Origin of the sequence: Pantoea sp. M_10 (genome assembly GCF_008631515.1) — a bacterium.
Lineage (GTDB): Bacteria > Pseudomonadota > Gammaproteobacteria > Enterobacterales > Enterobacteriaceae > Pantoea > Pantoea anthophila.
In genome coordinates, this window is record NZ_VWUL01000010.1 from 57,672 (window position 1) to 115,342 (window position 57,671).

The following is a 57,671-nucleotide window of genomic DNA, read 5'->3' on the forward strand; positions in this document are numbered from 1 at the left end:
GGCACTGTCCAGCTGGCTGCGGGCGATAGCACCGCCGGGCATCAGCAACCGCATCCGATGCAGATTCAGCGCGGCGACCCGCTCCGCAGCCCGGGCGCTGTCGAGATCGGCCCGGGCGCTGCTCAGCTGGTTACGCGTCTGATCGTTTTCCAGCGCCGCCAGCGGTTGCCCGGCACTCACCCGATCGCCCAGTTCAGCCGTGCGGCTGACGACCCGCCCGTCAAGCCGGAAGGCCAGGGTAACTTCGTCATGCGCCCGGATTTCACCGGTCAGCCGCAGAGAGGCCGCACCGCCGGGCGGCGGCGCGGTCACGGTTTTTACCGGGCGGGGCGGAGCTGGCGGCGGGGCCGCACTGTTATCGCGGCAGCCGGTCATGATCAGCACCCCGGACAGCACAAAGACGAACGGCACCACGAGGTGAACAGAGAAGAGGTGACGCCACATCTGGCGGGCAGCATCAGATAAGAAGTCTGTCATAGCCGGGTTCCTGTAATGAGTTGTGCTCATTGAACCCGGCCCGTGTCCAGAAACGTTCCATGAACCATCAAGAAATGGTCAAGTCAGAACAATTTATCGATCCGGGAGTGTTATCCGAATCAGCAGGCCGCCGTCGGCGGGTAACGAGGCGGTGATCGTCCCGCCGTGCGCGTCGACAATGGCTTTGGCAATGGACAATCCCAGTCCGCTGCCGCCGGAGTGGCGGGCGCGTGAGGAGTCGGCGCGGGTAAAGCGGTCAAACAGCTGTGGCAGGAAGTCCGGATCCACGCCCTGACCGTAATCGCGGAAGGTCAGTATCGTGGCCCGGGCGTCCCGGCTGGCGGAGATGAGCAGCACACCGCCGTCCGCCGCGTAGCGCAGCGCATTTTCGCAGAGGATGGTCACCACCTGCCCCAGCCGGAACGCATCGGCGCAGAGCAGCAGGTTGTCAGGGGCTTTCACGCGGAGGGTCAGGCCTGCCTGCTCTGCCTGCGGCAGCAGCCAGCCGGTGCGCTCACGCAGCAGCTCGGCGGGGTTAAAGCACTCCGGGTTCAGCGTAAGCTGCCCCGCATCCGCCAGTGACAGCAGATGCAGTTCGTCAGTCAGCCGGCTCAGTTGTGTCAGCTGCTTCATGATCATCGTCAGCTGCTGAGGGTCGGCCGGAAAAACGCCATCCAGAATGCCCTGCAGACGGCCCATCGCCGCCGTCAGCGGAGAGCGCAGTTCATGCGCCATCGCGACGTGAGAGGCGCGCAGCTCGCGCTCGTAACGCGCCAGCTGCTGTGTCATCTGATTAAAGTCTTCGGTAAAGCGCACCAGCTCCTGCGGAGCCGCGTCAACGACCGCCGCCGGGCGGCCAAACTCCCCCTGCGACACCGCACGCGCCGCCGTTGCCAGCTGGCTGAACTGTGCGGAGAGCGGACGCGCAAAGCGCAGCGCGATCAGCACCATAAGCGGAATGGTGACCACGACCAGAAGGATGACGGTCAGCCAGTCAGAGGAGGCCAGCGACGGATCGGAAAAATTGATGCCCCAGTATTGATCGACTATCTGATGGAAGCGCGCCGGATCGCTGGCGGGATGCTGGCGCAGCCGGGTGAACTCCTCCACCAGCGCGGGGGGCATCCGGTGGTAGACCCAGACCGCCTGCACCGCAAATCGCAGCCACATACAGAGGGCGATCAGTACTACGCTGCCTATCGCCAGCAACAGGACCCGGATGCAGATCCAACGCCACAGTGAGGTGTGGGTTGCGTTCTTCATGGCTGTCTGAACCGGTAGCCGACGCTGCGCACCGCTGGCAGCACATCAGAGATGCCAGCGGCTTCGAGTTTACGGCGCAGGTTGTAGACATGGGTATCGACTACCCGCTCCAGCGCATCACTTTCCGGCAGGCAGTGCTCCAGCAGAAACAGGCGGGTAAAGGGACGCGTCGGAGCGCGCATCAGCGTGACCAGCAGGGAAAACTCGGTGGGCGTCAGATCGAGCCGGTGTGGGGCGGCGCTGTCGCCCTCCACGATCGCGGTGAGCGCCTCGGGATCGACCGTTAAACCAGCCCAGCGCAGGACCCCGGCCGCGGCCGCGGGCGCCTGGCTCTGGCTGCGGCGCAGAACGGCCTGCACGCGCGCCACCACTTCACCGGGATGATAGGGTTTTACGACATAGTCATCGGCCCCATAGCGCAGCGCACCGATGCGATCGGGCGCGTCACCCATCGCCGTGACCATGATCACCGGGGTATCGTCACGCCGCCGCAGCGCCGCCAGCACCTCGGTGCCGTTCATGCCGGGCAGCATGATATCGAGCAGGATCAGATCGGGCTGCCAGCGTCTGGCCGCCTCCAGCCCGCCCGGTCCGTCACCGGCTATCGTAACCGCATAGTTTTCACGTTTCAGATAAGCCTCAAGGACGCCCGCTGCATCCGCGTCATCTTCAATAATCAGTACACGTTTTTCCTGCATTTCCGGACCACCTTGACTGTTTCTTCATAAATCCCTGGCCGTTCATTGATACGCGCCTCGCATACTCACCTCTGGTGACGCGGTACTGACTCCCCCAGCTCCGCACCGGATGTGATAATGAGGAAACGTGATGATAACCGGAAAAATAACGCTTCACATGGTCTGTTTGTCGCTGGGTTTCAGTGCCGCCGCCGCGATGGCCGAAGAGAGTCCCACGCCGCCTCCCAGCATGACGCTGGGCATTGCGGGCATCAACGCACCGCGCTACAGCGGCGCAAAGAGGAATCACTGGCAGGTGATGCCGGTGATTCAGGCGCGCGACGGGGCGTTTTTTCTCGATTCGCAAAAAGGTATCGGCTATGACCTGCAGGCGGATAACGGACTTTACCTTGAGCATACGCTGGGCTACGGGCTGGGCCGCTCAGACCGGAACTCCTCCTGGCGTGACGGGGATGACCGGCTGCGGGGAATGGGAAATATCGACGCGACGGTCAATACCGCGCTGGCGCTGGGCTGGTCTGTAACGCCGTGGCTGGTGCTGGAGGGGAAAGCGACGCTGCCATTGAGTGACAGTCAGGGCGTGCAGTACCGGACGTCCGTCACCCTGATCCCCTGGCAGACCGCGGACGATACCGTGGCGCTGCAGGTGGCCGGTCTATTCGGTGATGGACGCTACATGAACACCTTGTACGGCGTGAACAGCCAGCAGAGCGCGCGCAGCGGGTTTGCACGGTATAACGCTTCAGGGGGATTCTATGGAACGGACGCCAGCCTGACCTGGAGTCATCAGCTGACCCCTGCCTGGGCAGCCAGCGTCACGGGTGACTACAGCTGGCTCGATAAATCTGCCTCCGATAGCCCCATTGTCGCACGGCACGATGGGGCCGGGGTCACGCTGGCCCTCAGTTACACCTTCTGAGCCACATGGGAATAAGCGGGATGCGCAGTCACCGTGCTCTGCTTGTCGCGCTCATCCTGTTATATCTGCTGGTCTTTACCCTGACCGGTATAGCACTGAGCCTGTTTGATGCGCCGGAGCTGAGCCGACGCGCCAGGGAGGCGACAGAGAGGGTTGGGCGCCTCCCTTATCCTGACGCTGTCTGCGGGCCACATGACCCTGACCGGTCAGCTAATCTTTCTGTGGCTGGCGCTGGAGGAAATTCCATGTTGCACCCAGCATGCCGGAGTCGTTGCCGTAGGTGGCCGCATCAATGCGAATATCAATCTGATACTTTGCCAGCTGCTCAGCGAGTTCTTCAAGGAAAGGTTCCCGCGCCGTAATGCCGCCGCCGATAAATATCATCTGCGGATCAAAGACGCTGAAGAGGTTATATAAACAGGCCGCGAGATCCTGGTAGAATTTTTCCACCACCTGCTGCGCCATTTTTTCCTGGCGGTCGCAGGCGTCAAACACATCTTTGCCACTGACGTCGTCGACAGGCCGGTCGGTGAGCTGACTGTAATTCTCCCGCAGCGCGGTCATGGTACAGCTCTGGCTCATGGTGTGGCGTTCAATGTCGCTGCTGGTGGGGCGTGAGGTCAGCAGACAGCCAAATTCACCTGCCCGGTTCCGGCCACCGCGAATCAGCGCACCGTTGCAGAAAGCGGCTCCGCCCAGCCCTGTTCCGATGGTCAGCATCAGGAAGTCGTTCAGTTTTTTCGCTTTGCCCAGCCAGTATTCCGCCAGCAGGGCACAGTGCGCGTCGTTTTCCACCGTGGCAGGCAGGGCGGTTTTCTCCGTCAGCCACTGGCTCAGATGAAACCCGTCAAAGTCACGGATGGTGCCGCCCATCTCAATAAAGCCTTTATCGGGGTCGATATAGCCGGGCGTGCTGACGGCAATGCCTTCACAGCCGGGATTCTTCTCCAGCCAGCCCACTATTTCTTCCAGAATTTTGTCCCGCGCGTTGTGGGAAATGTCGGCGCTCTCCTGCGTCAGGATGTTTCCCCGATCGTCCACCACGCCCATTTTTAAAGAGGTACCGCCAATATCAAAAGCTGCAATATTCATCAACGTTCTCTGAAATGATGTTGGTGCGCTTAATTGTAGTGTCGAAATAAAACCGCAGGCGGCCGGGCAGCCCTAATTTTGTCAGGAAAGGTACAGATTTATAAAGCTGCCGGAACAGGTCGCCATGAGCTAAGCGTTAATAACGGGAGGTGCTGCTATTAAGTAAGCGGTGCGGAGAATAGTGAACATTCCGGCGGCGATGTTTCTGTTAAGCGAATGTTTTCGGTATTAATTTACCGGATTAACCCTGCCTGGTGCTTCTTCAATCCAGCTGAATTATACTGTCGGCAATGAGCGCAAATTCAGTGATTTCTTAATGATTTACATTATCGATGACCAGATTACGTATAATTCAGATGACTGTACGCTGAGCCATATACCTACTCAGGAGTCGCTGAGCCTGAGTATCTCTTCCGGTCGGTTGTTTGAGCAGCTGCTGAATTCTGGCGGAGAAATCCTGTCGCGTGACACCTTATTGACAGAGGTCTGGGACCGGTATGGCCTGCGCGGATCTAACAGTAATCTGAATCAGTATCTGAGTATTCTGCGCAGGGCGCTTGCGGCCTATGGTTGCCAGAATCTGATAATGACCCTGCCGAAGATTGGCATCCGACTGAATCCGGAGATCAGGATTGTGCGGCAAACGGCTCAGCCGGTGGCGGTATCTGACATCGTGCCGGAGCCGGTAGCGGGCACAGATACCGAGGTGCCGCCGGATAACGTCACCGCGCCGGAACCCCCTCTGGCTCCGGTGGCAAAGCCGATGCGCAGGCCCCGACAACTGAGTGTGGGCCTGATTCTTCTGGCGATATTCATCGTTGCCTTCAGCTTTTACATCTTCATCCATCCTGCGCAGAAGAATAGCGGGCTGACCACTGTGTCACTGGCGGGCGGCTGTGAAGCGGTACTGCTGAAAGGCCTGGATGTGGTAGAGCGCGAGTCTATTGATCAACAGATACTGCAGATGCTCCGGGAAAATAATCAATCCTGCAGCGCCGGGCGACGGATCTATTTCGATAAAAACACGGCGTTCACCACCACGAACTACGGCAGAACGATGCTGTCAGCCTGTAATCTTGATGAGCGTGGGCACATCATTTCCTGTGACAACGTTTATTATCTCGACTGGAGAATGAATTGAAACGCAGCGCCACTCTTACGCTGACGGCAGCGCTGGCCATATTGCTGCTGGTTACCTTTGCAGCCATCAATTTTTATCGTCATCAGGAAACTGATTTGCCGTTCCGATGCTCGGCGTTCAGCCGCTACGATCTCAGTCGTCAGGAAGGGAAGAAAGTCGAGTTTGCTGTGTCGCAGGATTTGCGTTTTATTGATGCGCACTCGGGTTATCTGTTACTCAACGGGCAGGTCACGCTGGGAGATAAGGTCACCACGCTCAATCGCCGTATTGCACTGAGCGAGGGGGGAAAAATAGAGAGCGATACTTATCGCTATAAAATTAAATCGATTATCACCTCAACCAACGATACCACCCCGGATGCGGTATTCAATCTGTTGCTGGCGGAGATCACGCTGGATCCGACCTACCTGCAGCTGGATGTTCGCCAGGTGGATCAGCAGGCCTACCTGATTAGCGGGCCGCTCTCCTATCTGTTTACCTGCAAGCGTTACTGAATGACGGCAGGCCTCTGCAGGGGCCTGTTAAGCGTTGAAACCGGACGTCAGGCTTTATGCCATTTTGAGTGTATCCGCTCTTCCCTGCATCGGACTAAGAGGCTGTTAACCTGATATCGAATTGCAGATATAGGTCGGGATAAAATTGACCATAAAAAGAAAGTTTTTGTTCTTCTGCCTGATGATTCGCATATAAACTTCCTTCTCAGAGGCGATGAAAAACCGCGAGAGATACTGGCTGATCTCGTCATCACTGAGATTGTCATCCGGTAGCCTGATGTTTTTTTCAGCGGACATATAATAGATATCGCCATTGCGCTGCAGGCTGAAGGAGACTTTACGATTAAACACCTTTCCAGGATTCATTTCTGAATAGCCGGTGATATGGGCTAACGCAAAGTTATCGCGAATCATATAGTTGAGTGACAGATGATAAATGTCGTCACTGTAATGTTCTACTAAGTTTGCAACACAGTTAAAACTTTCTGTGGGACGGCGCTGCAGATAGGGGTAGGCCAGAAAAGACGCCTCCATTAAAATTACGATACCCGTTAGTACGATAAGCGTTTTTTTAATCACCCGGATTCAATCCTCTGAAATGATATTCTGAAATGCACTGATTTTTCTGGCTCATCGGTTTATTGCAGCGAATGACTGAGGTTCTGGGCAGGAGCGCATAATGCGTCACATAGACCCAGGGATAATGGCTGCAGCTGCTTTTCAATTTTTCAACCAGAGAAAGCGTTTTCTTTTTCTCCTCTGAACGGGCATCTTTGTCGGCAATATAAACCCGGCATCCATTGATATCTGCCAGAAACGGGTACTCATCAAAATGGACGCGGGGCGCATCTGATGCGCTGTTAGTTTTCAGAATTACCATCAGCAAAATCAGTGCGACCAGGCTCATGGTCCAGAGTAAAACCGCTGGCAGGAAAGATTTCAGCGGTGCTCCCGATTCCTGCCGGGCAGCGTGCGCCACCAGCGGCTCGCCCGGTTCAGTATCCGCTGAGGATGGCAGGCTCATCTCATCATAAAGTTCTTCCGCAAAAGTATCTTCATCTCTGGAGTGTGTGTTTTCCTGACTGCCATCAACGTGCGTTTCACTACTGCGTTTCTTTATATCTGTTCCACTGGCCAGTGTCAGACCGACGCGTGGGATTGTTACGACAGGATCTTCCGCTAGCCCGACCTTTTTTAAACCCTTCCGCAGAATAGAAATATTCTGATAAAAGGTATTGGGAGAAACCAGCATCCCATTTTTCTCCCAGACAATCTCCATAAACTCCTGCTGCGTAATAATCGTGTCATTTCGTGTGATTAATAATAAGAGGCAGCGGCCTGCCGGAGAATTGAGGACTACACATTTTTCTGGATCGTTCAGATTACGCAATGTACTGGCCGCAGGATGAAACTCAATAAATCCATTAATGATGTAGTGATTATGCATCAGGCTAAACTCAGCAGAAAAATCTGAGTCTAGCTTTTTTACCCCCTTATTGTTACCTCCAATCTGTGCGACATTTTAAGATTCCATTTTCATTTGGGAATTTTTATACGGTCAGTGTCACAACGCAGCCCGCTTTTACCGGACATAAAAAAAGGTGCAGAATTTTCTGCACCTTGTCAACGCCAGTCATATAAGCATCAGATCAAGCGGCTTGCCGCATTATCCTGGAAGGTGCCGTTGAAAGCGTTAGTGATAAACTGGTTGACCAGTGCATATACTGACTCTGAATCATTCCAGCCCATAATTGCACCGGCGACGGCACCCGCTGCGGCACCGATCATGCCTGCACCCAACATACCCACCAGCTGGCCAATGGCACCAATGCCGAGGATACCGCCACCGTCGCCACCGTGCATGCCGCCGATGGTGGCACCCGCAGCGTAGCCTGCCGCTGCCAGCAGAACGCTGCTGGTGAGTGATTCCCATAACCCCGCACCCGATACGGCATCAATTTCCATCATGCTTAAATCGCGCATTATTATTTCCTCAGATCAATTTTAAAGTTAAGCCATGTCTTATCTTCTCATTTGAGAAATTAAAATATGACTTTTCATAGGCTGTTTCAAAATGACGGCAGTGACATGCTGTCTTGTTTCAAAACAGGTAAAGCAGGCATTTTTATTACAGCATGCCTTTCTGAATTATTATCCTGTGCTACATGGATAACCTATCAGGATTACACGTTCAATATTCTGACGATAAAGTGAATGGCTTAGCGATTCTCTTTTTATCTCTTATCCGATAATGTTGCTGCGGCGTTATGCCGTTATGCTTCAGTCAGAAAATGAGCTGGTACGGGTTCGTCAGCGACTTTACGCCCGTTGAGTGATTCCCGATGATGACGACGACCGCAACATCCCTTGCAGATATCAGCAGAACGCGGTTGAAGCATTCCTCCTGAATATTCAGCGGTGCAAACGTCAGCTTCCGTGATACTGAAATCACGCACGGTCACTTCCTGACCCTGTCACTGATGGCAGGTGGTGTTATTAATGTTAATTTTCGGCGTTAATTATGCATTTAACCTGAAGCCTCTTAAATAGAATTACTTCTATTTTTAATTTCTTTCAGCTTTTGTGTTTGTATCTGGTATGGCCATTTTAAAATCCGTGTTAATACCTCAGGTGTTGTTAAGCGCAAATGACTTTACGCAATGTGCCAGCCTGTGCATCTCGTTCTTCATGGATACTTCATCAGGGTAAATTGACGTGAAGTTTATCGTAACATTATCAGCCAGCAGACAGGCATAGGTTACCTGCCAGACTCGCTGACTGCCGCCCTGGCCGGTTATAAAGCTGTAAATCACCTGGAAAGTTTTCCTAAATGCATGGCCATCGTTAACCTCTTCCATTTTTACCAGGTTGAACTGATTAAATATTTTTTCGGCATTACTGACCTGTAAGGAAATATTCTCGCCAAGAGTTTGTCCTTCAGCGAGCCGGTCGCGGTTGATGGTGATCTGCTGGCCGGTTCTGAATGCCACAACATTAATTGTCTGAGTTCTGACTTCTTCGTCAAATTTAAGCGTGCCTTCCAGGCAGATTAGACTGTTTTTCATATTCACTCCTTGGTTTCAGGGCTGGGCAGCACTTAACAGTGCCCTCTGTTAATTTATTTCAAGCGTCACCTGTGAGGCATTCACTAAAGCTGCAAACTCTGCTTTGGTGATTTCGGTCACGCCATGGCGGTTGATTTGGATAATGCGGTCTGCGCTCATGATCGTTTCTGGCCGGTGTGCGATGATGATGCGGGTGATGCTCATGTGCTTTATCGCATCATTGATGGCACTCTCTCTGGCCACATCCAGATGACTGGTGGCCTCATCAAGGATAAGCAGGCGCGGCTGGCGGTAAAGCGCGCGGGCGAGGATAACCCGCTGCACCTGCCCTCCGGAGAGAGACGAACCCATATCGCCCACCATGCTGTTGTAGCCCATAGGCATTGCCATAATGTCGCCATGTATCTGGGCGATACGTGCTGCCCACTCGACCCTGGCTTTATCCAGGCTGGCATCAAAGAAACTGATGTTATCCATGATGGAGCCGGCAAACATCATATCGTTTTGCATCACGCTTCCGATTAGATCGCGGTAATGCGTCATTCCCAGTTTTGTATGGTCGATACCGTTAATGCTGATCATACCGGCGTTCGGTTTGAGCAGTCCGAGCAGCAATTTTGCCAGCGTCGTTTTGCCCTGGCCGGAGGGGCCGATGATGGCGACAGATTCACCGGCCGCAATGCTCAGGCTGAAGTCAGAGAAGATCTCTTCGTCAGTGGCTGAATAACGGAAGGTCATGTCGCTGATATCCAGACGCACCGGCCCTGTTTCTTCCGCCAGCGCGATGTGGCTTTCCATATTCTGCTCTTTCTCCGTCAGGACAATATCGGAGAGACGTTCACCGTGTAAGCGGAGCATTTTGAATTCGATCAGCGCGTTGATCAGGCCCGCAGAGCGAGAGATAAACTGATCGGAGAACGAGATGAACGCCACCAGCATCCCGCTGGTAAAGTTACCGTCCAGTACCTGCGCCGCAGCCAGCCAGATCAGAACAATTTTGCCAACGCCGGAAATTGTCCCCTGCAGCGTGTTGAATCCAATCGAGAGTTTCTGCGTCGTAATTCCTTTGTTTGTCGACTCCACGGTTTCATTGGTATAGGTCGAAACGCGCAGATCCTGCTTATTGTTGAGCTTGATCGCCTGCACGCCACGGATCGATTCAAGCAGCTGTGACTGCACTACGGCGGAGGCCATCAGCTGATTCTCATTCGCCTGGCGAAAGGGTTCGAATGAGATCCAGCGAATCAGTGCATAAAGCAGGAACAGGCCAACGACCACACAGGTCAGGGTGGCGTTATAGGTGTAAATTACGCCGAGGGTAACCAGCGCCATTACCCCGTCGAAAACAGACGAGATAAAGCGGCCGGTTAGCGTGCTCTGAATATTGCTGATGGATCCGAAGCGCGAAAGAATGTCGCCAACATGACGTTCTTCAAAGTAACTGAGCGGTAATCCCAGCAGATGGGCGCACAGATTGGATGACCACTGTACGCTCAGCATGCTGGAGAACCAGGTCGTAACCCAGCTTCGCAGTGCTGAAATCAGGTTCTGAAACAGGGTTATGCAGATAAAGGCGACACCGAGCAGCGTCAGCAAATCACGGTCCGCAGAGACCAGCACCTGATCCATCACCCACTGCATGTAAAATGGCGTGATGATGCCAAAAAATTCCAGTGCCAGTGACAGTAAGGCCACCTGCAAGAACGCAGAGCCAATTCCGGACACGTTACGGATCAGGCTCAGCATTGAAATCGATTTTTTCTCGTTTTTCTTCTCAAACGTGGCGCCGGGATAAAGCTCCAGCGCGACGCCAGTGAATGAGGCGGAGACTTCATCCATCGGCACTTTACGTATGCCACGCGCCGGGTCATGAATAATGAGCCTGTTTTTAGCGATGCCTTTCAGCACGACAAAGTGGTTCATCTCCCAGTGCAGAACGCAGGGCAGATTCAGTTTATCCAGTTCATCCAGTTCGAGGCGAACCGCACGACAGCCCATGCCCATGCTCTGTGCGAATGACATCACATTCGTTAGCGTGCTGCCTTTAAGGGAGGTCGGGAAGCGCTGGCGCAGCGAGACCATATCGGTGTGATGACCATAATAGCCGGCAATCATGCCGATACAGGTCAGGCCACATTCAGCCGCCTGGGTCTGACGTAAAACGGGCAGTTTCTGGCGAAATGACAAATTCAGTTTGTGAAATAAATCCATAGGTAACCTGATAAGATAATGAAATTATAAGGACGTCATTTTGCCCAATGCGTTTAATGGCTCCAGAACCCATTCGTAGAGGCGTCGTTTATCGACGATAAAGTCTGCCTCCAGCGCACTGCCCGCATGCAGGCTGCTCTGCCTGCCGTAGGCCTGCACCGTCTGCTTATCCAGCGCCACTTTCACCTGATACATCGACTCTTTCACCTGACCATCGCCGGTCAGGGTGGCGACTTCCTGCGGTGACAGGGCCGACTTTGAAATTTCCAGCACGGTGCCGTATTGCTGTCCGAACTTCTGCCATGGGAAAGGTTGATAGCGCAGCACGACACGCTGGCCTGGCCGGATAAAGCCGATGGCGCGGCTGCTGAGCATAATCCTTGCCTGCAAACGCGCGTTATCCGGCAGCATCATCGCCACGGTCTGACCCGACGTGACGATCTGTCCCGGTTTGACCAGCACGGCACTGACGGTGCCGTTTTCCGGCGCATGCAGCTCAATCGAACGACGGGATTCGTTTTCCATGATCGACTGCGTGATCCCGGAAAGCTTTTGCTGTAACTCGTTTTTCTGCTGGTTATAAGAGAGGGGTTGCTCTCGCAGCTGTTGCCGCGCCTGAGCCAGTTGCTGGCGGATATCAATACGCTGACGTGCGACATCCTGTAAACGCACGCTGGCATCAAGCAACTCATTCTGCTGCTGTTCTACCTGCGTATTGGAGGCGTAGCCCTCTTTGCGCATGGCGCTCATTTTATTGAGTTGTGTTCTGGACAGCTGAATCTGCTGGGTGCGCTGGCGAAAAATGGTCTCCAGTTCAGCCGATTGCTGGCCGAGTAAACTGACCTTTTCCTCAAGAGATTTCAGCGTTTCGGTGTGCAGTTGCTCAAGATTGGTCAGCTGATTTTTCAGCCCTGCTTGCTGAAACTCCAGCTGGGCCGCAATCGCCTCCCGTGTCTGGCCATAGCGTGTTGAAATTTCCGATGAGACGGTGGCGATCAGGCTGCCCTTTTGCAGGCTCTCACCTTCACGGGCGGGCAGAGCGATAACCGTGCCGGTGCTCATCGCGGTAATCGTCATCATGCCATTTTCCGGTACCAGTACACCCTGCGCACTTTCACGTTTGGTGTAAGTGCCAAAGATGCAAAAGGCGATCATGACGGCAACCAGCAGTCCGATCAGCGTGATGACAACCCAGCGGAAAGGGGGGCAATACAACGCGACAGAGCCCAGGACTTTAGTTTTCTTTGCATCCAGCGCTTCCTGGCGAAATAAGTCGTTATTCATCTATTCGATTCCCGTTATGCCGCGCCACAGCTGAAACTTTTCATCGCGGCGTAGTCGAGCGAGCCAGTGGCCGTTTTTAGTTTGACGATTGACTGGATGAGCGCGTTCTGCGCCTGTGCCAAATCCTGCACGGCCTGGAAATAATCCTTTTCTGCATTGAATTCATCGATCAGGGTGCGCTGACCGATTTCCCGGCCATAACGGGTGGCACTCAGGCGTTTGTCTGCTGAGGCGATTGCGCGTTGACAGGCTTTAATCCGGGACTGGCTGTTATGCACACCGGACGCCGCCTGAATGGCCTGCTGTTCCGCTTTGCGTCTGGCATCGGTGATCAGCTCTTTGCTCTGTTCGAAGCGGTGCGCCGCTTCCAGACTTTGTGAGACAGGGCCACCCCCGCCAAACAGGGGGATCGAAACATTAACGCTAATCTGGGTGTTATCAGTTTTAGAGGTGGTGCCAAAAAGCGTGTCAAGATAGTTGCCGTTTTCTGCCCGACTCCAGTTCTTGCCGTACCCAGCCTGCAGGGTGACGACCGGCATATGACTGGAGGTGGCGGACAGAATGTCTGTCTCACTGGCTTTGTGCGTCTGAATAGCGGCAAGTACGTCGAGGTTGTTAGCAGCGGCATCGCGTTTCAGTTGTTCAGGAGCGAGCCTGTCGGGAAAGCGCACACAGCGCATGCTGCTGTCTGGGATGCTCCGGGGATCCCTGCCAGTAAGCTGACGGAAAGCAAGACTGGCATCGTTCAGATCGTTTTCTGCCACCAGTTCGTCTGCCACGGCTTTATCATAGTTGGCCTGTGCTTCAGCTAAATCGAGCCGGGTGCCGTCGCCTATTTCCAGCGCTTTTTGTGTCTGTTTAAGCCGCGCACTGAAGGCAGCAAGAATGCGATGACTGGTTTCCAGCACGCTGCGTTGATAAAGCACGTCGTAATAAGCCGTGGTGACACTGGCGATCATTTTCTGCTGTGCAATAAGCAGATTGACATCGGCCAGATTGCTAATCACCACGCTTCTGCGCCAGGTGGCATACTTTGCCATATCAAAAACGGGCTGTGTCAGATTGACGCTATAATTGTGGCGGGTGACACCGGCAGAATAGGCCGCATCCGGCTGATCCGTTTTAACCCAGGTACCGTCAATGGAGATTGCCGGCAGTAATCCCGCAAAGCCCTGATATTTTTTCTGCCCGTCGGCATCATGTTCACTGCGGGCAGCGTTCATTTCTGCATTATAACTGTTTGCAGCCATCAGCGACTCCTGAAGTGACAGCGCACCGGCCTGACCGGACAGCAATAATCCTCCCGCCAGCGGGAATAAAAATTTTTTCAGCATGAGATTCCGAAATTAATACGAATTAAAAAAATGCGTTCTGGTGCAGAAAGCGCAATAGCTCTGTTTCATTTCTCAGATGTAGCTTATTCATGGCATTTCTTTTTTGTGTTGAAATAGTACTCATTGCGCGACATTTTTTAGACGCTATTTCTGACAGCGAATAACCCTCCTGAATCAGATTGATGACCTCCCACTCCTTGGGTGTTAAATCCGTGCACTCCTCCTGAAAATGTTCATGCACGGAGCGGGAAATATAGGTTTCTGCTGACGATGCAGGCATGATGCTTCTGAGTGCGTTGACCAGCTCCTGCGGGGTATCCTGCAGACTGAGCATGATGTTTACACCCGCATCAAGCATCTTTTTCAGCAGCACAGACCGCATGTTCTGAGTAAAACAAACAGTAATGATGTTTTCATTGCCACACAGTACGCTGAGCACCTTTTTGATTTCTGTCTCCCGGAACGATCCATCAAACAGACAGGCGGAATTGATAATAATCACGTCGATGCGATTTTCTTCTGCGGCCTTCAGTAAACTTTTTACATCAGGAAAATGATGCAGATTAAATTGCGTGTTATTCATTTCCTGTCGGAGGGACGAGGTAATTAAATCGTATGACATATGATACTTATGAAAATAGGTCATGTTTATTGTTTTGTGTGTAGTGTCTTTCACTGGCTGCTCAACTCTCTTTTATAAGGTATATGCTTGCCGTAATCATCGATTACTGTCCAGTTCAGGGTGTGATCGGCACTTATCTCTTTTACCGCAAGGGTGAGAGACGAAAAGGGTGCAATCATCTCTGCTTTCAGTGGTGTTCTCCCGAGCGTGATACTCCCTAATGTCATGTAATAGGGTGTTGGATTTTTCACGGTCAGTTGTGCATGTTTAGTTTGTGTCTGGCCGAGGATAAACCGTAATTTTTCACCGACATCTTCTTCCGGCTCCTTTAAACCGGTCGGGCGGATAAATACTTTTAAACGGATGCGCAGCGGCAAAATTACTTTCTTCTCCAGCGCCGACTTCTGGGCAGTATTTGGTGGAATCTGATAAATGTTCAGCCAGTACAGACGCTCGCGGTCTGCAGGCATCCCTTTGCGGGAAATGAGCATGACACGCAGGTTGCGCGATTCACCGGGGGCCAGTTTAAACAGTGGTGGCACGACGACGAGGGGTGTACTGATGCGATCGGGCGGACTGAGAGGATCGTCATCATCGCTCCAGACCTGTACCAGTGCCGGGGATCTGACAGAATTCACCACAGTAAGAGACTCCGCCACGCTCTTTTCATTGAACACCAGCCGACTCTGGGTGCTGTTAACTACCGCGCTGACCGGGCCAGCACTAAGAGTCAGCGCGCTGGCCAGTAGCAGGCTACTGCAGACTGACAAGAATCTGTGCCTGCGCATTGACCGATCCTCCCTGTGCGGTTTGTCCCGGAAGTTGCTCAAGGGACGCCGTAAAAACACCGGCATAGGATTTATCGCCTTTAAGCGATAACCCGGTTTTACTCAGCAGTTCCGTAAATCCGTACCAGCCCGCTTCTGAACCTGTGCCCGTTATTGCATTACTGGACAACAGGTTTAACGCCCTGCTTCCAGCATAGATGCGGATGCCAACACCCTCTGCAACGCCTTGTGTGCCGTAGTTATTGTCGAGTAAATGGCTGATGCCCCCGGCACTCGTTTTCAGCCCGAGGGCATCAGCCTGAGCCAGTGCCGTCGGTTGTGTCACCAGAAAACCCATCGCGACTGGCGGTTTTGAATCGCTGGATTCAGTACCTGAAACGGCCCCTTTTTCGCAATTAATCTCCACGCTGAAGGTATTGCTACTGGTCATGCCATTACGCAAGTCATTGGCGCTGATGGTCGGCAGGGTTACAACCTGGTCAAAATCCCCAAGGAGACAATTCTTTCCCTGTATGACGGTGGTATTACCGCCGCGCATACTCCAGACTGCTGAGGCATACCCAGAGCTGGGTGGATAGGCAAGTTCACCTATTTTATTGGTGGTATTTATCGTGGGTGTTTTGATCGCTATATATCCCTGCGGAACGGTTATTTGCTTGAAAATATTTCGCGTAGGGAGGCCGAAATCGTCGTCACTTTTGATCAGTTCGAAAGTCGCGCTACTGAACGATGATGCCGGGATATAAATATGTGAACCTACAGTAATGTATTCATCGGCGGTCAGTTTTCGCTCCTGCCATTCACTCTTGTAATAGAGTCCGGTTTTCAGGTTAGTTATGCGATAGGCGATATGCTGTGCCGGTGTCCGGTATCCCCCCTCAACATCACTCACGGCTGTACCACCATACTCTGCCCCATATGAGGCAGCCAGGGCATAAATTTCATACAAGCTGTCCGCGTCGGACAGTGCACATTTATAGACAATCTGATTGGCTTGATAGGGGACATTCAATCCTTTCGTCAGAAATGGCATGTCAGCAGAGGCCAGCACGGTTCCGGCTGGCGCAAGTGAATCCGTGCCAGTTCCGATACTGATTGCCCCAAAGTCAAGCGTCGCACTTATGGCATCCCCTGTGCCCGTACCCCATGACTTTGCGATATAGCCCCGATTCACCACTTCCTGCGGCAGTTCGTTATACCGATCACCTACCTTAAGTATCTTGTAACAAGTCGCCTGTGCCGCGGGCGTACACACTATAAAAGCGGATGCGAGCAGCCAGATTTTGAGGCGGCTATGTGCTGTTTTCATCTTCTTCCTCACTGAATACAGGTGCCGTTTAAATGAACAAAGCTGGCATCATCAATTTTTTTAGAGGGCAGCTGATAGTTGATCCGGCAGGTGTTACTGCTCCCCCAACTGACAAACAACGTGCCAGAGGCGTTGGGAAGACGGGCGTAAATCTGCCCGTTCTGGCCTGCCATCCCAAGGCTGTTGCCCTGGCTGTCTTTAACTTCTGCACCCATCGGAACAGGTGTGCCGTCAGCCTGCGAGGCGAGAATCAGTGCCGGTGTACCCGTCAGGGTCTTAAAGGCTATTTTGGGTACGCCACCATGCACCGGCACCACGCGCACGTTACCGCCTTCGAGTTCAACATCCTGAGAGATTGAGCTGCCGTCGAGGCTGATGGTGTTATAACGGTAGGGAGCCAGCGATGGCATGATGGCGTAGCCAAAGGTATCGATCCTGGCACCCTGACCGTTGTTGATGCGTGCGCCGCTGGCACCTTTGGCTTCAATCAGTGCAAAGGTGTCGCTGGCGTAAGGACCATAGGTGATACCGCCCCCGTGGATGGCCAGCGTGCCCGATGTGCCCAGCCCAAGCTGGTGATAATCATCACTGCGGGCATAAGAGGCGCGAACGGCACCCAGGCGCGTCCGTTCCTGTACGTTCGTTCCCCAGCGCATCGCATGGCTTTTTCCCTGAGATACATCACGATATTTGTCGTAACTGGAATAGAGGGCGTAAGTAAAATCGCTCTCCTGGCCCGCGGAACCTGACAGGGTGGTCATTGCCGATGAAGTCGTTTTATCTCTGGTCATATCCAGAGAGACGGTGGAACGGCTATCACGCCAGTCCAGCGGAAGGGAAAAACCCAATGAGATGACATTTTCTGTGTATTTCTGATAGCGGTTAGCATCGTAATCGCTGTCGTAAACGCTATAGACGTCTTTGCTGTTCCAGCTGGAGCGTTGCCGGCTGAGGTTAAGGTTGTAACTTACTTTCTTCCACATATTGTTGTAAGAAAGCTGCATCTCTGAGATACGTGAGCGATTGTGATAGTAGTCAGTGCTGCTGCCGCTCAAAGACAGGGTACCGTAGTCACCCATGTACTGACTTACCGTCGCAGAGAAGCGATTCCGCTGTCTGAGCGTATCGGAGTAGTAGTCCGCCCCACCATTCTGCTGACGACGAACGCCCAGTACATCTTCCAGATCGCGATAACCGGAAGTCGAGTAACGATAGGCTGCCAGCACCAGGTTCGTTCTGGTGGGGAAACTCTTGCTGTACGATGCCTCTGCACGCCAGCCGCTTCTGGTGATGTCGTTTTCTACCCTCGCATTTGACCAGGTGGTGTTGAGTGACAGCGCGCCAACTGGAGAGGCGTAGACGCCACCGGCCAGTAAAGCCTGATATCCATTCGCGAAGCGCGCCCCGGTATTGGTGGTAAGACTGTTACTGAGACCATACTGTAAAACGGCCTCAGTAAAGGTGTTCTGGACGGAGTAAAAGTTCCTCACCTTCCCGGCGGCAAACTGATAACTCAGATTACCCGGCCGCATTGAGCTCGGCACCGCGGCATAAGGCACAGTGAAAAAGGATGATTTGCCGTCAGCCTCGACGATCTGTACTTTCAGGTCGCCCTGACTCTTGGTGTTATATAAGTCGTCAATAATAAATGGGCCTGGCGGGACCTGAGTTTCATAGATTACGTTACCGGCCTGGCTTATCAGCACACGGGCGTTGCTGGTAGCGACGCCCCGGACTTCCGGCGCATATCCGCGACGTGCCTGAGGCCACATACGCTGGTCGGTCGCGATCTTCACACCGTTGAAGGACATTGAACCAAACATCGTGCTGTCAGTGTAGGCATCACCGACCACCAGTTCGCTGGAAAGAGAGGGCAGGGGACGCTGTACCCAGGTGCGTACAGCATTCCATTTGTACTGATCGGTGCTGACGCTGCTGTTCATATAGCGGAGGTTGGCCTGATGACGTAACTGCCACATGCCCAGGTTACCCCCTGCGTTGATCATGCTCCAGAGATAGCTGGAGTGCGTGTCGCGCAAAATATTGCGGGTAAAGCTGGAGCTATGACGCAAAAAAAGCAATGGAGCTCCCGCATTCCATTCAGAGGTCGGGATGTAATCGCGTGGCTGGCGGTTCAGCAGAATCTGTGGGATCAGAAAATCAAGTGTCAGCGTGGACTGGCGGATATTCCAGTTACCCTGACTGCTGATCTCTGACAGAAACAGACACTGCGATTCAGCCGCTTCTTTCAGGCCGGTCTTCAGCTGCAATAGTTTGACCATGTCGGCATCAATACAGGGTTGCGCACTTTTATCGGCGACATCCTTCCTGCGAAAATTCACCGCCACCTGACTTTTTATTTTTATGCCATTCAGGCTGATATCCAGAAGCTGTTGACCTTCAGGAATAGTGATCTGTTTTTCGTTAAATTGCTTAAGGTCTACGCCTTCCTCAAAACCGGACCCTACCAGCAAACGACTATCAAAATGGTATTCTTCGGCATGAGCAGTCTGTGTCAATAAAGCCGCTTTTACAACGCAACTGATTATAGCCAGACGAGGATCTGTTTTTTTATTTTTGAATTGGAAACTCATATGTCACCGTTGCCCCATAATCATTCACTAAGCCTATTTCTATTCCCTGGGCGCTTTTTGTTAATTTCTGTTCTGTTAATGGCACATCAACAGATGAAAACGGCGCGATCATCGGTGCAGTCTCTTTTGCGACTCTGTTTCTGACAACGACTTTGGTTAATGAAACGTAATAGGGTGAACTATTGGTGATGCGTACGCTGGGCGACGATACGTTACTGAATGTTAAATATTCAGAAATGTGATGAGCGCTGATTTTAAGGCCTTTTGGGCGGTAAAACAGTTTCAGTCTGTTCTTTAATAACAACATCATCTGATTACCTGTGTCACCAGAAACATTGCCTGGTGGGACCTGAAGAAAATTAAAATAAAAAACGGATTCACGATCCTGGGGTAATGAATTTGCACCCGTGAAGAAAATGCGCAGCACCTGACCATCTTTAGCGGCAATTCTGAATGTCGGTGGGGTGACGATGAACGGCGCTTTGCCGGTGGCTGGCGTAGATTCTTCGTCACCATTGTCCAACCATGCCTGGATTACGTACGGGAAAGCATCATTATTTTTCAGTTTTACATCGACCGATTTTTCGTCAGAGGGATAAATAATCCGAGATCCCGTCATAACAACGCTGGCGAATGCTGGCGGGTAAATAACAAGAGACAGAAGGAGTAATAGAATGGTACGCAATGATGAGTGAGTGATAAGCAATCGAGGCATAATAACCATCCGTTGAAATTTTACTACCAGACCCTGGATAAAGTAAGTCAGGCCATCCATGGCCTGATTAAATCCACTTATAGATTAAAAATATTTCGCATCCATGCTGATTTTTTATTTGTAGATGATGGCGTATTGCATTGTGGCTTCCACCGCACCGGCAACTGCGTCCTTTTCAACGGCGACATATTGCGCAGTATAGGTTGCAGAGGCATTTTTTACTCCGGCAGCAAGAGTCAGATGGCCCTGACCGGTAAAAGTACCTTCACCAAATGGAATAATTTTATTTTCTTTATTACTCACAATCTGAATTTCTACATTTTCCGCAGCACCTTCGGTTGCCAGGTTACCCAGATTACCCGCCTTAGTGACATTATTACCGCTAAGCTGGGTAGAGATTGTTGTGGCATCAGTATCACTTCCTGTACAGCCAGTAACACCAATTTCAAACGTTGTCTTACCCGCGACATTACCATTTGATAACGCAGAGGTGCTGATAGTTGGCAGGAGCACCAGAGGTTTAGCGGTGTTACCATTGACTGTCACGGTACAGGTTTCTCCTGTGACCAATCCCTGGAACGTAATAGTATTGTTGGAGACCGCAAATGCCTGAGAAGCTAACAGTGCAGATACTACAGATGCGGTTAAAAAGGCGATTTTTTTCATGTTCAAATTCCCTATTGAAAGTTGGACTGCGTTGACGTGCTACAGACAGGACAAATAATCTTGTCCGACCACTTAAAGGTTAAGCCCGGAGGCAATCTGTTGCTTCTGAAGTAATCTTAATAAAGCTTAATTTAACTTCGGCATGGCTGTATCATTCCCAAATGAGAAGGGTGCTGACATTCAGGGTTAATATTTTTGCCTTTTGTTAATAGGTGAAGATAATGTTAATTTGTATACATTTATACAGAGACGGCCTATTAAGCCATGTTTTCTGTGACCAGGGTGCGATAAAAATCTTCTGTAACAACATTTACCCTCTCAGGTACGTTAGCGCATCGGGACTTTCAACCCGATGGGATGCTTTAACGCCTTTCCACACTATTTTTTAATCTGTCACGCTGTAGGTTTTATTTTTTACAGAGTTAACTATCAGTCACCTTCTCGGTCCTTCTGAATTTGTTGCAGAGGCCAGTTAATGGAGAATCTTCATTATTCGGCAGCACATTGCGTACTGCATGCTGAATCAATCTGCTCATCGCCTTTTCGTATAATAAAGCGGTGGTATCAGATGTGAAGTGAGAAAATTAAGGCGAGTAATGTTAAACGTCATCTCATAAGAGCACTGCTCAGAAGTCACAAGAGATTAACTTTTAACGCGAAACAGTGATGCCGATAGGCAGTCTATTGTGTCAGGGATTCACTTTCTCTCCCTGCAGGGACGCCTGTTAATATCCCGTTCAGGGCAATGAGACTGGCGGCGCCAGCTCTGCTTTAAAGGTGCTGGCTTCTGAGATCGCTGCTGGAATCAGGTTACTGGAATCAGCCATAACATTATCATTTGTGCTGAGAAGTGAAACGCACCGAAAAGAGGTTCTGAGTGCATTGGATTTTAAAACTGAAAATCAAATATAAATCAGAACATAAATCTAAATGCATGGCGTTTTTTAATTTAAATCTCCTAATTGACATCGTTATGGTTTAATCATTTCCAGGGAGTGATGTTGAGTATTTTTAATTTTCCAGGAGAATTAACAATGATGCCAATGTGATTCTGACCTTTTCATTTATCGGCTTTCTTTATTGAAGTGCATACATTCATGTTAATACTGTATCTGTTTCATAACATGAAACTTCAAATGAATATGTTGGGTTCTCTTTTATAGAAAAAAGTTATAACAGTTTCAGTAAGTCACGGCATGATGGGTTAATATGCTAATTGAGTGACTTTAAAGCGGTGTAATGTATGGTTGCTGCGCCACTGTTTGGCGATGTACTCTCCCTTTTCGCATGTTTATGGTGTTGAGTTTCACAGTTCCTGTTTTACTATAGTCAAGCCAATTACGTATTTTATCCGATATCAGAAGTGTGAACTGGAAGATTGTCGTACACCAGGCGAAAAAGAAGATTATAAAAACCAGCTTTACTAATTTTGCTACTAATCACTAACCTGTGTTAGTTAGATTGAGTTGATTATTATGTATAGAGTGACTGAAAATCATGAACGAATCATTGATGCACTAGCAGGATATACGCAGGTGGCTAATCCGGATGAGATCTCGCGCGGAAAACGCCGTTACCACCTGACGAAAGATAATGTGCGTCGGGTTATGTTTATTCTTGATGGCGATTTTTTGCTCAAGCTCAAAAGTGAAAATAAAGTGCTTAACATTGTCTCTGCTCCTTTTGTTGTTGGTGTCACACCGGCACTGGATGAGCCACCGGTTTATCTGGAGAGAATAGATTACGGCAAAGTCAGTTTCATTGATTATGATGTGTTCTGGCGGCTGATTTTTGAGAAAGATCTTTTCAACGATGCCATGTCCGTTCTTTCAGGACAGTATTCAGATCTGATGGACTACATCCAGCTGCCTAAGAGCAACTCTTACGATGAGGTTATTTCTTTAATCGGACGCTGGGAAAAACTACCGGCTCATCTGAAGAAACGTTTCTCTGCCCTGTATCTGATTGAAAATAGTTCGCACCTTTCCAAAAGTTCAATTTGCAGAGTACTTAAAGAGCTTAAAGAGAAAGGCGAGCTTGTGCTGGTTAACGGGAAGTTTACCTGAATTTATGGAGGTTTTTGAGATGCCTGAGGAGAAAAATGGATCTTAAAGTCATTTGTACAGAAGAGAATTATTTCTTCAGGATAGGCATCTCAAAAGTGATTGAGGGCGCATTGTTAACTGAAGCTAATGTGGAGTTTTTGTCGGGTTTTGACAGCCACAATCTCAGGCAGGCTGATTTTATCCTGATCAATGTTTCGCAATGGCGTTTATATATGTGTCAACCTGCGTACCGGGATCGGAAGCCCGGTAGCATTATCATGGTTTTTGTTAATCAGACTGACGATATTATGACAGAGCAGCTTCCGGTCTGTTATCGCTCTCTGGTTGTTATTTCACGACTTGATTCTGTTCGTACGATATCTCAGAAAGTCATCTGTTCCTAGCTGGCCTTTCAGGACAGGATGCACGCTTTTTTGCCAGCGGATTGTCTGCATTGTGAGTTCGCTCGCATCACAGTGGTACAGTTACAGGTGCTCAGCCTTTTAAAAAAAGGTTACAGCGTCAGACAGACGGCGAAGCGTCTGGATCTGTCAGAAAAAACCATCTATGCGCACAAATATAACGTGATGCGAAAATTCGCCTTGCGGGGTGATATGGAATTTAACGCATTTATTAACGATCTCTCTCTTCTGGAGCTTTACAGAGGAGTCATAAACTCTGTTGAGGTTTAATTGTTCCGGATCGTTTGACGGGTAGCAGGGCAGACGATTCTCCGCTGCCGCAGGGTCACAGTAAATGACTGACGACAGGGCAGCTGTCAATCTGAGTGGTACCCTTTCAATTCCTATTTTGAATACGTTATTCCCGAGGCTTTCATTATGCGTATAAAACAGATGTCCGGCATTTCAGTGATGATGCTGGCTTTGCAACTTACAGCCTGTGCTCCACACGCTCAGCAACCGCAGCGTATGACAATGCGTAATCCTGCCAGCGTCTGGTGCCTTCAGCGTGGCGGCCAGGAAGTAAAGGGAATATCTCCGGCAGACAGTACCCTTTACTGTCTGCTGCCGTCTGGCGAGCGTATTGAGCAATGGGCACTGTATCACCGCGACCACCCGCAGTAATTTCAGACCTCGCCTGAATAGAGTTATCTTTTCGATTCAGGCGAAGGCTTCCCGAGCTAATATTTTATGTTTACCCCCACTGTCACGAAAAGGTATTTCTTTTTACCTTACATAAAACAGGTCTGTCTTCAGACAGCATCTGGTTTTTTTCTTATCCATATGTGTCTGTTTGCTTTTATTTTTAGTCAGCTATTCAATCTAAAGCCTTTCAGGTCTATGTTGATTTAATATTAAATTAATAACCATTCCATTCTGGTATTTATTTTATTGTCATTCTGTTCAATAGCTTATCGATGTCCTGCTGGTGTATGGCCTGTTTTTTTTGATGCTGGTCAATATCAGTACCTGTTGTGGATTCAGGGAAGGATTTGCCAGGTGATACTATTTGTCAGATTAAAATCTTCTCGCAAATAATAATGGCCGCATGAGGATATTCTGTTGAGATATTTCGGGCGCGCGGCGCTATGCTGCACCTTTTTTAACTGCACTGCTTCGTATGCTGGTATTATGCTTAATGATATCGACGTGCAGACCTATCGGGATTTTGCCGAAAACCTGGGTAACTATAATGCCGGGGCAATGAATGTTCCGGTTTATAAAAAAGAGGGATCACTTTCTGACTATCTTCGTTTTCCTGTTCCCGATTTTGGCGGAGTCTCTTCGTCAGGTTATGCGACGCTCGTTTCGCCTTCCTATGTGCTGAGTGTTAAGCACAATACCGGTTATAAAACGGTGGAGTTTGGCAACGGGGCCGGATACGCCACCGCTTACCGTCTTATCAATCGCAATGATCTCAGCACGCAGGATTTCCATGCGCCACGCCTTGATAAGGTCGTCACTGAAGCCGCCCCCTATTCTTATGTCTCCAAAGCGGACTTTCTGTCTGACTATAAATCACGTTATGCCTGGTATACGCGGGCAGGAACAGGAACACAGGAGCAAATTAATGATGAGCAGACGAAGCGGGTACGCCTGACGGGTGCTTACAACTGGAAATCGGGTGGCACTATCAGTGCGGCGAATGTGCGCGACATTTCCAATAATAGCTATCTGCGCTACTACAACCTTGGGCCTGACGATGCAGATACCACACCCCTGTCAATCGGAGCTAATGCCGGAGACAGCGGCAGTCCGGTTTTTGCCTGGGACGACATCGGGCAGCAATGGAAACTGGTTGCGGTGCACGTCGGCTATGACGCTGACAGCGGTCTCTACCGCAAGCGCGCCGTCGCAGGTTACATCCCCGGTGATTTTGTCGCTTCAGTAGAGGCAGCCAATACCTCGCCGGACGTTGTTGATCGCGCCGGAAATGGCACGGTTTTATGGAACGACGATGCAATAAAACAGGATGGCGTTTCATGGTCCTGGTCGGGGCTGACCTCAGCCTATGCGTCCGTCGCCCCTGCTAAAGCCTCCACATCTGAACTGGATGCCACGAAAGATCTTCGTTTTAACGGAGATGGTGGGCTGATCACATTAAGCACACCGATCAACATGGGCGCGGGAAAACTCCAGTTTTCCAGCGATTACACCCTGACTTCAGCCAGCGGCGTGAACGCAACCTGGGCAGGGGGCGGGGTTGAGATAGACGCCGGCAAAAAAGTTGTCTGGCAGGTTAACGGGTTAGCCAGCGATGCGCTGCATAAAATTGGCGCGGGCACGCTCCACGTGAAGGCTGAAGGCGTGAATGCGGGCTCACTGAATGTGGGCGACGGCAGCGTTATATTGGATCAGCAGGCTGATACTTCAGGTAACAAACAGGCCTTTTCCGCCGTGACGTTAGTCAGTGGCCGGCCAACTGTCGTGTTAAATGATGAGCATCAGGTCGCGACTGACCAGATTTTCTTTGGCTATCGCGGTGGTCGTTTAGATTTAAATGGCAATGCGTTGACCTTCAAAAAAATTAATCATACAGATGGTGGGGCTAAACTGGTCAACCACAGTGATACCACGGCGACGCTCAACATTACGGGCAGTACCGCCGCCGACGTCCCTTTCTACACCTTCAGCAGCAGGACTCCTGAAGGAACGCCAGGTAACATTTATGTTTATAACAATCCCTATACGAAGGAGACCGAATATTTTCAGTTAAATACTGCCTCATACTGGTACTTCCCTACCGATAAATCGTCGACGAAAACCTGGACTTATCTTGGTACCGACGCAAATGAAGCTATCAATCACCGTCTGACGCAACTTAACGTTCAGACTTTTCGCGGTTTTCTTGGTGAGACCCGAGAAAATATCCTGAATGGCGCGATGAACGTTAATATCCAGCCGCGCAACGCGACGGCCATTACTGCCCTGACCGGTGGAATGAATCTGAATGGCGATCTGAATGTGGATAATGGCACGCTGATTCTGTCGGGACAGCCCGTGGCGCATGCTGGAGGAGTGGTGATTGATGACGACTGGCGCACCTCACTTTTCAGCGCCAGGCAGATTAATGTGGGTGCGGGGGCTTTTTTCCAGGCGGGAGAGTACGCTGGCGTCAAAGCGAATTTTGTTGCTGCTGAGTCAGCCACGCTCTCATTTGGCTACAATGACAGCCCGCTGACAGGGGAGAAGAGCTGGCGTTGTTATGCTCCCATTTACGCCGATGAGACTCGCTGCAGTCAGCCTGTACGAAGTGCAGAGACGCTGGCGCGGCTACCTGCCAGTGAGGTTGAAGGTGATGTCCGGCTGGCAGACCATGCGTCGCTCTATCTGGGTAAAGTAGATTATCAGGGTGCGGTGACATCATCCGGCAGCAGCCAGATGACCCTGGCGTCAGACGCAAACTGGAGTATGACCAGCCACAGTAACGTCACATCACTCCGGGCACAGCGTGGCGCTTCGCTTTCGATGGTGCCAGCGGGTAGCTGGCGTCCCAAAACGCTGAGCGTTGATACCCTGGACGCAACCGGGCTGAAGCTGCTGCTGGGCGCTAAACCCTCAACAAGTGAAAACGATCGGCTGATGGTTAAAAACGCTGTCAGCGGAGGCGATAATCTGCTGGACGTGAGCCTGTTACTGGGCAACGAAGGGCAGGCCACCTTATCTCAGGATCTGGTGATGGTGGATGCCCCTGCTGGCACGTCACACAGCTACTTCTCCTTTGCTGACAGTTACAGCGGATTCAGTGTTTACACGCCGAATTATGAGGTGAAAGAGAATAACAATCGCGTGCTATGGGTACTTGAAAAGAATGAGACGGCGGAACCTGAGCCAGACACCACGCCCTTACCCGATGTCACCCCTGCGCCGGAGCCGCCCCCTGTACCGGATGTCGCGCCGGAGCCCGCGCCGGTGACGGATGTCACGCCAGCACCAGAGCTGACACCTCTGCCGGATGTCACTCGTGTTGCAGACGTAACGCCAGAGCCCACCCCGGTAACGGATGTGACCTCTGACCCCGAGGCTCCAGCAGAGCAGCCAGCCGCTGCTGAAAAAGAGAAAGCAAAGCCTGAAGCGCAAGCAGAGGCGCAGGCTACAGCAGAAGCCGAAAAGGACACCCAAAAAACCGCGTTCAATCCGGATGAGTGGTTCACGGTTTATGACAACCAGCCACTGATTCAGCAAACCCGCGCTTTGATGGCCGCGCGTCAATATATTATCAGTGAGGCTGTCAGCCAGCTGCACAGCCGGACAGAGAGTCTGCGCGCCTCTCCGGATCGCAGCGGAACCTGGGCCACTATTGAGCAATCACAAGGGCATTTCCTGGGCCTAAAGAGTCATCAGCAGACGCTGAATGTCGGCTGGGACAGGCGCGGCGGTGCGCATACTGCAGGCGTCAGTGCCAGCTACTCCCTGGGTGAGGTGAAAGGAGGGGGACAGGAGAAACACCGTCTGGCCACATTAGGTGCCTATTATGCCTGGCAGCGTGATGGCGGATGGTTTACGGATGCCGCCAGCCGCTATATGTTTCTGACTCAGGAAATAAGCCTCGATCCTGCATTACGCATCCCGGGGGTGAAAAAGAAGAGTCACATAGTGGCGGGGAGTCTGCGCACCGGCTATCAGTTTCGTCTGGCCGACGACACGATCTCTGTTGCGCCTTTTGTTGGCGTCAGCGCCGGTATCCTGTCCGGCTATAGCCTTAAGGGGGAAGATGCGACAGTCTCATTAAGTTCAGCCACGCCCTGCTTCACCACCAGTGGGGTGATGGTGCAGAAACGCGGCCTGGGGACTTTACTGCCAAAGGTTAATCTCAGTGCCAGCCTCTCTTATCAAGCTTCACCGGGAAAAAAGGGCTCCACGACCACGCTCTCCGATCGCCAGTCTGACCGGCGCTACAGCGCCTGGTCTGATAACCGTTACCGCAGCAGTATCGGGCTGGAGGGCGAAATTCTCCCTGACCTTTCTGTGAATGCAAAAGTCGATAGCAGTTTTGGGGGCGTCTTTAATACGGATTACAGCGGGCTGATCGGGTTGTCATACCATTTCTGATCGCGCACTGTTTCCTGCTCGCCGGGCATCACGTCATTACCGGATGACGTGATGCCCGGTCTGCAGATTATCTGACCGGATCAGCAGACCAGTCGCCAGACATCTGCAGGTACTTCAGTGAAGGTCTCATTCATTATCAGCTCGGCTTTGCGATGATCGTAGGCACCTTCAAAGGAAGAGAGATCGTCATAAGGCAATTTTTTACGCATATAGCTTGTCACGATATCCAGGATATCCCTGGAGGGGCAGTTTCTTAACTTTTCCAGATAATAGACTTTATTCATAATGTGTTTGCAATTCTCTTCCATAATCCCATAGCAGATTGAACAGACAGGTATAAACCAGAAAGAACAGCACCAGACCGCATTCAAGCTTCAACGCTGAAAGCAGCGAGATATCCAGCCACCATGCGGCAAAGGGGATTAATACCACTAACAACCCCGCTTCAAATAACAGGGCGTGAAGGCATCTTATCCGCCAGCTTTTTTTCATGCCTTTTCGCAACAGGAACTGGTCAAACAACAGGTTAAACAGATAGTTCCCTCCCATCGCCAGTGCTGATGAAGCTACCGTCAACAGTGCCGACTGCGCAGGCGCCGCGGAGGCGCAGATCATCAGAATGATGAACACCAGACAATTGGCGACCACCTCAAAGACGATGGCATGCAGCACCCTTTCTGTTGTCGTGCGCATCGGGGATAAAGCGTGTTCCAAACCAGATTCTCATAATGTCGTCAGTACGCAGATCTGCCCTGGCGTGCCGTAATATCCGTCGGGCCCGCCCCGTTGCGATCTTTCTGCCTGCCTGTTAATTGACTGATGCAGGCTGTCCGGTTCTCTCTGAACACGCAGTTCATAAACGTTAAGCCGCACCAGAAGCAATATTAACGCCACCCCGAAGTCATAAAAGATTAAAGCTGCGAAAACCGCATATATAGTTTTTTATTTTAGTATTCAGGTTGACTATAGTTTTTTAGCCTGACCTGAGCGTTTATCTTGCGAGTCAGGTTAAGGGACAACCCTTATCGGGACGATATTAACGGTGAGGACAGCGGCCGCTTCACTTCCGCCGCAATGGTCAGTGCAATGTTGACGCGATCATCCACCACGCCGACCAGCCGATCCACCCGGAATGCCGTGCGGGAAATCGCGGTCGAGGCGTGCAGGGTTAGCGAATCTGAGGCGGGGTCAAAGGCCTGTCCGCTGTCGAGCGTGGCCAGCATCACCACTGGCCGGCTGACATCTTTGACCGTTAACAACCCAAAAATCCGGTAATCAGCGCCCCCCATCGAGGCAACGCGGCTGCTGACGAAGTGAATCTGCGGATAATGCTCTGCATCGAAAAACAGATCGCTTTTCAGTTGCCAGGTTAACAGCCTGTTTGATGCCACCAGCGTCGCGACCGGAATGGTGACGTCAATATGGTCATCACGCTCTTCATCGTGATTAAGCGTCACCGTGCCAGTCACGCCGCGCAGTGTGGCCTGAGAAAAGTCATGACCAAAGGCACGCCATGAAAGGCCGATCGACGTTTTCTCAGGCGCGATGGTATAGGTGACGGGGGCGGCGTAAAGCGCCGGGCTGAACAAGGCGAGCAGAGCGTATAAGCAGGCGACACGGTTCATCACTATTTTCTCATTCTGAGCGGGCTCAAACGCTGACGCCTGAAACCGCGATTTTATTGACTTTGTAACACTGTTTTACCTTTCTGTCGTGACGTATGTGACAAATATTAACGTGCTGTCATCTGAGATTCACGAAACGTTAACGGTGGCCGTCGTCTCAGCGCAAAAATAACGGGAAATATTAAGAATACATTAAGGCGGGAATATGGAATCTGACGTTTACCGGGATTGTAAGAGGGCGGTGATTAATCATCTGCGTTCTTCAGTAAGCTATTTTTATCTGAGAGGCTCCCTGACCGGACATAATGGAAAGCCGATCATTCAGCGGCAGATTCCGTTGTTTTATAAACAAATCATCAATCAATCAAAAAGAAGTCTGCCCGGAGGCGATATTAATGCATATCAGTGAACTTTTTCAGAAATGACCAAATGAACCCTGCATTAATTTATTGTTATTCATTCCCTTCATTTAATGTTCAGTTAACTTTCGTGCGCTAGTTTGTATTACCCGTCCGGCAACCCCTATTCCAGAAATGGACGCCTGGGGTAAATAACATCCCTGCCGGCGGATGATAAATCGCTATTTAAGTTCTGTTTCCGGCGTTGTGCCTGATTAATTTCGCGCGATCGCTTATGGGTTTGATCTGCAGGAGTTTTAGCATGGATTTTTTGCCTTTTTCCCGTCCCTCATTGGGTGATGAAGAGCTGTCAGCCGTGAAAGCGGTCTTTGACTCGGGCTGGATCACAACCGGCGCTCAGTGCGCCGGACTGGAGCAGGCCTTTGTCCGCCTGACCGGCAACCTGCACGCGATTGCCGTCAGCTCTGCCACCGCCGGAATGCACGTCACGCTGATGGCAATGGGAATTGGGCCGGGTGATGAGGTGATTACGCCCTCCATGACCTGGGTTTCCACGCTGAATCTGATCACGCTGCTGGGCGCCACGCCGGTCATGATCGATGTGGACCCTGATACCCTGATGGTGACGCCGGAACTGATTGCGCAGGCGATTACGCCCCGGACCCGCGCCATTATTCCGGTCCATTACGCTGGCGCACCGGTCGATCTTAACCCGATCTACCAGCTGGCTGAGCAGCATAGCATTGCCATCATTGAGGATGCGGCACATGCGGCAGGCACGACCTATCACGGAAAGCCGATCGGGCACCGCGGCACGGCAATTTTTTCGTTTCACGCCATTAAAAATATCACCTGTGCGGAAGGTGGCCTGGTGGTGACCGATGACGCCGCGCTGGCCGATCGCATACGCAGCCTGAAGTTTCATGGTCTGGCCGTTGATGCTTTTGATCGCCAGACGCAGGGCCGTCTGCCGCAGGCAGAAGTGATGATGCCCGGCTTTAAATACAACCTGCCCGACATCAGCGCAGCCATTGCGCTGGTGCAGTTACAGAAACTGCCCGGTTTTATTGCACGCCGCCGCGAGATTGCCGAACGTTATCTTGCCGCGCTGCGCGCACTGCCTTTCACGCCGCTGTCACTGCCCGCCTGGCCTCATCAGCATGCGTGGCATCTGTTTATTATCCGTATTGATGAACGCCAGTCTGGCCTGTCGCGTGATGCGTTTATGCAGGCGCTGAAGGCGCGCAATATCGGCAGCGGTCTGCATTTTCGGGCCGCCCACACCCACAAATATTATCGCGAGCGCTATCCCGATTTACGTCTGCCCGCCAGTGAACGCAACAGCCAGCAGATGTGTTCGATTCCCCTGTTTCCCTCAATGACGGACCAGGATGTCGAGCGCGTCATTCAGGCGCTGCATGATATTGCCGGAGTCTGATATGGGCGAGAATAAACCGATCAACAGACTCTCCGTGGTTATCCCGGTCTACAACGAGCAGGAGAGCCTGCCGGAGCTGCTTCAGCGCACCGCTGCCGCCTGCGACACACTGCAGATGGACTATGAAATCCTGCTGGTCGATGACGGCAGCAGTGACCGTTCCGCCGGGCTGATTGAGCAGGCAGCTTCCGCACCCGGCAGCCGGGTCATCGGTGTGCTGCTCAACCGCAATTACGGGCAGCACTCCGCCATCATGGCCGGTTTCAGTCAGGTGCGTGGCGATCTGATTATCACGCTCGATGCCGATCTGCAGAACCCGCCGGAGGAGATCCCGCGGCTGGTTGAGGCGGCGCGTCAGGGCTATGACGTGGTCGGCACGGTCCGCCAGCAGCGCCAGGACACCTGGTTCCGGCGTAAAGCCTCGCGCACGCTCAACCGGCTGATCCAGCGAGTGACTGGCAAAGCGATGGGGGATTACGGCTGCATGCTGCGCGCCTATCGTCGTCACATCGTTGAGGCGATGCTCAACTGCCACGAGCGCAGCACCTTTATTCCGATTCTGGCGAACACCTTTGCCCGTCACACCATCGAATTGCCGGTGATCCACGCTGAGCGGGCATTTGGCGACTCGAAATACAGCTTTATGCGCCTGATCAACCTGATGTACGACCTGGTGACCTGCCTGACCACCACCCCCCTGCGACTGCTCAGCGTTATCGGCAGCCTGATTGCACTCGCTGGCTTCGCTTTCTCGCTGGTGCTGATTGTTCTGCGCCTCTTCTTTGGTGCGGCCTGGGCGGGGGATGGCGTTTTTGTTCTGTTTGCCGTGCTGTTCATGTTTACGGGTGCCCAGTTTGTGGGCATGGGACTGCTCGGGGAGTACATCGGGCGCATTTATAACGACGTTCGGGCGCGTCCGCGCTATTTCGTTCAACGCATTGTTCAGGCTCCAGAAGAGCCATCAGTACAGGATACTCAATCATGAAGACCCTCGTTTTCGCCTATCACGATATGGGCTGTGTCGGCATCAATGCGCTGCTGAAGGCAGGCTATGAGATCACCGCCATTTTCACCCACAACGACGTGGCAACTGAAAATCCTTTTTTCGGCTCGGTTGCGCGTCTGGCGGCAGAGCATGGCATCCCGGTCTATGCGCCCGACGAGGCGAATCACCCGATCTGGCTGGATCGTATCCGCAGCATGGCGCCAGAGATGATTTTCTCCTTCTATTATCGCCATCTGCTCAGCGATGAGATCCTGCAATGCGCGCAAAAAGGGGCCTTTAACCTGCATGGCTCGCTGCTGCCAAAATACCGGGGGCGGGCACCCCTCAACTGGGCGCTGGTGAACGGTGAACGTGAAACGGGTGTCACCCTGCATCGCATGGTAAAGCGTGCCGATGCCGGTCATATTCTGGCGCAGCAGGCGGTGGCTATCGAGGACCAGGACAATGCGCTGACCCTGCACCGTAAACTCATCAGTGTCGCAGAGCAGCTGCTGGGCGACGTTTTACCCCGCCTGCGTCAGGGTGAGGTCAGTGAGTGGCCCCAGGATGAGAGTCAGGCGACCCGTGTCGGCCGTCGTACCGCCGAAGATGGAAGGATTGACTGGAACCAGCCTGCTCAGACGATCCACAACCTGGTCAGAGCGGTCACCGATCCCTGGCCTGGCGCCTTTGCCTTCGCCGGGTCGGTCCGCTTCATTGTCTGGAAGAGCCGGGTTCATCACGAGCCGCATCAGGCCAGACCGGGCACGGTAATCTCTAAGCAGCCGTTCCTGATTGCCTGTGGTGAGGGGGCGCTTGAAATCCAGACCGGGCAGTCCGATCATGGCGTCTATATGAACGGCAGTCAGCTGGCGCAGAGTCTGGGCATGGTGCCTGGCGCGCTGCTCTATTCGCAGCCGCAGTCGGCGCTCCAGCGCCGCACCCGGGTGCTGATCCTTGGCGTTAACGGCTTTATCGGTAACCATCTTACCGAACGGCTGCTGGAGGATGCGCATTTCGAGGTGTATGGCTTGGATATCAGTTCCGATGCCATCAGCCGCTTCCTCGACCATCCGCGTTTCCACTTCGTCGAAGGGGACATCGCTATCCACTCCGAATGGATTGAGTATCACATTAAGAAATGTGACGTCATCCTGCCGCTGGTGGCGATCGCCACGCCGATTGAGTACACCCGCAATCCGCTGCGCGTGTTTGAGCTCGATTTCGAAGAAAACCTGAAAATCATTCGCGACTGTGTGAAGTATCAGAAGCGCATCATTTTCCCGTCCACCTCTGAGGTGTACGGCATGTGTACCGATGACAGCTTCGATGAAGATTGTTCCAACCTGGTGGTCGGGCCGATCAACAAACAGCGCTGGATCTATTCGGTCTCCAAACAGCTGCTGGATCGGGTGATCTGGGCCTATGGCGAAAAAGAGGGGCTGCGCTTTACCCTGTTCCGGCCGTTCAACTGGATGGGACCGCGTCTGGACAACCTCAATGCCGCGCGTATCGGCAGCTCCCGCGCCATTACCCAGCTGATCCTCAACCTGGTGGAAGGTTCGCCCATCAAGCTGATTGACGGCGGCAAACAGAAGCGCTGCTTTACCGATATCAAAGATGGCGTGGAGGCGCTGTTCCGCATCATCGAGAACAAACAGCAGAATTGTGATGGGCAGATCATCAATATCGGTAATCCGGACAACGAAGCCAGTATCAAAGAGCTGGCCGAGCAGCTGCTGGAGAGCTTTGAGCGTCACCCGCTGCGCAGCCAGTTCCCGCCGTTTGCCGGTTTCCGCGAAGTGGAGAGCAGCAGCTACTACGGAAAAGGGTATCAGGATGTGGAGCACCGCAAACCTGCTATCCGCAATGCGCGCCGCTTACTCGGCTGGACCCCAACCGTGACGATGGATGTCACCATCGACAACACGCTCGACTTCTTCCTGCGCACCATTGAGCAACAGGCTGACAAGTGATGAAGAAGATCGGTCTGCGGATTGACGTAGATACCTGGCGCGGCACGCAGCAGGGCGTGCCGGCGCTGCTTACGCTGTTCCGGCGTCATGCTGTGCGGGCCAGCTTTTTCTTCAGTGTGGGGCCGGACAACATGGGCCGCCATCTCTGGCGACTGGTGAAGCCGGCCTTTCTCCTGAAAATGGTGCGTTCCCGGGCCGCGTCGCTCTATGGCTGGGATATCCTGCTGGCCGGAACGGCGTGGCCAGGCAAGCAGATGGGGCGCCGTCTGCGGCACATTATTCAGGACGCCACCCGTCAGCATGAGGTGGGACTGCACGCCTGGGACCACTTTGCGTGGCAGACCTGGGCGGGCGTCTGGCCGCAGGAAAAGCTGGCAGAGCAGATAGCGCGCGGCACCGACCTGCTGAGTGAGATCCTCGGCCATCCGGTCAGCTGCTCGGCCGTGGCCGGATGGCGCGCGGATGGCCGGGTGGTCGCCGCTAAACAGCCGTTCGGATTCACTTACAACAGCGACTGTCGCGGCAGCGGCCCGTTCCGGCCGGTGCTGCCAGACGGGCAGATCGGGACGGTGCAGATCCCGGTAACGCTGCCGACCTGGGATGAGGTAGTGGGGCGCGAGGTCAGCGCAGAGGGGTACAACGACTTCATTCTGACCCGAATGCTCGCTGCGGAAGAGGGGGCGGTTTACACCGTTCATGCCGAAGTGGAGGGGATCATCGGCTACCCGGACTTCGATCGCCTCCTGACCCTGGCCGCCGATAACGGCATTCAGTTCTGTCCGCTCAGTGAACTGCTGCCCGCTGATCTGACGACGCTGCCATTAGGCCGGGTGGTCAGAGGCGAAATTGCCGGACGGGAAGGGTGGCTGGGCTGCCAGAAACGGATGGAAGAGGCGAACTAGTGCGGATACGTAACCAGACAATATGGCTGCTGTTTTTCAGCTTTTTTATCCTCTATTACCTTGTCCCGCCGGTGTTCCGCGATCTCTGGCAGCCGGATGAAACCCGCTATGCGGAGATCAGCCGGGAGATGCTGGCAACCGGCAACGGGATCACGCCGCACTTTTTCGGCCTGCGCTATTTTGAAAAACCGATTGCGGGTTACTGGATTAACTCGCTGGGTCAGTGGCTGTTTGGCCACAATAATTTTGGCGTGCGGGCCGGCTCGATATTCTCCACTGCCCTGACCGCTGCCCTGATTTTCTGGCTCGGCAGGCGGATGTTTGCTTCCTCGCGAACCGCGATCGCCGGCGCGATCATTTTCCTCAGCTCGCTGCTGGTCTATGGGGTCGGCACCTATGCGGTGCTCGATCCGATGCTGATGCTCTGGCTGGCGGCCGCCATGTGCAGCTTCTGGCTGGCGACAGAGGCCAGTGGACGCGCCGGGCGCGTGGGCGGCTATCTGCTGCTGGGGCTCGCCTGCGGCATGGGATTCATGACCAAAGGCTTTCTGGCACTGGCGCTGCCGGTACTGACGATCCTGCCGTGGGCGATCTGGCGCAGGAGAGTGCCGGAGCTGCTCTGCTTCGGCCCACTGGCGCTGCTCTCTGCTGCGGCAATCAGTGCGCCCTGGGTGCTGGCCATTTATCATCAGGCTCCCGATTTCTGGCACTACTTCTTCTGGGTCGAGCATATCCAGCGCTTCGCAGAGGCGAATGCGCAGCACAAAGCCCCATTCTGGTATTACCTGCCGATTCTGTTGCTGGGCACGCTGCCGTGGCTGGCACTGTTGCCGGGGGCACTGCTTACGGGCTGGCGTGAGCGTCATCAGCATCCCGGTGCGCTCTATCTGCTGAGCTGGACGGTGATGCCGCTGCTGTTTTTCAGTCTGGCGAAGGGCAAGCTCCCGACCTATATCCTGCCCTGTTTTGTTCCGCTGTCACTGCTGATGGCCCATTATGGCCTGAACGCTGCGCAGCGGGCAGGGCGCGCCCTGACGCTGAATGGCTGGCTGAACCTGATATTCGGTATCCTGACGCTGGCCGCCGTACTGCTGGTACTGGCCCCCTGGAGTCTGACGCATCATCCGCTGTTCGCCACGCATGAGATGCTGAAGCTGGTGCTGGCGGCAGTGGCATTTCTCTGCTGGGGGCTGGTGGGGGCGTACAGCTGCCGTTCTTCCTCGCGTCGCTGGCTGGCGGCGGCACTCTGCCCGCTGGGCCTTGCGCTGGTTATCGGTGCGGCCATCCCCGATAAGATCCGCGATGCCAAACAGCCGCAGCGTTTTGTGGCGGTTATCAGTAAGCAACTGGCCACCAGCCGCTTTATCCTGGCTGACAACCCCGGCATCGCCTCTGCGGCCGCCTGGCACCTGCAGCGCAGCGATATCGGTTTCTATGACAGCAAGGGGGAACTGGAATATGGGCTCGGCTACCCGGATGCGCAGTCCCGCTTTGTTTCACGGGCAGATTTCGCCGGCTGGCTTGCCCCACATCGTCGCGAGGGGAGCGTGTCGCTGCTGTTGCTGATGGACTCGGTTCACAGCGATATCGATGAGGATGTGCCGGTGCCGGACGCCGTCTATCGTCAGGGCAGGCTGGTCTGCCTCTACTACAGCCAGACGAAGTAATGCTGCTGCTGATTATTCTGGTCAGTCTGCTCAGCTGCAGCGCACAGCTTTGCCAGAAGCAGGCGACGAGGGCGGTATCCCGCCGGACGCGCCTGAGCTGGATTGGCGTGAGCGTGCTGCTGCTGGGCGTTGCGATGCTCCTCTGGCTATTGGTGCTGCAGCGGGTGCCGGTCAGCCAGGCCTACCCGATGCTGAGCCTTAACTTTATTTTTGTGGCGCTGGCCGGACGTCTCCTGTGGCGTGAACGGTTAACGCTGCGGCAGATAACCGGCACGCTGCTGGTGGTCACCGGCGTGGCGCTGATGGCGAGTCAGATATGAAAGGGTATGGATGGGTTGCCTGCAGCGTGCTGCTGGTCTCGGCGGCGCAGCTGATGATGCGCTGGGCGATGCCGCAGTTGCCCGATGTCAGCAGCCTGACGTCACTGCCTGCTATCTGCCTACTGCCCGCCCTGCTGCTGGTGGCGGGGCTGGGCGCCTATGGCCTCTCCATGCTCTGCTGGATCCGGGCGCTGGGTCATTTCCCCCTGAACCGGGTCTATCCGCTGCTCAGCCTGAGTTACGTGCTGGTCTGGCTGGCCGCAGTTTCTCTGCCGGTATTTCATGAGGCGTTCAGCTGGCATAGCCTGGCGGGCGTGGTGATGATTGTCATCGGGCTTTTGTGCATCGTGGTTAAGCCCTGAATAGGGTCTGCATTACTGTTTTCGCATCAACTCTCTTTTTTATTCACGTTTTCGGGCAAAGATTAGCCGGGTCGGCGTAGCGAAGTTATCGTTTTCGTGATAGAAATCCTTTTTGTTAGCGTTTTAGCGTGAAAAATAAAGGATTCAGTATGCTGGTCGGCTTTAGCGCATTGCGCGAACGTTATGCAATCAGACTGGCGCAGCCACTGCGTGTGAAATCAGCGATTGGAACGGTGCGTTCTCATCATGACAGTCAGGGGCAGGTGGAAAATTACTATCCTCTTGGCTATCAGCCGGAAGATGATTTTGCCGGGCATTTTGCCTTTGGTCTCAAATATGAAGAGATCCACCTGGAGTTTTTTGCCCGCCTGTTTACGGTAATCGGGCCGGAACCTCTGGAGGCGTGGTGTCGTCAGGAGCCGTTCGGACAATATGCGCGTCGGGCAGGGTTTTTCTATGAGTGGCTGACCGGTAACCTGCTGCAGGTGCCCGATGTCACTAATGGCGGCTATATTGATGCGATTTCATCGAAAGCGTATCTGACCCGAACCACCGTGAAACGCAGCAGACGCTGGCGCATTAACGATAACCTGCCGGGATCGATCGATTTCTGCCCCCTGGTGCGCAGAACAGCTGCCGTTGAACAGGCGCTGGCGTTCGATCTCAATGCTGCTTTTTCAGATCTGGATAAGGCCTTTGGCGCAGATATTCTGATGCGCACCGCCAGCTGGCTGACATTTAAAGAGTCCCGCGCCAGTTTTCTGATTGAGAAAGAGTCGGACCAGGGCGATCGCATTCAGCGGTTTGCCCACGTTATTGCGCAGTATTGCGGTCAGCTGGACGATCCGCTCAGCGATGTCAGCCTGCACACGATACAGCAGGGCATTCTGGGGCAGGATGCACTGGGACTGGGTCTGCGACGCTCGCCGGTATTTGTCGGGCAGTCGACAATGCGCGAAGATATCGTCCACTATATTGCGCCGCACTATGATGATGTTCCTCGTTTCATGCAGGGACTGAAAGCCTTTGAACAGGCGACGCACGGAGCCGCGCCGCTGGCCCGTGCCGCTGTTATTGCGTTTGGATTTGTCTATATCCATCCCATGCGCGATGGCAATGGCCGGATCCATCGCTTTTTAATTAATGACACGCTGATTCGTGACGGAGCGATACCGGATGGGGTCATTCTGCCCGTCTCGGCCACCATCACCAGTTCGATGGACTTTCGCGTCGGTTACGATCGCACGCTGGACGTGTTTTCTAAACGGCTTATGCGGCGTTATGCAGGCTGCTATCGGTTTGGTGAACTCAAAACCTATGAAGATGGCACGCAAAGTAACTTCATTTTCAGCGACTATGAGGATGCCCGCTTCGCCTGGCGTTATCCCGACCTAACCGAGCATGTGCTCTATACGTGCAGAGTCATAGAGCACACCGTTCGAACAGAAATGGCAGATGAAGCGCGCGTGTTAGTCATATTTCAGCGTGCGCAGCAGCGTCTGAAAGAGGTTGTGGAAATGCCCGATCAGGATGCAAGCCGGATTATCCGTTCGCTGAAGGAAAATGGCTGGCAGATCTCAGGCAAGCTTAAAAAAACGTTCCCGATGCTGGACGACGCGACGCTGTCCGGACGCATCGTGGAAGCGGTCAGATCGGCATTTGAGACACAGGCAGGCTGAATGCCCGGATTTGATCTGCCGGTCATTGCGTTAAGCAGAGCCGTTTAAGCTGTGCGGCCAGCGCACCTGTATCGCTGACGATCAAATCCGGTGCAGGCGCCAGTGGATAAGGTGACTGGCCTTTGCGGGTGATAAATGCGGTCTTCATCCCTGCCCGTTTTGCGCCACCGACATCCCAGCCATGCGCCGCCACCATCATGCACTCTGCGGCAGGCTTGCCCATCTCTTTCATTGCCCACTGATAAACTCTCAGATCGGGCTTATAAACCTTAATCTGCTCCACGCTGAGAATGCGGGCGAATAGCGGTGCCAGCCCGGCTGAACTGAGTTGTTGTTCAGCCAGCGCGGCAGAGGAGTTGGTCAGCGCAACCAGCGTAAAACCCTGCTGCTGCAGGGCAGTCAGCCCTGCGGCGACATCAGGATGCGGCGGCATTGCGGCGATAATGTCAGCCAGTGGCGTTGCTTCTTCAGGCAGGGTTACACCGTAACGCGAAGCGGTCATCTTCAGCACCGCTTCGGCGATATCACCAAAGCTATGCCAGCTGCCGGTCACGGATTCGACCAGAGAGTGGTGCAGCACTGAAGTAAACCAGGCTTCGGCACGTTCCGGCCGGTCACCGAGTCGCTGTGCGACCACCTGATTCAGTTCGGTCGTGTCCAGCAGGGTCTCATTGACATCGAAAAAGAGGGTGTCTTTGTCAGGCGCGGATTGGTATCTGTCCGTCATCGGACCTCCGGTAAGCTAATCGGGTGGGATAGAGGCGTCACTGACGCTCTCTGAAGGTAGAAGAACAGGAAGGATTGCTCAACCACAGAGGCTGGATTATCAGGCTGTAAAGTCGGCTTTAATGCAATAGCGTGCTGATAGGGTATCGCCATAATTGACAGCATGATTAACTAATGATCAGTTATTAATTTGCATGATTTTGATATCAAACTTGCTGCAGTCTTTGACGCTGCACAGGCCGCTGAACCAGACCTCTCCCTGCTCTCCGACCATCACACCCGTACTGTTGACGAACAGGTCTGCATACGTTTGATGCAAAATGATGTTGACCAGCCTGTCAGTGAACACGCTGTCATATGCCTGAACAAAAGCACGACTGTCAGCAATATCGATTTCTTTATGGCTGACGGTAACTGTAATGGGATAGTCGACCATTTCAGCCACGGTTTTTTTATCCTTTTCTTTAACCGCTTTCTGCAACTTATTAAAAAACTGATGGTATTGCCCGTGAGAATCAGCACCCATCAGGGTATCCAGCCGGGCGTCTGTTTCTTTATCACTGCCTGCAAATACAGTGGCGGATGTACACATTGTTAACAGGAGAGTGATTGATAATTTTTTAATCATATTATTCCTGCCTGAACGGGGCGGCTTCTTCAAGCCTTCTTTTATAGAGAGATACCAGAATTTTCGGGTTGCCGACTTTCCTGCCTTTAGCATCATGTTTAAAAATATAAATGTACTGCAGCATCTTATCGTGTACCGCTTTCATGTCGCCACGATCAGCCGCATCCATAACAGCCGAAGGATCAGACACGTTATAAATGAAAGAGACCAGTCCGTCGAACTGAGCCTGGGTCAGACGGTGGTTGGGTACTTTACGGCGAATATATCGTTCGACTTTATGTACGTATTTCGCCAGCGCCGTATTGATATCGCTGGCGGTCACGGGCCTTTTCAGTTCTTCGTCCGTACATACGCCATAATGAGCCAGCGTACCAACCCTCCCAGGTACAGTTTCCTGAATGGAGTCCCAAATCGTTGTAGTAGCGGTAAACCACGCCCTCGCGTATCCGTAACTGACCATATCCTGCCGTACTAAAAGACAGGGAATCGTTAACGCCGGCTATTATCCTGTTTATTCCTGTACACAGATTTGGCCTGACATCTCTTAGGCTAACGGGCTGGAGACTACTGTCCATAAATTACAATGCGTATAATGTAATTTATGTTAAATTAGGGGCCGGTGATCGCTATGGATCTCTGATCTCATTGCCTGCCGTGCTGTTTTCCTCTTCTCTCATATCCCAGGATATAATTGCACTAAACATCCCCAGCCACAGACAGGCAGTTTGCGTTCTCCCTCTTCCCACCGCCTGAATGTGTCTTATCTCTTCTGAACGACCTGTCAGGGTTTCAGAATGACTTTCGTCCAGCCATTATCACGATCATCAAAATGCTTATAGCCTTCGGCTGCGTCTGCCAGCGCGAGTCGGTGCGAAATGATCTGCGCCGGATTGGCTCTGCCCTGATGGATAAGCCTGGCGAGCTGGCGGTTGTACGCTTTGACATTACACTGGCCGGTCTTGATCGACTGCCCCTTGAACCAGAAATTACCAAAATCGAAAGGCACTTTACCCTCTTTGGCCAGATCGGTCGCGCCGCCGGGGTCCTGCGGAACAAAAACGCCTACTGCACCGATGCCGCCTGTGGCCTTGGTTGAGGCGACCAGGCTGTTCAGCGTGGCAGAGTTATCCTCGTGGCCATGTTTATTGCAGCACTGATAGCCCACGCACTCGCAGCCGCAATCCGTGCCGCGCCCGTCGGTTAACTCGAGAATTTTATTGACGGCCTCATCGCCCACCCCGTTGATGGCCACTGCGCCCATCTGTTCGGCCAGCGCCAGTCTGTCCGGATGGGTATCCACCACAAACACCTGCGAGGCGCCCTTGATCAGGGCCGAGTGTGCAGCCATCAGGCCGACCGGTCCGGCACCGTAAATGGCAACACTCTCTCCGGGGCGCAAGCCTGCCAGTTCAGTGGCATGCCAGCCGGTGGGGAAGATGTCGGACAGTAAAACGTAGTCTTCCTCTTTTTCTACTGCATCAGGCGGCAGTACCAGGCAGTTAAAGTCAGCATAGGGAACGCGCAGTAATTCCGCCTGTCCGCCATCCCATTCGCCCATTTCAGCAAAGCCATAGGCGGCACCGGCCGTACCCGGGTTTGCTGTCAGACAGTAACCGGTTAACCCTTTCTCGCAATTTTCACAGAATCCACAGCCAACATTAAAAGGCAGGCAGACATAATCGCCGACTTTGACCCGCTCAACCGCGCCGCCGATTTCAATGACCTGGCCCAGGTTTTCATGGCCAAAGATGCGACCCTGTTCGAAGCTGGTGCGCCCTTCGTACATATGCAGGTCGGAACCGCAGATATTGGTGGTGGTAATACGGACAATGACATCGGTAGGACGAACGATTCTGGGATCCGGCACCTCTTTGACTGAAACGTCAAAAGGTCCGTTATAGACAACTGCTTTCATGGTGTTCTCCTCACGTGCATGATCAGTTATGAAGGCTGCGGCTGCGTGAATGTTTACGGTCGCCACCCTCTTCGTGATGCTGCTTTTTCAATCAAATGACGTGATTGAATGTCTAAGTGTAGAACAGCGCATGACGCATTCTGAGGATATTAATATTATGTAACCCTATGAAATGTAAGCACCGCTTCGCTAAAACCCTCCTGTTTCTCGCCTTATCAACGTCTTTGCATCCTGCTGCCGTTTGCCTTACGGCAGGTTAATTTTTGCTCTGGAGCCGGTGGCGGATAATATCCTGACCGTCATAAACAGGCTCCGGACGCGTGCCGGTTTCCCCTCTGGCGTCAGGCGGAAGCCCTCCGAACCTCCGCCCGGCTCTCCCCTACTTTTTATCCTGCGACCAGGTGGCGCTGCGGATATCGACCTTCACCGGCAGCAGACCAATCCGGGTAAAGGTATCCGCCAGCGCCTGCTGCTGGGTGAAGACCTCTGGCGTCATCCGCTCTGCGCCAAACGGCATTCTCGCCAGCGCGCGCTGCCAGACAGGCTGGGGCAGCCCGGTTGAGGTGGACATGATTCTGGCTGCCTCTTCCTGATGCTGATTGGCCCAGCTGCTGAGCGTGCCGAGTTCATCCACGACCCTGCTGGCGATCTGCGGGTACCCTTCCGCAAACTTACGACTGGCGAGGTAGAAGGTGTAATGGGGCACCAGTCCTTCTGCATTTTTGATCAGCCGCGCGTGAGCATTGGTTTCCACTTCTGCATAGTAAGGATCCCAGATGACCCAGGCATCCACCGCGCCGCGCTGGAAAGCGGCACGCGCATCGGCAGGAGGCAGATAAACCGGCGTAATGTCTTTGTAGCTCAGCCCCGCCTGCTCCAGCGCGGTGACCAGCAGATAGTTCACGTCAGAGCCTTTGTTCAGCGCGACGCGCTTCCCCTTCAGATCCGCAACGCTTTTGATCGGCGAGTCGGCCGGAACCACAATCGCCTCGGTTTTCGGGTTGGCGGGCGAATGTGCCAGATAGACCAGATCGGCCTGGGCGGCCTGCGCAAAGGTGGGCGGCGCGTCGCCGGTCGCCGCGAGGTCGATGCTGCCGATGTTCAGCCCCTCGAGCATCTGCGGCCCGGCCGGAAACTCAATCCAGTGAACCGCGATCCCCTGCTTTTTAAATTCCTGATCCAGCGTGCCGCGATATTTCAGCAGCGCGAAGATATTGGCCTTCTGGAAACCGATATTGATCGTTTCGGGCTTCTCTGCTGCCTGGGTGCTGAATGCTAAGCCCGCCTGAGCGGCAATAATGAGTGCGCTGAGTAATACTTTTTTCATTTCTCATTCCTGAGTCTGTTGTAGTCAGCGCAACATATCAAACGCGGGTGGCCGCGCTTAGCGAGGAAAAGTTCGATGCTTAGCTGAAAAAACGCTATGGATGCCAGACGGACTCGCGAACCCGGATAGCGCGACTAAACAGCCCCAGCGCATAGAAGCGGTCTGCGATGGTCTGCTGTTCGCGGATGATGGCTAAATTCATGCGCTGGGTCTGATGACTGCACCGGGCCAGGGCATGCATCAGAGAGGAGGTGGAGATGCCGAGTTCGGTGGAGAGCAGCCCGGCCGCTTCCGCGCGGTGTGCATCAATGTAACGTCCCGTCTGCTCCAGCGCGCCAAGCAGAACCTGCAGCAGATCGCCCGAATGGGCGGCAAATCCGCGTTCGGCGAGATAGAACTGATGGTTGTTGACCCGCCCGGTGCCGTCAGCAATCACCCTGAACTGTCCGCTGTTCTCGGCATCGCTGAGCAGGGGATCCCACATCATCCAGGCATCCACCGCATTGAGATCGCTGGGCGTTAAGGGATATCGGGGCGGCGCGTAGACGATACGCACATCATCCAGGGCTAACCCCGCCTCATCCAGAATCTGCAGCAGCAGATAGTGAACGTTGGAGCCGCGGTTGACGGCGATACGCTTCCCTCTGAGATCGCTTATCTGCTGAATCGGGCTGCTGTCCGGCACCAGCAGCGCGACACTCTGCGGCGCCGCTGGCTCCCAGGCGACATACATCATCGGGCTGTTGCTGGCCTGGGCAAACAGCGGCGGCACTTCGCCGGTGGTACCGAAATCGATCTCCTTATTACTCAGCGCATGCAGAAGCTGCGGACCCGCCGGAAACTCGCTCCATAATACGCTGACGCCACGATCCGCCAGCTGCTGTTCCAGCGACTGACGCGCTTTCAGAATGCCGAGGTTGCCGAACTTCTGATAACCGATGCGCAGTTCCCGCTCATGCTCCGGAGCCTGGCAGGAAGGGGTCTGGCGCTGACGCAGGGCGGTGCGGCGCGGTTTAATCACGCCGAGGTGTCCCAGCTGGGTGCGCAGCGTATGACGGCTGATACCGAGCAGAGCGGCGGCCTGAAGCTGATTGCCCTGGGTCAGTTCCAGCGCATTTTTCACCAGCGCGGCAATCACGCGGGGATAGAGTGGCGTTTCGCTCTGCTGCATCTGCTGGCGCAGAAACTGATCCAGTGCCTCTTCGCCAGGCGGCAGATCGTTTTCCGCCAGCGGACTCAGCCGCAGCTGCTGCGGCGTCACCACGGAGCTTTTGCTGAGCAGCACGGCGTTATGCAGCGTGTTCTCCAGTTCGCGGATGTTGCCCGGCCAGCTGTAGGCCATCAGCGTCGCCAGCGCATCCTCGCTGAGGCGGAGCTGAGGACGGCCCAGACGACGCGCATAGAGCTGCAGAAAGTGCGTGGCCAGCACCGGGATATCCTCGCTGCGCTGGCGCAGCGGAGGCAGCGTCACGCTGGCCACATTCAGCCGGTAGTAAAGATCTTCCCGGAATCGCCGTTCACGAATCGCTGCGGCCAGATCACGGTTCGTCGCCGCAATCACACGCACATTGACCTTTACCGCCCGTGACGATCCGACGCGGGTGATCTCACGCTCCTGCAGCACGCGCAGCAGCTTTATCTGTAGCGACAGACTCAGTTCGCCGACTTCATCCAGCAGCAGCGTGCCGCCTTCTGCCGCTTCAAACCAGCCCCGATGCCGCTCCTGTGCGCCGGTAAACGCCCCTTTCTCATGCCCGAACAGTTCTGACTCCGCCAGACTTTCGGTCAGCGCGCCGCAGTTAACCGCCAGGAACGGCTGCCGGCTGCGCGCGCTGTGATGATGCAGATAACGCGCCATCACCTCTTTACCGGTGCCGGTTTCGCCAATAATCAGTACGGTCGCATCGGTGGGGGCGAGCTGATCCAGCACGCTTTTAAACGCGCGCGATGCGGGGTCAATCAACTCAGGGCTGGAAATCTGCATCTCGTTTTACCGGGTTACCAGAAGAGTGATGACCATACCGCGCGTCCGCCGCATAAACGAGAGGCCGGAGGCGCCGGATTGTTGCCGACGCGACAGCCTGCCACCCTTACTGTTGCAAATGCAGCAGTACCAGTCTAAATGGTAAATGCCTATCTGACTGAATTAACGGGATAAAAATAGCAGCTTACTCTGGCACGCTATCTGCTAATGGCTATATAACCAAAGGGATTATCCCTATGTATTAAATTCAAATATCGTTATAAAGGAATCTGCTAATGAGCCACGCGACACAGGAAAACCTGAATCTCTTCTGGTTTCTGCCCACCCATGGTGACGGGCGCTATCTGGGAACAACCGAAGGAGGCCGGGCGGTCGATTTACCCTATTTACAGCAGGTGGCGCTGGCAGCAGACAATCTGGGCTACTACGGTGTGTTAATCCCGACCGGCAAGAGCTGCGAAGATTCATGGCTGGTCGCCTCGGCGCTGGCCCCGATCACCAAAAAACTGCGCTATCTGGTGGCTGTACGCCCCGGCCTGCAACCGCCGAGCCTGGCGGCACGCATGGCAGCGACGCTGGATCGCCTCTCGGGCGGGCGTCTGCTGATTAACGTGGTCACCGGCGGCGACCCGGTGGAGAACAAGGGTGATGGCATCTTCCTCAGTCACGCCGAGCGCTATCAGGTGACCAGGGAGTTTCTCGACGTCTACTCCCGCCTGCTGAAAGGCGAGAAGGTCGACTTCGCAGGAGAGCACATTCGCGTAGAAGGCGCGGAGATCCTCTTTCCCCCGGTGCAGGAGAACGGCCCGCCGCTCTATTTTGGCGGTTCCTCGGAGGCGGCTATCGACGTTGCCGCCAGCCAGATCGATACCTATCTGACCTGGGGAGAACCGGTCGAACAGGTGGCAGAGAAGCTGGCGGTAGTGCGTCAGCGGGCGCAGGAACAGGGCCGCACGCTCTCCTATGGCATCCGGTTACATGTCATTGTTAGGGAAACGGAAGAGGAGGCCTGGGCCGCCGCCGATCGGCTGATCTCGCATCTGGATGACGAGACGATCGCCGCAGCGCAGAAGATTTTCGCCCGGATGGACTCAGCCGGTCAGGCGCGGATGAGTGCGCTGCATCAGGGGTCGCGGGAGAGTCTGCGCATCGGGCCTAATCTCTGGGCGGGCGTGGGACTGGTGCGCGGCGGCGCAGGCACCGCGCTGGTGGGCAATCCGCAGCAGGTTGCCGATCGTATTCGTGAATATCAGGCGCTGGGGATTGAGAACTTTATCTTCTCCGGCTATCCGCACCTTGAAGAGGCGCACCGCTTTGCCGATCTGGTAATGCCGCTGTTACCGCTGGCGGCAAATGCTGAAAAGAAACAGCGCAGCGTGAATACCGGGCCCTTTGGCGAAACCATTGGCGGCGACCGTCGCCCGGAAAAGCACTCCAGCGCCAGTTAACAAAAGAAAAGGCTCGTTTATGTCACAACAGCAGATTGTCATCATTGGCGGTGGATTCACCGGCACCGCACTGGCGATCCATCTCGCCCGGCTGGGCGAGGCGGGGTTGAGCGTCACCGTGATCGAACCGCGGGCGCAGCTGGCGCAGGGCGTGGCGTATGGCACGCCCGATCCGGCGCATCGTATCAATGTGCCGGCTGCCAGAATGCAGCTGGCCGGGGATGAAGCCGGCGCGTTTGACCGTGACTACCGCGCCTCGCCGCACTTCCGCGACGATCCGGACGCGCTGTGGCATGACGGCAATGTTTACCCGCAGCGCGGTGAGTTTGGCCGCTGGGTCAACGCGCAGTTTATTTATCAGCAGCAGCACTCGCCCGTGACGCTTCGCCATTTACGGGACAGCGCGGTTTCCCTGCAGGATGGCATCGTCACTACGGCTTCAGGTCAGCGCATCCGGGCCGATCAGGTGGTGCTGGCGATCAGTCATCCGCCGCCTGAACTGCCTGCGCTGCTTGAACCGCTGCAGGCGCACCCCGCCGTCATCGCTAATCCCTGGCAGGGTGATGCGCTGGCCCGGATTGCGCCAGACGAGCGGGTGGCGATCATCGGCTCAGGGCTGACCATGTCTGATGTCGTCGCCTCGCTGCACCGCCAGCGGCATCGCGGCGGGATAACCGGTTTCTCGCGTCGCGGGCTGGTGCCGCGCGCCAACCTGAGCGGCAGCGAAGAAGAGTACACGCTGGATTACCGCCTGCCGCAGCCCGCCAGCGCGCGAGGCTGGTTACATCGGGTGCGTCAGGAGGTTAAACAGGCTGCGGCGCTGAATCTCCCCTGGCAGCTCGTGCTGGATGATATTCGCCGCAACGGGCAGCGTATCTGGCAGAGCCTGCCGCTGCATGAACAGCAACGCTTTCTGCAGCATCTTCGTCCCTGGTGGGACGTTCACCGCTACCGCATCGCCCCACAGGTCAGCCAGGTGCTGACTCAGCTGCAGGCCAGCGGGCAGCTTTCGCTGCGGGCGGCGCGTCTGATCGCCGCCGAACCGGCGGGAGATGCGCTCCGGCTGACGCTACGGCTGCGGGGCGCGCATCAGGAGAGCCGGGTAGTGGATCGTGTCATTGTGACGACCGGCCCGGCGCATAACGCGCTGCTCAACAGCAATGCCCTGCTGCGCCAGCTACACCGCGACGGCGTGATTCAGCCCGATGCACTGTCGCTGGGCATCAGCGTCAATGCACTGTCGCAGACGCTGGATGCCAGGGGCGAACCCAATCCGCATCTCTCTGTGGCCGGGCCTGCCGCACGCGGACGTTTTGGCGAGCTGATGGGACTGCCACAGGTGGCAGAGCATGCGGAATCGGTGGCGCACAGGCTGCTGAGCATCACGCCCTCCTCCCTCAGTGAGCGATGTCCCGGCTCCCTGACGCACTGATTCAGCCCTGAAAAAACCTCAATCTATACGCGGGCGGCAGGCGATTGCCGCATCCGCTCAGGAGTCGCTATGTCATCGCAACGTGAAATTCGCCTTAATGCTTTCGATATGAACTGTGTCGGTCATCAATCACCCGGCCTGTGGGCGCATCCCCGCGACCGCTCCTGGCAGTATAAAGATCTGGAATACTGGACCGACCTGGCGCGCCTGCTGGAGCGCGGTAAGTTTGACGGGCTGTTTATTGCGGACGTGCTGGGCGTCTATGATGTGCTCAACGGCAATAACCAGGCGGCCATTCGCCAGGCCACCCAGGTGCCGGTCAACGATCCGCTGGCATTAATCACGCCGATGGCACTGGTGACGGAGCATCTGGGGTTTGGCCTCACCGCCTCGCTCTCGTTTGAACACCCCTACCCGTTTGCACGGCGCATTTCCACGCTCGATCACCTGACCAAAGGCCGCATTGGCTGGAACATTGTGACCTCCTATCTGGAGAGCGGCGCGCGCAATATCGGCCAGCAGACGCAGACCGATCATGACGCGCGCTATGACTATGCCGATGAATATCTTCAGGTGATCTACAAACTGCTTGAGGGAAGCTGGGAAGATGACGCGGTCGTGCGCGATCGCGAACGCCATATTTTCAGCGACCCCGATAAAATTCATCCGATTAACCACCAGGGCACCTTCTTTCAGGTGCCGGGCATTCATCTCTGCGAACCGTCACCGCAGCGCACGCCGGTACTTTACCAGGCGGGAGCGTCCAGCCGCGGTAAGGCGTTTGCGGCGGAACATGCCGAGTGCGTGTTCGTGGCGGCGCCCTCGAAAGTGCTGCTGAAAAAAACCGTGGCGGATATTCGCCAGCGAGCCGCCGCGGCGGGACGCGATCCACGCGACATACTGATCTTCAATCTGCAGACGGTGATTGTGGGTGAAACTGACCTGGCAGCGCAGGCCAGATGGCAGGAGTACAAACGCTATGTCAGTTACGAAGGCGCGCTGGCGCTGATCTCCGGCTGGACCGGTATCGATTTTGGCCAGTATCAGCCGGATCAGGTGCTGAAGCATCTGCATACCAATGCGATTCAGTCGGCGGTAGAGACCTTCTCCACCGCCGATCCGAACCGCCAGTGGACGGTCCAGGGCCTGGCAGACTGGGTTGGGATCGGGGGATTCGGGCCACTGCTGGTGGGCAGTGCTGAAACCGTGGCGGATGAGCTGCAGAGCTGGGTGGAGGAAACCGATGTGGATGGTTTCAACCTCGCCTACGCCGTAACGCATGAAACCTTTACCGACGTGGTGGAGCTGCTGGTGCCGGAGCTGCAAAAACGGGGTGTCTATAAGCAGGATTATCAGCCGGGAACGCTGCGTGAAAAGCTGTTCGGACAGGGGGCACGGCTGGCATTGCCGCATCCGGGGGCTGGCTATCGCCGGCGTTCTGATTCAGCGCAGCGGACGCTCAACCTGGCGGTTTAGCATCAGGCTGTACGCACAGCCGTCTGACACCGGATTTACCTGAACGCTGCCGGATGAAATAACCCCTTCATCCGGCCTTTCGCATGCCAGTAAAATCGCATTAACTTATTGAATTTATTATAATCGTTATCCATATTTGTTGGTTGTTTACTGCCCCGGGAATACCTATAAAAGCCTCGTTACCTGCTGAATACAATAACGAGGATACGATGAGTACACTGAATATTGACGACACCCTGACCATCCCGCCGCCCCACTCCACGCCGGTGCGTTCGGTGAGCGACGTGGCCCGGCTTATCAACAGTAAAAGTGAGAAAAACAGCTACGCCCGCTGGATCGTGTTTCTGGCGCTGGGCGGGGTGTTTCTTGATGCCTACGACCTGACGACGCTCTCTTACGGCATTGATGATGTCGTCAGGGAGTTCAGCCTGACGCCGGTGCTCACCGGGCTGGTGACCTCCTCCATCATGATCGGCACTATCGTGGGCAATCTGATCGGCGGCTGGCTGACCGATAAATATGGCCGCTACTCCGTATTTATGGCGGATATGCTCTTCTTTGTCGTCTCGGCCATCGCTGCGGGTCTGGCACCCAACGTCTGGGTGCTGATTGGAGCGCGCTTTCTGATGGGGATCGGCGTGGGGATCGATCTGCCGGTGGCTATGGCTTATCTGGTGGAGTTTTCTAAATTCTCCGGCAAAGGCAATAAAGCGTCGCGCCTCGCGGCCTGGTGCCCGATGTGGTATGCCGCCTCATCCGCCTGTTTCTTCATTATTTTTGCGCTCTATTTTCTGCTGCCTGCTGAACACATCGACTGGTTGTGGCGCGCCTCGCTGCTGTTTGGTGCCGTACCGGCCCTGCTGATTATCGCGGTGCGCAGCAGATTCATGAACGAGTCTCCTCTCTGGGCGGCTAATCAGGGCGATCTGCGCGGTGCGGTGCGTATCCTGCGCGACTCTTACGGCATCGAGGCGCATGAAGTGCTGCCCGAAAGAGACGTTACCGTGAAGGCGGCGCCGAAAGTGAGTTTCCGGGTGCTGTTTCAGAAGCCTTATCTGGAGCGCACGCTGGTCAGTGGGGTGATGAACGTCTGTATCGCCTTTGAATACACCGCCATAGCCTTCTTCCTGCCGTCGATCCTTGCGCAGTTTCTGGGAGCGGGCGTCTTCGAAACCATCTCTGCCTCGCTGGGACTGAATGCGTTGTTTGCCTTTACCGGCGGCCTGCTGGGCATGCGGCTGGCGTGGAAATTTCCCTCCCGTCATGTGGCGATTGCCGGCTTTGCGCTGCAGTTTATCGCGCTGATCTCGCTGGCACTGATTGGTCATCCGCAGGCGACGACGGGGGTGGTGGTGGCGGTGCTGATGCTCGGTCTCTGGCTGTTTGCTGAAGGTTTCGGGCCGGGTGCGCAGTTGATGATCTATCCGGCACTCTCCTACCCGACGCATATCCGGGCCACCGGTGTCGGCTTCAGCCGCTCGCTTTCCGGCATTGGCAGTGCGCTGGCGCTGTTTATTCTGCCCATTCTGCAGGCGCGCTACGGCACCAATATGTTCTGGATTGTCTCTCTCGCCGCCCTTATCCCGATTATTTTCCTGTTGATCGTCCGGTTTGAACCGACCCGACAGGACATTGATGAACAACCCGCCACAGGAGACGATCATGTCTGAACTCAACCCGACTGAATTTGCCGCGCTGCGTGACCATTTCAGACCGCTTTTTGCCCGTATTGCCAGCGAGGCGGCGGCACGGGAAACCGGACGCACGCTGCTGCATGAGCCGATCCGCTGGCTGAAAGAGGCCCGGTTCGGCACACTGCGAATCCCGAAAGAGGACGGCGGCTTTGGTGTTTCGCTGCCCCAGCTCTTTTCGTTACTGACTGACCTGGCCGAGGCAGATTCGAACCTGCCACAGGCGCTGCGCGCGCACTTTGCCTTTATCGAGGATCGCCTGAACCAGCCTGACAGCGACGCACGCCGTCGCTGGTTCCGGCGTTTCGTCGACGGTGAGCTGGTGGGCAGCGGCTGGAGCGAGGTCGGCGCGGTGAAACTGGGGGAGGTGATCACGCAGGTTTCCCCCGCGCCGGCGGGATGGGTGATCAGCGGTGAAAAGTTTTACAGCACCGGAACCCTCTATGCCGACTGGATCGATGTCTATGCAAAGCGGACGGACAACGGCCGTGATGTGATTGCGCTGGTGAACACGCACCAGAACGGGGTGGAGCGCGATGACGACTGGGATGGTTTCGGGCAGCGGCTGACCGGCAGTGGCACCACCCGCTTTCATCAGGCCGGGGTTGAGCAGCCCCACGTTTATGATTTCAGCGAGCGCTTCCGCTATCAGACCGCTTTTTACCAGCATGTCCTGCTCGCAACGCTGGCGGGAATTGGCCGGGCGGTGGTGCGCGATGCGGCACAGGGGGTGGCGCAGCGTAAGCGGATTTACAGTCACGGCAACGCCCCTCAGGTGAGGCAGGATGTGCAGGTGTTGCAGGTGGTGGGACAGATCAGCAGCTGGGCCTGGGCCGCCGAAGCCGCCGTTGAGCGCGCGACCCACTCACTGCAGCGGGCGTTTGAATTACAGCTCAGCGGCGCGGATGATGCAGCGCTTCACGCGGTTAACGTGCTGGCAGAAGTGGAATCGGCTAAAGCGCAGACCGTAGCCACGGAGCTGGTGACGCGGGCCGCCACGGAGCTGTTTAATGCGCTTGGCGCGTCGGACACCCGCGTCAGCAAGGCGCTGGACCGCCACTGGCGTAACGCCCGCACGGTCTCATCACACAATCCGGTGATCTACAAAATCCGCAATGTGGGTGACTGGGAAGTGAACGGCAGCGATCCGACGTTCATCTGGCAGATAGGCAATGGCGAAGGCGCGTGAGATCGCTAAGGCCGGGAGTTCCCGGCCTTAACCGCTCAGCGATGATTCAGACGACGCGATAGCCGGTCTCCGCATAACTGAAGCAGCGTGACCAGTGCGACCAGCACCACGATGACCGTTACCATGACCTGCATGTCAAAGCGCTGGTAACCATAACGATAGGCCAGATCCCCTAATCCCCCGGCACCGATGGCACCCGCCATGGCTGAGGCGTTGATCATGGTGACCAGCGTAATGGTGAAACCACTGACAATGCCAGGGCGCGCCTCCGGCAGCAGCACATGCCAGATAATGTGCCAGCGATGAAAACCCATCGCCTGCGCCGCTTCGGTCAGGCCTTTATCCACTTCCCGCAGGCTGACCTCCGCAATGCGGGCAAAGAACGGGGTTGCCGCCAGGGTCAGCGGCACGACGGCCGCCCAGACGCCGTAGGTCGTCCCGACGATCCAGCGGGTAAAGGGGATTAACGCCACCATCAGAATCAGAAAGGGTATGGAGCGGAAGAGATTCACTATCCAGCCCAGCACACGATTGAGTGCCGGGCTGGGAAAGAGATCGCCCCGTCCGCTGACCACCAGAATCACCGCCATCGGCAACCCCAGCGCCAGAGCCAGCGCAGAGGAGACGCCAACCATCAGCAGGGTGTCCAGTAACGCGGTCCACAAACGATCAATAGCCTGTGACATAACCCACTACCTCCAGTCGATCGGCAATGTGCGCCAGTTGAGCGGTGACGGATTGCGCCTCATGCTGTGCATCCAGCAGCACCAGCAGCTGCCCCACCGGTTTCTGTTCCACCCACTCAATCGCGCTGTGGATCAGCGTGATTTCCCCCGGCACCCGCGCGCCCAGCGCGCCGATGTCGGGCCGGGCACCCTGTCCGGTGTAGCGCAAGCGCAGTAACAGCCGCGCATCCTGATGCAGCCGGTGATCACTCAGGCGGGCGGCAACGGATTCGGGCAGCGTCTGATGACCGGGATTGAGCAGCTGACGCGTGGTTTCCTGCTGCGGGTCGCTGTAGACCTGCCAGACCGGGCCGCGTTCGATGATTTCCCCCTGATCGATGACCGCCACGTTGTGGCAAAGGTCATGCACCACATCCATCTCGTGGGTGATCAGCACAATGGTGATATGACGCTGCTGATTAATCTTTTTCAGCAGCGCCAGAATCGCACGCGTGGTCTCGGGATCGAGTGCTGAGGTGGCTTCATCGCACAGCAGCAGTTCCGGGTCGTGCACCAGCGCACGGGCAATACCGACACGCTGCTTCTGCCCCCCGGAGAGCTGTGCAGGCCAGGCGTGTTGCCGCGCTTCCAGCCCGACCAGCGCCAGCAGTTCATCCACCTTTCGCGCCCGCGCCGCCGCCGGCACGCCGGCGACCCTGAGCGGCAGCTCAATATTCTGTCTGACGGTTTTGGCGGAGAGCAGATTGAAGTGCTGAAAGATCATGCCCGTGCTGCGCCGCCATTCGACCAGCTGCCGCGCGCCCAGCGCGCTGATGTCGGTGCCGTCGATGACGATGCGTCCACCGGTGGGATCTTCCAGGCGGTTCAGGCAGCGGATAAGCGTGGATTTACCTGCGCCGCTGCGGCCGATGATGCCGAAAATCTCACCGCGCTGGATCTCCAGATTAATGTGATGCAGCGCATCGGCCGTCTGACCGGGATAGCGTTTACTGACCGCTTCCAGCCTGACGTGAGCAGCAGCGTGGGTGCGGATTTCAGCGGCGGCATGGGGCAACGCCGTCGCGTCAGGAATGACCAGGCTGACCATCGTTACTGACTCCAGCCGGGCTGATAGAGTTTGCCGTAGAAGCTGTCGAGGCTGGCGCGTACCACTGGCGAATGCTGATAGATATCGACAAATTTTGCCAGGCGCGGATCGTCCTGGTGCCCCTCCCGAATCACAAACTGAATCACATATTCCGGATGTTCCAGCCCGTCGAACAGCAGCGCGTGATTCGGATCGATGGTTTTCGCCAGACGCAGATAGTGCGGATACCCCTGCGCCAGGTCGACCTCTTCCAGCGACCGTGAGAGCTGTACCGCTTCGACCTCAATGATTTTCAGCTTCTTAGGATTGCTGACGATATCATCGACCGTGGATTTCAGTCCGGCGCCCGGCTTGAGGGTAATCAGCCCCGCCTTCTGCAGCAGGAGTAATCCACGCGCGCCGTTGATTGGATCGTTGGCGATGGCGACGGTGCCCACTTCCGGCACCTGGTCAATGGCGCTGTGCTTTTTAGAGTAAAGCCCGATATTGTTGATGATAGCAGGCGCATAAGCGACCAGATGGAACCCTCCTGACTGATTAGCGTTCTCCAGAAAAGGCTTATGCTGGAACAGGTTAACGTCGATATCGCCATTCTCCACGCTGACGTTGGGCGCAGTCCAGTCGGTAAATTCAACCAGTTCAACCGCCAGCCCCTGCTTTTTCGCTTCCGCCACCGCCGTCTCCAGCGGCGGAGCAAAGGCCGCGGTCGTGCCCACTTTGAGCGGACCGGAATAGTCTGCAGCGGCGACGGCAGAGAGTGTCAGCAGCAAGCCGCCCAGCGTGGCGCGTAATCTGTTTGTAAGTGTCATGATGATTCCTTGAGGTTAAGCGGATCAGCGACGGCCGGTGGCATGACGCCACTGCGCCGCCGGGTGGCGATCGGGCAGGCGATCCTGCTGAAAGAGTTTGTTGCGCAGTGATCCGGGCTGATAAGCCGTTTTGTAGCGACCGCGCTGTTGTAATTCCGGCACGACTAACTCGATAAAATCACGGTAACTTTGCGGGTTAAGAATGCGGGTCAGGTTGAAGCCGTCGATATCTCCCTCATCCATCCACTGCAGCAGTGCCTCCGCAACCTGCGCGGGATTGCCGATAATCAGGGGATAACGACTGCCCATGGCGTGCTGCTCCAGCAGGCGACGGCGGGTCCAGCCGCTGTACGCCTGACTGACCGACTCTATTGCGCGAGTTTCACCGCTGATGATGGGCTCATCGGGACCGAAAGCTGCCAGATCGAGGCCAATCGAGCTGGAAAAATGGGCGATACCCGCTTCCGGGCTGGCATATTCGAGATAGCTGCGGTGCTTCTCCTGTGCTTCCCGCTCGGTCGGTGCCACAATCACACCGACTCCCATGAAAATACGCAGGTCATCTGCACGGCGGCCCGCTGCGGTCGCCGCTTCACGCAGTCGCTGCGTCTGCTGACGCATTGCCGCGGGTGTCGCAGCATTAACGAAGGTGCACTCGGCATGACGCGCCGCAAACTGAATACCCCGGGCAGAGGTACCGGCCTGGAACAGCAGCGGCGTGCGCTGAGGTGACGGACTGCTGAGGTGATACCCCTCAACCTGATAAAATTCCCCCTGATGCCTGATGGGATGAATTTTGCTGGCATCGGCATAAAGACGACGCTGGCGGTCGACGACGAGGGCATCATCCTGCCAGCTGCCTTCCCAGAGCTGATAGCTGACGTCGAGAAACTCATCCGCCTGAGCGTAACGCTGGTCATGCGCCAGCAGCTGTTTGTTACCCATCGCCCGTGCAGCACTGTCCAGGTAGCCGGTGACGATGTTCCAGCCAATCCGCCCCTGCGTAAGATGGTCGAGCGTTGAGAGACGACGGGCAAAGGGAAACGGTGCTTCATAGCTGAGGTTGGCGGTCACCGCAAAACCGAGATGCTGTGTGACGCCCGCCATGGCTGAAACCAGCATCAGCGGATCGTTGACCGGCAGCTGAATCGACTCGCTCGCCGTCAGCCCGATACCCTGCTGATAAACGTCATAGACGCCCAGGATGTCCGCGATAAACAGTCCGTCGAACAGCCCGCGCTCCAGCAGGCGTGCCAGATCGGTCCAGTAACTCAGGCTATTGAATTCGGTGGAGTGATCCTGAGGATGTGTCCACATGCCGTGATGAATGTGCCCGACACAATTCATGTTGAAGGCGTTGAGCAGAACCTGTTTCTGACTCATAGCGTGCCCCGGCGCGGTGGCAGTACGCCATTGAGCAGGAAGTTGCCTATCGCGGGATATTTCCAGCGCACCGGATCGTGCAGGGTGTGAGTCCGCGCATTACGCCAGTGGCGGTCGAGATGATATTCACGCAGGCTGGCTCGTGTGCCGCCGAGTTCAAATAGCAGGTTAGCGGCCTCCAGTGCTACCTCGGTGGTCCAGGCGCGTGCCTTCGCCACCTCAATCGAAGCCTGCGCCACCGTATCAGCATCAGGCTGTTGTTGCGCAACGTCGATGGCTGCACCCGCCTCCGCGATGAGCGCCTCGCCGGCCCGCAACCGTGCCGCCAGACGCCCGGTGCGATCGAG

53 protein-coding genes (2 of these 53 cut by a window edge) are annotated in these 57,671 nt (G+C 54.8%); 22 read left to right on the forward strand and 31 right to left on the reverse strand.

The window, feature by feature from the left end; translation table 11 throughout:
- The 3 genes from F3I47_RS20350 to F3I47_RS20360 all read right to left on the reverse strand — a co-directional run.
- Positions 1–477, reverse strand: the 5' portion of a protein-coding gene (locus tag F3I47_RS20350) for an efflux RND transporter periplasmic adaptor subunit (protein WP_150030272.1). It extends 657 nt beyond the left edge of the window; the window shows 477 of its 1,134 coding nt (coding positions 1–477); the start codon lies at positions 475–477; its stop codon lies beyond the left edge, outside the window.
- A gap of 93 nt (positions 478–570) precedes the next feature.
- Positions 571–1,740 (reverse strand): cell wall metabolism sensor histidine kinase WalK, encoded by a 1,170-nt coding sequence (locus tag F3I47_RS20355; protein WP_150030273.1) that lies wholly within the window; start codon positions 1,738–1,740, stop codon positions 571–573.
- The gene (locus F3I47_RS20360) at positions 1,737–2,438 is read right to left on the reverse strand and encodes a response regulator (RefSeq protein ID WP_150030274.1); all 702 of its coding nucleotides are present in this window, start codon (positions 2,436–2,438) and stop codon (positions 1,737–1,739) included. Before F3I47_RS20360 ends, F3I47_RS20355 begins: the two co-directional genes overlap by 4 nt.
- 130 nt (positions 2,439–2,568) lie before the next feature.
- Between F3I47_RS20360 and F3I47_RS20365 the strand changes: the two genes are divergently transcribed.
- Positions 2,569–3,357: a MipA/OmpV family protein gene (locus tag F3I47_RS20365; protein ID WP_150030275.1), complete on the forward strand. Its 789-nt coding sequence runs from the start codon at positions 2,569–2,571 to the stop codon at positions 3,355–3,357.
- Positions 3,358–3,567: 210 nt separating this feature from the next.
- Here F3I47_RS20365 and F3I47_RS20370 read toward each other — a convergent pair whose 3' ends face one another.
- Positions 3,568–4,449: an ROK family protein gene (locus F3I47_RS20370; protein ID WP_150030276.1), complete on the reverse strand. Its 882-nt coding sequence runs from the start codon at positions 4,447–4,449 to the stop codon at positions 3,568–3,570.
- Positions 4,450–4,765: 316 nt separating this feature from the next.
- Between F3I47_RS20370 and F3I47_RS20375 the strand changes: the two genes are divergently transcribed.
- Positions 4,766–5,590: a transcriptional regulator gene (locus F3I47_RS20375; protein WP_150030277.1), complete on the forward strand. Its 825-nt coding sequence runs from the start codon at positions 4,766–4,768 to the stop codon at positions 5,588–5,590.
- On the forward strand, positions 5,587–6,084 hold the full coding sequence (locus tag F3I47_RS20380) for a FidL-like protein (RefSeq protein WP_009093200.1): 498 nt from the start codon (positions 5,587–5,589) through the stop codon (positions 6,082–6,084). Before F3I47_RS20375 ends, F3I47_RS20380 begins: the two co-directional genes overlap by 4 nt.
- Before the next feature lie 105 nt (positions 6,085–6,189).
- Here the strand turns inward: F3I47_RS20380 and F3I47_RS20385 are convergent, their stop codons facing one another.
- The 13 genes from F3I47_RS20385 to F3I47_RS20445 form a co-directional block, all read right to left on the reverse strand.
- A complete protein-coding gene (locus F3I47_RS20385; RefSeq protein ID WP_009093199.1) occupies positions 6,190–6,663 on the reverse strand; it encodes a hypothetical protein in 474 nt (157 codons plus the stop codon).
- Positions 6,656–7,531, reverse strand: coding sequence for a winged helix-turn-helix domain-containing protein (locus tag F3I47_RS20390; RefSeq protein WP_150030278.1), 876 nt, complete (start codon positions 7,529–7,531; stop codon positions 6,656–6,658). Before F3I47_RS20390 ends, F3I47_RS20385 begins: the two co-directional genes overlap by 8 nt.
- Before the next feature lie 197 nt (positions 7,532–7,728).
- Positions 7,729–8,067 (reverse strand): hypothetical protein, encoded by a 339-nt coding sequence (locus F3I47_RS20395; RefSeq protein ID WP_009093197.1) that lies wholly within the window; start codon positions 8,065–8,067, stop codon positions 7,729–7,731.
- Between the two features lie 644 nt (positions 8,068–8,711).
- Positions 8,712–9,149: a DcrB-related protein gene (locus F3I47_RS20400; protein ID WP_150030279.1), complete on the reverse strand. Its 438-nt coding sequence runs from the start codon at positions 9,147–9,149 to the stop codon at positions 8,712–8,714.
- Between the two features lie 48 nt (positions 9,150–9,197).
- A complete protein-coding gene (locus F3I47_RS20405) occupies positions 9,198–11,360 on the reverse strand; it encodes a peptidase domain-containing ABC transporter (protein ID WP_150030280.1) in 2,163 nt (720 codons plus the stop codon).
- A gap of 24 nt (positions 11,361–11,384) precedes the next feature.
- The gene (locus F3I47_RS20410; RefSeq protein WP_150030281.1) at positions 11,385–12,644 is read right to left on the reverse strand and encodes an HlyD family secretion protein; all 1,260 of its coding nucleotides are present in this window, start codon (positions 12,642–12,644) and stop codon (positions 11,385–11,387) included.
- A gap of 14 nt (positions 12,645–12,658) precedes the next feature.
- Positions 12,659–13,978, reverse strand: a complete 1,320-nt coding sequence (locus F3I47_RS20415) for a TolC family outer membrane protein (RefSeq protein WP_150030282.1) — start codon at positions 13,976–13,978, stop codon at positions 12,659–12,661.
- Between the two features lie 22 nt (positions 13,979–14,000).
- Positions 14,001–14,561: a LuxR C-terminal-related transcriptional regulator gene (locus F3I47_RS20420; RefSeq protein ID WP_190311367.1), complete on the reverse strand. Its 561-nt coding sequence runs from the start codon at positions 14,559–14,561 to the stop codon at positions 14,001–14,003.
- Between the two features lie 89 nt (positions 14,562–14,650).
- Positions 14,651–15,388: a fimbria/pilus periplasmic chaperone gene (locus tag F3I47_RS20425; protein WP_223812777.1), complete on the reverse strand. Its 738-nt coding sequence runs from the start codon at positions 15,386–15,388 to the stop codon at positions 14,651–14,653.
- Positions 15,354–16,697 (reverse strand): fimbrial protein, encoded by a 1,344-nt coding sequence (locus tag F3I47_RS20430; protein ID WP_150030284.1) that lies wholly within the window; start codon positions 16,695–16,697, stop codon positions 15,354–15,356. Before F3I47_RS20430 ends, F3I47_RS20425 begins: the two co-directional genes overlap by 35 nt.
- 8 nt (positions 16,698–16,705) lie before the next feature.
- Entirely contained in the window at positions 16,706–19,291 is a 2,586-nt protein-coding gene (locus tag F3I47_RS20435) for a fimbrial outer membrane usher protein (protein ID WP_150030285.1), read from the reverse strand.
- The gene (locus F3I47_RS20440) at positions 19,269–20,066 is read right to left on the reverse strand and encodes a fimbria/pilus periplasmic chaperone (protein WP_150030286.1); all 798 of its coding nucleotides are present in this window, start codon (positions 20,064–20,066) and stop codon (positions 19,269–19,271) included. Before F3I47_RS20440 ends, F3I47_RS20435 begins: the two co-directional genes overlap by 23 nt.
- Before the next feature lie 54 nt (positions 20,067–20,120).
- Positions 20,121–20,678, reverse strand: coding sequence for a fimbrial protein (locus tag F3I47_RS20445; RefSeq protein WP_223812778.1), 558 nt, complete (start codon positions 20,676–20,678; stop codon positions 20,121–20,123).
- Between the two features lie 1,469 nt (positions 20,679–22,147).
- Between F3I47_RS20445 and F3I47_RS20450 the strand changes: the two genes are divergently transcribed.
- From F3I47_RS20450 to F3I47_RS20465, 5 genes are all read left to right on the forward strand, one after another.
- Positions 22,148–22,738 (forward strand): helix-turn-helix domain-containing protein, encoded by a 591-nt coding sequence (locus tag F3I47_RS20450; RefSeq protein ID WP_033736875.1) that lies wholly within the window; start codon positions 22,148–22,150, stop codon positions 22,736–22,738.
- A 35-nt stretch (positions 22,739–22,773) separates the two neighbouring features.
- The gene (locus F3I47_RS22575) at positions 22,774–23,121 is read left to right on the forward strand and encodes a hypothetical protein (RefSeq protein ID WP_223812779.1); all 348 of its coding nucleotides are present in this window, start codon (positions 22,774–22,776) and stop codon (positions 23,119–23,121) included.
- A gap of 18 nt (positions 23,122–23,139) precedes the next feature.
- Complete coding sequence (locus F3I47_RS22580; RefSeq protein ID WP_223812780.1) at positions 23,140–23,409, forward strand: helix-turn-helix transcriptional regulator; 270 nt, start codon at positions 23,140–23,142, stop codon at positions 23,407–23,409.
- Between the two features lie 147 nt (positions 23,410–23,556).
- On the forward strand, positions 23,557–23,802 hold the full coding sequence (locus F3I47_RS20460) for a DUF333 domain-containing protein (RefSeq protein ID WP_150030287.1): 246 nt from the start codon (positions 23,557–23,559) through the stop codon (positions 23,800–23,802).
- A gap of 507 nt (positions 23,803–24,309) precedes the next feature.
- Complete coding sequence (locus F3I47_RS20465) at positions 24,310–28,230, forward strand: S6 family peptidase (RefSeq protein WP_150030288.1); 3,921 nt, start codon at positions 24,310–24,312, stop codon at positions 28,228–28,230.
- Between the two features lie 80 nt (positions 28,231–28,310).
- Here the strand turns inward: F3I47_RS20465 and F3I47_RS20470 are convergent, their stop codons facing one another.
- The 3 genes from F3I47_RS20470 to F3I47_RS20480 all read right to left on the reverse strand — a co-directional run bounded on the left by F3I47_RS20470 (position 28,311) and on the right by F3I47_RS20480 (position 29,855).
- The gene (locus F3I47_RS20470; protein WP_341874298.1) at positions 28,311–28,538 is read right to left on the reverse strand and encodes an Hha/YmoA family nucleoid-associated regulatory protein; all 228 of its coding nucleotides are present in this window, start codon (positions 28,536–28,538) and stop codon (positions 28,311–28,313) included.
- Positions 28,507–28,944, reverse strand: a complete 438-nt coding sequence (locus tag F3I47_RS20475) for a PACE efflux transporter (protein ID WP_150030289.1) — start codon at positions 28,942–28,944, stop codon at positions 28,507–28,509. The genes F3I47_RS20470 and F3I47_RS20475 overlap by 32 nt, the downstream gene beginning before the upstream one ends.
- Before the next feature lie 308 nt (positions 28,945–29,252).
- Positions 29,253–29,855 (reverse strand): YceI family protein, encoded by a 603-nt coding sequence (locus tag F3I47_RS20480; protein WP_150030350.1) that lies wholly within the window; start codon positions 29,853–29,855, stop codon positions 29,253–29,255.
- Between the two features lie 205 nt (positions 29,856–30,060).
- Between F3I47_RS20480 and F3I47_RS20485 the strand changes: the two genes are divergently transcribed.
- From F3I47_RS20485 to F3I47_RS20525, 9 genes are all read left to right on the forward strand, one after another.
- A complete protein-coding gene (locus F3I47_RS20485) occupies positions 30,061–30,264 on the forward strand; it encodes a hypothetical protein (RefSeq protein ID WP_140029881.1) in 204 nt (67 codons plus the stop codon).
- 251 nt (positions 30,265–30,515) lie between these two features.
- Entirely contained in the window at positions 30,516–31,652 is a 1,137-nt protein-coding gene (arnB, locus tag F3I47_RS20490; protein ID WP_150030290.1) for a UDP-4-amino-4-deoxy-L-arabinose aminotransferase, read from the forward strand.
- 1 nt (position 31,653) lies between these two features.
- Positions 31,654–32,637, forward strand: coding sequence for an undecaprenyl-phosphate 4-deoxy-4-formamido-L-arabinose transferase (gene arnC, locus F3I47_RS20495; protein ID WP_009093174.1), 984 nt, complete (start codon positions 31,654–31,656; stop codon positions 32,635–32,637).
- Positions 32,634–34,613: a bifunctional UDP-4-amino-4-deoxy-L-arabinose formyltransferase/UDP-glucuronic acid oxidase ArnA gene (gene arnA / locus F3I47_RS20500; RefSeq protein WP_150030291.1), complete on the forward strand. Its 1,980-nt coding sequence runs from the start codon at positions 32,634–32,636 to the stop codon at positions 34,611–34,613. The genes arnC and arnA overlap by 4 nt, the downstream gene beginning before the upstream one ends.
- On the forward strand, positions 34,613–35,515 hold the full coding sequence (gene arnD, locus F3I47_RS20505) for a 4-deoxy-4-formamido-L-arabinose-phosphoundecaprenol deformylase (RefSeq protein WP_009093171.1): 903 nt from the start codon (positions 34,613–34,615) through the stop codon (positions 35,513–35,515). Before arnA ends, arnD begins: the two co-directional genes overlap by 1 nt.
- The gene (arnT, locus tag F3I47_RS20510; protein WP_150030292.1) at positions 35,515–37,182 is read left to right on the forward strand and encodes a lipid IV(A) 4-amino-4-deoxy-L-arabinosyltransferase; all 1,668 of its coding nucleotides are present in this window, start codon (positions 35,515–35,517) and stop codon (positions 37,180–37,182) included. Before arnD ends, arnT begins: the two co-directional genes overlap by 1 nt.
- Positions 37,182–37,502: a 4-amino-4-deoxy-L-arabinose-phosphoundecaprenol flippase subunit ArnE gene (gene arnE / locus F3I47_RS20515; RefSeq protein WP_150030293.1), complete on the forward strand. Its 321-nt coding sequence runs from the start codon at positions 37,182–37,184 to the stop codon at positions 37,500–37,502. Before arnT ends, arnE begins: the two co-directional genes overlap by 1 nt.
- Complete coding sequence (gene arnF, locus F3I47_RS20520) at positions 37,499–37,864, forward strand: 4-amino-4-deoxy-L-arabinose-phosphoundecaprenol flippase subunit ArnF (RefSeq protein ID WP_150030294.1); 366 nt, start codon at positions 37,499–37,501, stop codon at positions 37,862–37,864. Before arnE ends, arnF begins: the two co-directional genes overlap by 4 nt.
- Before the next feature lie 149 nt (positions 37,865–38,013).
- Positions 38,014–39,543 carry a Fic family protein gene (locus F3I47_RS20525; protein ID WP_150030295.1) on the forward strand — a complete coding sequence of 510 codons (1,530 nt, stop codon included), beginning with the start codon at positions 38,014–38,016 and terminating at the stop codon, positions 39,541–39,543.
- Between the two features lie 22 nt (positions 39,544–39,565).
- Here the strand turns inward: F3I47_RS20525 and F3I47_RS20530 are convergent, their stop codons facing one another.
- The 6 genes from F3I47_RS20530 to F3I47_RS20555 form a co-directional block, all read right to left on the reverse strand.
- Positions 39,566–40,270: a haloacid dehalogenase type II gene (locus F3I47_RS20530; protein WP_150030296.1), complete on the reverse strand. Its 705-nt coding sequence runs from the start codon at positions 40,268–40,270 to the stop codon at positions 39,566–39,568.
- A 177-nt stretch (positions 40,271–40,447) separates the two neighbouring features.
- Positions 40,448–40,897, reverse strand: coding sequence for a hypothetical protein (locus F3I47_RS20535; protein ID WP_150030297.1), 450 nt, complete (start codon positions 40,895–40,897; stop codon positions 40,448–40,450).
- Position 40,898: 1 nt separating this feature from the next.
- Complete coding sequence (locus F3I47_RS20540) at positions 40,899–41,219, reverse strand: glycoside hydrolase family protein (RefSeq protein WP_190311368.1); 321 nt, start codon at positions 41,217–41,219, stop codon at positions 40,899–40,901.
- Positions 41,220–41,678: 459 nt separating this feature from the next.
- Positions 41,679–42,812 (reverse strand): glutathione-independent formaldehyde dehydrogenase, encoded by a 1,134-nt coding sequence (locus tag F3I47_RS20545; RefSeq protein ID WP_009093156.1) that lies wholly within the window; start codon positions 42,810–42,812, stop codon positions 41,679–41,681.
- A gap of 379 nt (positions 42,813–43,191) precedes the next feature.
- Positions 43,192–44,139, reverse strand: a complete 948-nt coding sequence (locus F3I47_RS20550) for a sulfonate ABC transporter substrate-binding protein (protein WP_150030299.1) — start codon at positions 44,137–44,139, stop codon at positions 43,192–43,194.
- Positions 44,140–44,233: 94 nt separating this feature from the next.
- The gene (locus F3I47_RS20555) at positions 44,234–46,123 is read right to left on the reverse strand and encodes a sigma-54-dependent Fis family transcriptional regulator (RefSeq protein WP_150030300.1); all 1,890 of its coding nucleotides are present in this window, start codon (positions 46,121–46,123) and stop codon (positions 44,234–44,236) included.
- A 275-nt stretch (positions 46,124–46,398) separates the two neighbouring features.
- On the opposite strand from F3I47_RS20555, the gene ssuD reads away from it, so the two are divergent.
- The 5 genes from ssuD (at position 46,399) to F3I47_RS20580 (ending at position 53,359) form a co-directional block, all read left to right on the forward strand.
- On the forward strand, positions 46,399–47,571 hold the full coding sequence (ssuD, locus tag F3I47_RS20560) for an FMNH2-dependent alkanesulfonate monooxygenase (protein ID WP_058958145.1): 1,173 nt from the start codon (positions 46,399–46,401) through the stop codon (positions 47,569–47,571).
- A 19-nt stretch (positions 47,572–47,590) separates the two neighbouring features.
- The gene (locus F3I47_RS20565; RefSeq protein WP_150030301.1) at positions 47,591–49,003 is read left to right on the forward strand and encodes an FAD/NAD(P)-binding protein; all 1,413 of its coding nucleotides are present in this window, start codon (positions 47,591–47,593) and stop codon (positions 49,001–49,003) included.
- Between the two features lie 69 nt (positions 49,004–49,072).
- The gene (locus tag F3I47_RS20570; RefSeq protein ID WP_150030302.1) at positions 49,073–50,479 is read left to right on the forward strand and encodes an LLM class flavin-dependent oxidoreductase; all 1,407 of its coding nucleotides are present in this window, start codon (positions 49,073–49,075) and stop codon (positions 50,477–50,479) included.
- Between the two features lie 209 nt (positions 50,480–50,688).
- Positions 50,689–52,149 (forward strand): MFS transporter, encoded by a 1,461-nt coding sequence (locus tag F3I47_RS20575; RefSeq protein WP_150030303.1) that lies wholly within the window; start codon positions 50,689–50,691, stop codon positions 52,147–52,149.
- Positions 52,142–53,359 carry a monooxygenase gene (locus F3I47_RS20580; RefSeq protein WP_150030304.1) on the forward strand — a complete coding sequence of 406 codons (1,218 nt, stop codon included), beginning with the start codon at positions 52,142–52,144 and terminating at the stop codon, positions 53,357–53,359. The genes F3I47_RS20575 and F3I47_RS20580 overlap by 8 nt, the downstream gene beginning before the upstream one ends.
- 35 nt (positions 53,360–53,394) lie before the next feature.
- On the opposite strand, the gene F3I47_RS20585 is transcribed toward F3I47_RS20580, so the two are convergent.
- The 5 genes in view from F3I47_RS20585 to F3I47_RS20605 are tightly spaced (at most 24 nt apart) and all read right to left on the reverse strand, a layout consistent with a single transcriptional unit that may run on beyond the window.
- The gene (locus tag F3I47_RS20585) at positions 53,395–54,045 is read right to left on the reverse strand and encodes a methionine ABC transporter permease (protein ID WP_009093148.1); all 651 of its coding nucleotides are present in this window, start codon (positions 54,043–54,045) and stop codon (positions 53,395–53,397) included.
- The gene (locus F3I47_RS20590; RefSeq protein WP_150030305.1) at positions 54,029–55,132 is read right to left on the reverse strand and encodes a methionine ABC transporter ATP-binding protein; all 1,104 of its coding nucleotides are present in this window, start codon (positions 55,130–55,132) and stop codon (positions 54,029–54,031) included. Before F3I47_RS20590 ends, F3I47_RS20585 begins: the two co-directional genes overlap by 17 nt.
- Before the next feature lie 2 nt (positions 55,133–55,134).
- Positions 55,135–55,941: a MetQ/NlpA family ABC transporter substrate-binding protein gene (locus F3I47_RS20595; protein ID WP_150030306.1), complete on the reverse strand. Its 807-nt coding sequence runs from the start codon at positions 55,939–55,941 to the stop codon at positions 55,135–55,137.
- Between the two features lie 24 nt (positions 55,942–55,965).
- Positions 55,966–57,324 (reverse strand): LLM class flavin-dependent oxidoreductase, encoded by a 1,359-nt coding sequence (locus F3I47_RS20600; protein ID WP_150030307.1) that lies wholly within the window; start codon positions 57,322–57,324, stop codon positions 55,966–55,968.
- A protein-coding gene (locus F3I47_RS20605) for an SfnB family sulfur acquisition oxidoreductase (protein WP_150030308.1) crosses the window boundary here: on the reverse strand, positions 57,321–57,671 show its 3' portion. 840 nt of this gene lie beyond the right edge of the window; only the last 351 of its 1,191 coding nucleotides appear in the window; the start codon falls outside the window, past its right edge; the stop codon is at positions 57,321–57,323. Before F3I47_RS20605 ends, F3I47_RS20600 begins: the two co-directional genes overlap by 4 nt.

Excerpts from the sequence above, each read along its gene's own strand:
- F3I47_RS20355 (WP_150030273.1), bottom strand. The coding sequence starts at position 1,740 with ATGAAGAACGCAACCCACACCTCACTGTGGCGTTGGATCTGCATCCGG.
- F3I47_RS20360 (WP_150030274.1), bottom strand. The coding sequence starts at position 2,438 with ATGCAGGAAAAACGTGTACTGATTATTGAAGATGACGCGGATGCAGCG.
- F3I47_RS20365 (WP_150030275.1), top strand. The coding sequence starts at position 2,569 with ATGATAACCGGAAAAATAACGCTTCACATGGTCTGTTTGTCGCTGGGT.
- F3I47_RS20370 (WP_150030276.1), bottom strand. The coding sequence starts at position 4,449 with ATGAATATTGCAGCTTTTGATATTGGCGGTACCTCTTTAAAAATGGGC.
- F3I47_RS20375 (WP_150030277.1), top strand. The coding sequence starts at position 4,766 with ATGATTTACATTATCGATGACCAGATTACGTATAATTCAGATGACTGT.
- F3I47_RS20390 (WP_150030278.1), bottom strand. The coding sequence starts at position 7,531 with ATGCATAATCACTACATCATTAATGGATTTATTGAGTTTCATCCTGCG.
- F3I47_RS20395 (WP_009093197.1), bottom strand. The coding sequence starts at position 8,067 with ATGCGCGATTTAAGCATGATGGAAATTGATGCCGTATCGGGTGCGGGG.
- F3I47_RS20400 (WP_150030279.1), bottom strand. The coding sequence starts at position 9,149 with ATGAAAAACAGTCTAATCTGCCTGGAAGGCACGCTTAAATTTGACGAA.
- F3I47_RS20405 (WP_150030280.1), bottom strand. The coding sequence starts at position 11,360 with ATGGATTTATTTCACAAACTGAATTTGTCATTTCGCCAGAAACTGCCC.
- F3I47_RS20410 (WP_150030281.1), bottom strand. The coding sequence starts at position 12,644 with ATGAATAACGACTTATTTCGCCAGGAAGCGCTGGATGCAAAGAAAACT.
- F3I47_RS20415 (WP_150030282.1), bottom strand. The coding sequence starts at position 13,978 with ATGCTGAAAAAATTTTTATTCCCGCTGGCGGGAGGATTATTGCTGTCC.
- F3I47_RS20420 (WP_190311367.1), bottom strand. The coding sequence starts at position 14,561 with ATGAATAACACGCAATTTAATCTGCATCATTTTCCTGATGTAAAAAGT.
- F3I47_RS20425 (WP_223812777.1), bottom strand. The coding sequence starts at position 15,388 with ATGCGCAGGCACAGATTCTTGTCAGTCTGCAGTAGCCTGCTACTGGCC.
- F3I47_RS20430 (WP_150030284.1), bottom strand. The coding sequence starts at position 16,697 with ATGAAAACAGCACATAGCCGCCTCAAAATCTGGCTGCTCGCATCCGCT.
- F3I47_RS20435 (WP_150030285.1), bottom strand. The coding sequence starts at position 19,291 with ATGAGTTTCCAATTCAAAAATAAAAAAACAGATCCTCGTCTGGCTATA.
- F3I47_RS20440 (WP_150030286.1), bottom strand. The coding sequence starts at position 20,066 with ATGGATGGCCTGACTTACTTTATCCAGGGTCTGGTAGTAAAATTTCAA.
- F3I47_RS20450 (WP_033736875.1), top strand. The coding sequence starts at position 22,148 with ATGTATAGAGTGACTGAAAATCATGAACGAATCATTGATGCACTAGCA.
- F3I47_RS22575 (WP_223812779.1), top strand. The coding sequence starts at position 22,774 with ATGGATCTTAAAGTCATTTGTACAGAAGAGAATTATTTCTTCAGGATA.
- F3I47_RS22580 (WP_223812780.1), top strand. The coding sequence starts at position 23,140 with ATGCACGCTTTTTTGCCAGCGGATTGTCTGCATTGTGAGTTCGCTCGC.
- F3I47_RS20460 (WP_150030287.1), top strand. The coding sequence starts at position 23,557 with ATGCGTATAAAACAGATGTCCGGCATTTCAGTGATGATGCTGGCTTTG.
- F3I47_RS20465 (WP_150030288.1), top strand. The coding sequence starts at position 24,310 with ATGCTTAATGATATCGACGTGCAGACCTATCGGGATTTTGCCGAAAAC.
- F3I47_RS20470 (WP_341874298.1), bottom strand. The coding sequence starts at position 28,538 with ATGGAAGAGAATTGCAAACACATTATGAATAAAGTCTATTATCTGGAA.
- F3I47_RS20480 (WP_150030350.1), bottom strand. The coding sequence starts at position 29,855 with ATGAACCGTGTCGCCTGCTTATACGCTCTGCTCGCCTTGTTCAGCCCG.
- F3I47_RS20485 (WP_140029881.1), top strand. The coding sequence starts at position 30,061 with ATGGAATCTGACGTTTACCGGGATTGTAAGAGGGCGGTGATTAATCAT.
- arnB (WP_150030290.1), top strand. The coding sequence starts at position 30,516 with ATGGATTTTTTGCCTTTTTCCCGTCCCTCATTGGGTGATGAAGAGCTG.
- arnC (WP_009093174.1), top strand. The coding sequence starts at position 31,654 with ATGGGCGAGAATAAACCGATCAACAGACTCTCCGTGGTTATCCCGGTC.
- arnA (WP_150030291.1), top strand. The coding sequence starts at position 32,634 with ATGAAGACCCTCGTTTTCGCCTATCACGATATGGGCTGTGTCGGCATC.
- arnD (WP_009093171.1), top strand. The coding sequence starts at position 34,613 with ATGAAGAAGATCGGTCTGCGGATTGACGTAGATACCTGGCGCGGCACG.
- arnE (WP_150030293.1), top strand. The coding sequence starts at position 37,182 with ATGCTGCTGCTGATTATTCTGGTCAGTCTGCTCAGCTGCAGCGCACAG.
- arnF (WP_150030294.1), top strand. The coding sequence starts at position 37,499 with ATGAAAGGGTATGGATGGGTTGCCTGCAGCGTGCTGCTGGTCTCGGCG.
- F3I47_RS20525 (WP_150030295.1), top strand. The coding sequence starts at position 38,014 with ATGCTGGTCGGCTTTAGCGCATTGCGCGAACGTTATGCAATCAGACTG.
- F3I47_RS20530 (WP_150030296.1), bottom strand. The coding sequence starts at position 40,270 with ATGACGGACAGATACCAATCCGCGCCTGACAAAGACACCCTCTTTTTC.
- F3I47_RS20535 (WP_150030297.1), bottom strand. The coding sequence starts at position 40,897 with ATGATTAAAAAATTATCAATCACTCTCCTGTTAACAATGTGTACATCC.
- F3I47_RS20545 (WP_009093156.1), bottom strand. The coding sequence starts at position 42,812 with ATGAAAGCAGTTGTCTATAACGGACCTTTTGACGTTTCAGTCAAAGAG.
- F3I47_RS20550 (WP_150030299.1), bottom strand. The coding sequence starts at position 44,139 with ATGAAAAAAGTATTACTCAGCGCACTCATTATTGCCGCTCAGGCGGGC.
- F3I47_RS20555 (WP_150030300.1), bottom strand. The coding sequence starts at position 46,123 with ATGCAGATTTCCAGCCCTGAGTTGATTGACCCCGCATCGCGCGCGTTT.
- ssuD (WP_058958145.1), top strand. The coding sequence starts at position 46,399 with ATGAGCCACGCGACACAGGAAAACCTGAATCTCTTCTGGTTTCTGCCC.
- F3I47_RS20565 (WP_150030301.1), top strand. The coding sequence starts at position 47,591 with ATGTCACAACAGCAGATTGTCATCATTGGCGGTGGATTCACCGGCACC.
- F3I47_RS20570 (WP_150030302.1), top strand. The coding sequence starts at position 49,073 with ATGTCATCGCAACGTGAAATTCGCCTTAATGCTTTCGATATGAACTGT.
- F3I47_RS20575 (WP_150030303.1), top strand. The coding sequence starts at position 50,689 with ATGAGTACACTGAATATTGACGACACCCTGACCATCCCGCCGCCCCAC.
- F3I47_RS20580 (WP_150030304.1), top strand. The coding sequence starts at position 52,142 with ATGTCTGAACTCAACCCGACTGAATTTGCCGCGCTGCGTGACCATTTC.
- F3I47_RS20585 (WP_009093148.1), bottom strand. The coding sequence starts at position 54,045 with ATGTCACAGGCTATTGATCGTTTGTGGACCGCGTTACTGGACACCCTG.
- F3I47_RS20590 (WP_150030305.1), bottom strand. The coding sequence starts at position 55,132 with ATGGTCAGCCTGGTCATTCCTGACGCGACGGCGTTGCCCCATGCCGCC.
- F3I47_RS20595 (WP_150030306.1), bottom strand. The coding sequence starts at position 55,941 with ATGACACTTACAAACAGATTACGCGCCACGCTGGGCGGCTTGCTGCTG.
- F3I47_RS20600 (WP_150030307.1), bottom strand. The coding sequence starts at position 57,324 with ATGAGTCAGAAACAGGTTCTGCTCAACGCCTTCAACATGAATTGTGTC.